A 57671-nucleotide genomic window follows, 5' to 3' on the forward strand; every position below is an offset into this window, starting at 1 on the left:
TGGAAAGTAATAAAATAATACCAGTACTAATAAACTACCAGTCCTGGTATTAGGTCCAACTTTATGGGGTCACCACAACAGCAAGTCTTTATTTTATAAATTTTCTATAAAATTTTTATCCAAAGTATAAATTAAAGGTCTTTCTTTTATAGCCTTTATAAAGCCATCTTTTTCAAGCTCCTTTAATTCTCTAATTTTTTTGTTTTTGTTTTTAAAATCATCAGTGTATTCAAAGATTTCATCTCTTGTGAGACCACTATTATTGTCAAAATAATAATTTTGACATAGTAAAAATAGGATAGATTTTTTTAGTTTGGTGTTCAAAGTTGAACTTTTAGCTTCAATGCATTTTCTAGCAAGATTTAAATTTTCTATTTTATTAGTCAAATTAAAGATAATATCTTCTTGACCAGCTATTAAAATTTTCAAAAATTCGTCTACAAAGTAATTTACTTCGCCCTTATTTATTTTTGAATTAGTTATATCAAAGCTTTTGTAATAGGAAGTCTTGTTAATCCAGCATCCACGAGCAAGAGACATGGAAGTTAAATAAGAATACTTGCTCCTAAGAAAGATGCTTGAAATAAATCTATTTACACGTCCATTGCCATCGTAAAAGGGATGAATGTATCCAAAATAATAGTGAGCGATAGCAACTCTTATGAGTAAATCTAAATCGGTATTTAAAAGAAAATTTAGAAGATTTGACATAGACTTTTCTATTTTATTTTCACCTGAGATCCCTTGATGTATTATTTCACCATTTACAGAATTTTTCTTTTGAACATATACTGGATCCAGCCTAAAAAATTTCCCATCAGGTTGGTCTTTTTTTTCAATTTCTCCCTTAGTTATCTCGTCATAAATTTTTCGAATATCCTTTAAATCTGATGGAACTTTCAAAGAATCTTCCTTTAAAAGTAAGAGATAGGATTTAATCATGCTAGTGAGTCTTAATTTTTTAGGGTCCTTTGAATTTAAAATATTTCTTGTAGTTTCGATTATTTCTTTTTTCTCAGATTTTACGCCTTCAAGATCATTAGAGCTTTTTAATTCACTAGAAATAATTTCCAATAAATTTGCACTTTTAGCAATTATTGGAAGTTCATCATTTAATTTTTCCAAAATATTATTGTTTTGATTTACCATGTCTATTAGATTTGAAGTTTCTCTATTGAAGACATAATAAAGCTGAAAGGACAAATTTTCCCTATAAGGTTTTATAGATAGATTAGTTTTTAAAGTCTCACTAAAATCTATTCTCGATTTATAAATTTTTTCATATTCATTTTTATTCTTGTAGTATAAAGTGTATAAATAATCCATAAATCCTCCAATAAAATCAAAAAAATATCAAATTTTCTTTATTTCAATCAATTATAACAAAATAAAATCAAAAAAACAGCAAATTTTGATTTTATTTTGTGTCTTCTAACAAATAAAATCAAAAAAAGGCAAAATTTTGATTTTATTATGGAATTTTCAAAGAGAAAAATCAAAAAACAAGATAATTTTAATTTTATCTTCCAAACCTTTCATGAAAAAATTAAAAAACCACAAAAATTTTAAATTCACAAAAATATAATGATTCACAAAATTTTAAGCCAGCAAAAGAATTTAGGCAAAGAAAAAAAGTTGTGCCCTTGACACAACTCATAATAATAAAAATATTAAGCTTCAGAATATCCGAGATTTTTTGAAAATTCTATACCGCAGTTTTTCACTGCTTCAATATATTCTTTTTTTGTAGCTTCTGTAACTCTTTCCTTAGGAATTACTACGCCAATTGCTCCCACGAGGTTCTCCTTATAATTAAAGACTGGAGCTCCAATGCCAATGGCATCTTCAATGTATTCCGAGTCGGAAACAGAAATTTTTTTGTTCCTAATGTCTATTAAATCTTTTTTTAAGGCTGCCTTATCCACTGGCGCGTCTAAGTAGTCAGAAAGATCCTTTTCTAAGTAATAATCGATATATTCCTTGGGCTGAAAGGCCAAGATTGTCTTTCTAATTGCCCCCTTGTGTAAATCTATTTCTATTCCAAAATTTTCTACGATTTTTAGGGTATGCTTGCCTTCAGACTTTGAAAGCATTAGCCCCTTGTCACCAGATTTTATTATAAAAAAGGAATCTTCCATGGTGATTTCAGATAAATTTTCTAGGACAGATTTTCCCACAGCTTGTGGATCTAGCTTTGAGGATGCCTTTATGCCAAGAGGGATAAGGGCAGGTCCAAGAGCATAGAGGTGGGTCCTCTCGTCCTTTGATACATAGCCCACCTCTATTAGGGTGGACAAAATTCTATGAGCTGTGCTTGGCGGTATATTTAAAAATTCAGAAATTTCTGCAATTGTAAGTTCTCGGTTTTCATTTTTTAATATGTCTAAAACATTAGCTGCCTTTACTAAACTTTGGATCATTTTTTCACCTTCCTATAAAATTATATCATATAATGGAAAGTATTTCACTAAAAGAAATAATCTTGGGAAGAAATTATTGTGATTTAAAAAAATTCTTAATTGAAAAATTTTTTAATTGCTAAAAATTTTTAAGGGCGAAATAATTAGGATTCGTTAAATAATTATTAATGGAAAAAATTTTTTGAATAAGAAAAAATTATGAATTGGTAAAAAATTATGAAACGGTAAAAAAATTATGAATTGGTAAAAATTTTATGATCAAGAAAAAAATATGAGCCAAGAAAAAATTATGAGTTTGTAATTAATTTTTAATCCGGGAAATTTTACCCCTCAATAAAAAGAAAACTACTTCGAAAAAAATCAAAATAGTCTTGAATTTTGTAAAAAATTTTATATAATAAGATTAAGAGTTTAGATAATTATCGAAATAGACATAGAAGGTGAAACATGTTTTCTGATACTTTTAAGGCCCTATCTGATCCAGTCAGGCTTGAAATTTTAAATATGCTAAAGAAAAATGGCAGGATGAATGCAGGAGAGATTGCAGACAACTTTGACTTATCCAAGGCTACAATTTCTCATCATCTAAAAATTTTAAAAGAGCAGGATTTGATTTACGAAGAAAAAGAAAAAAATTTTATTTATTACGAACTAAACACTTCAGTATTCGAAGATATACTGACTTGGATTGTAAAATTTAGAGGAGAAGACAATGAAAAATAAATTTAGATTTAGGAAAAACAGCATAGTTTCAATAATTGCATCACTTGCGATTTTAATAATTTTTAATGCCCTATTTTATAGCAAAATGCCAGCAGAACTTCCAACTCACTGGAACTTTCAAGGTCAAGCTGATGACTACGGCTCAAAATTTCACGCCATGGTAACGATTCAGGGATTTTTAGTCCTTATGAATTTATTTCTCTGCTTTATGCTTGATAACGACCCAAAAAACGAGAGGCAAAACAATTTTTTAATGACTTTAAGCAAGATGTCCATGCCAATAATGATGATAGTAATTTATGTCATAACAATCTTAGCTGGCCTTGGAAAAGATATAAATACATCAGTTATAATTTCTATTTTAATGGGAATCCTATTTATAGCCATTGGAAATTATATGCCAAAGATAAAGAGAAATTACACCATGGGAATAAAACTTCCTTGGACCTTAAATAGCGATGAAAATTGGAGGAGGACTCACAGGTTTGGCGGTCTTTGCTTTATATTTATGGGAATATGTTTTTTTGCTATGCCATTTGTCAAAAGCGAATTAATAATAACTATACCTATTGCAATAGTTGTAGTTCTTCCAATGATTTACTCCTACTATCTTTACACTAAAGGAATCTAAAAAAAGAATCGTTACAAAAGTAAAATTATGCTTTTGTAGCGATTCTTTTTTATAAAGTATTATTTGAAAATTCTAGTAACTCTTCTTTTAATAATGAAATAAAAGCTTTTAAGTATAAAGGTTTTTCCAAATAAGGATTTGAAACAATATCAACTCGGAGAGGATAATTAAAATCTTTAATAGGGAAAAAGTATATTTCATCATTTTGTAAAAAATTATTTGCTAACATTCTTGGAACAATTGCAGATGTAACATTGTTTAGGCATAGATCTATTTGTACATCGCACTCGCTAGTATGACACACAACATTATTCAATTCTATTCCATGGGTTATTAAGTGCTGCTGTAGCAGTGTATTTAATGCACCGGTTTCATTATAAAAAGTCATAGGGATATTCTGAAAATATTTTAAATCAACACCTTTTCTAAAATTTTTTAAATCATATTGTGAGAAATTATTTATAAACATTTTTTTATTTATTACTAGATATAAATAATCTTCGCAAACATGTTCAATATGAAGACCTAAATTTAAACTAGTATTTATTCCTAGAAAAATATCTAGTTTGTTATGCAATAAATTTTTTTCAAGGATTTTAGTATCGCCACTAAAGAATGAAATCTCAACATTTGGAAAAAGTTCATGATATCTTTTTAGTAATAATGGTATTAACAATTTAGATCTTGTAGTGCTCATACCAACAGAAAAAGAACCTTTTCTTTCGTTAGAAAAATCTGAAATACTTTTCATAAGATTTTTTTCAATCATTTCTATATTATTTAATGAATTAAAAACAACTTCCCCAGCAGGTGTCAAATGCATATAAGGGTTCCTGTGAAACAATTTTGTACCATATTCTTCTTCCATTCTTTTAATGTGATCACTGACACATTGTTGAGTTACAAAAGCTCTTTTCGCAGCTTTACTTATACTTAAAGTTTCTGCAACTAATAAAAAAATTTTTTGGTTTTGAGTCATAAAGCACCTCACAATAAAAATATTAAGCAAAATAGAAAATAACAATTATTTTCTTGAATTAAATATTAAACAATAAAAAATCTAATTACATAGTAGCATTATATCAATATAAAGCATAATAAAACAAGTTAAATATTGTTAATTTTAAAAATATACTTGTTTTATTTTTATGAAAAGGATTGCTAAAGTTAATATTAGATAAGGGGGTTTGAATTTTTATGAAAAACTCAATAAAAGAATTTGTCGAAGGTTCATATGATTTACATGTTCATTCAGCTCCTTCTCATGTAAAAAGAACAATTGATGATATTGATTTAATTAAGAAAGCTAGTACTTATAAAATGGCTGGAGTTTTGATTAAAAATCATTATGAACCAACAAGTGGAAGATCTGAGTTAATAAATACACATTTCAATTTTTTTACAAAAGCTTATGGTGGAGTTGTTTTGAATAGTACAGTTGGTGGAATTAATCCATACGCATGCGAAAGTGCACTTAAAATGGGTGCTAAAATTGTATGGCTACCAACTAGAGATGCAAAGAATTCACTGAGATATGGAAACATGAAAGGTGATTTTTTTAACAGAGAAGGAATATCTGTTGTTGATGATAAGGGTAAGCTTATTAAAAGTTTCAAAGAAGTTGTAGAGGTTGTTAAAAAATATGATGCAACTTTAGCTACAGGGCACATTAGCTTTGAAGAAAGTTTAAAGGTATGTGATTATGCCATTAAAAAAAATGTAAAAGTTGTTTTAACTCATCCAGACTGGAATAGAACAAAAATACCTATAGATATTCAAATTGATTTGGGTAAAAAAGGGGTTTTTATAGAAAAGGTTTGGGCAAATTTGGATGATGGAGATTGTAGTGCAGATGAATTTTTAAATGTAATGAATCAATTGGATTTTAATAATACATTTATTACTACAGATAGAGGGTACTACACAAAAAAGCCACCATTTGAATCTTTGGTAGATTGTATAGAGTTTCTTATTGAAAAAGGAGTTGATGGTAGGAATATTGAAAAGATATTAAAAATAACGCCTAAAATTATCGTGGAAGGAGTATAAAAATGAAAAGAATAATAAAGATATCTTTAGTGCTAATATGTTTTCTAATGTTAGTAGGGTGTTCAAAAAAAGATGATGGAAAAAAAGTTTTTCAAATTGGATTTACAACTGCACCGGTTGAAAACGATCCCTACTATATTTTTGCAAAAACTTTTTCTGACATTGTAAAAGAAAAAACAAATGGAAATATAGTAATAGATATAAAGGGATCTGGACAATTGGGTCAAGAAGGAGAAATGTTTACAGGAATGCAAATAGGAACAACTGATATGGCTATAATGACCAATGCATATATCAGCGGTTACATACCTCAAGCGGGACTTTTTGATTTACCTTTTATTTTTAAAGATGGAAAAGAAGCAGCTAAAGTTTTAAGTGGAAAACTTGGAGATGAAATATTAAAAGGATATGAAGATTATGGCATAGAAGGTCTTGCTTATGGAGAAGGGGGATTTAGACATTTAGTAACTTTAAAAAATGAAGTAAAAAAGCCTGAAGACTTCCATGGATTGAAGATAAGATGTATGGAGACCGACACTTATATAGCGACATATCAGGAGCTTGGTACAAATGCAGTGCCTATGGCATGGTCAGAAACAATAACTGGTTTGCAGCAGGGAACTATAGATGGTTTAGATATACCGGTTAGTGTAATTTATACAAATGGATTTGCAGACATTGCGAAGTATTTAAACATGACAGGACATTTTTATTCACCTTTAATTCTTTGTGTTTCAAAAAATATTTATGATAAATTAGATTCTGAAGAACAAAAGATTCTAAAAGAAGCTGCAATCGAAGCTGGTGAAGCCACAAGAAAAAATAATGCAAGTTTAGAGCCTAGTATGCTTGATGAGATGGAAGAAAAAGGTATGACAATTGTTCGAGATGTCGATAAAGAAGCTTTCCAAAAAGCATTTAGAGATTTTTATGACAAGAGAGCTGAAGGAATAGGTAAGGAATATTTAGATGAATTAAGGAAAGAACTTAATTTCTAAGGAAGGAGAAATTTATGGAAAAAGCATACAATATTGTAACAAAAATTTTAAAGTTTACAATAGTAATTGTTTTTAGTGTTTTAGTGGCATCCTGCGTTCTTCAGGTTTTTACTAGATTTGTTCTAAACTCTTCTTTATCTTGGACAGAAGAATTAGCTAGATATACTTTTATTTGGGCTAATATGCTTGGAGCAATTTTATGTACTAAGAATAGAAGTAACGCTACAGTAAGCGTAATAACGGATAACTTAAGTGCTAAAAATCAAGCTATATTAAGAAAAATTGTTAATATACTTTCCATATTAATAGGTTTGATACTTTTATTTTATGGAACTAGAGTTGCATGGGCAGTTAGAACTCAATTAAGTCCTGCACTTAGAATTAGCATGAGTTTTGTTTATGGTGCAGCACCTATATTTGGAGCATTGTTAATTTTTTATTGCGTGTATGATATGTGTTCTTCAAAAAATAATGAGGTGATCAAATGATAGGTATTATGTTTATTGTAATGTTTGCTTTGATTTTTATTGGACTTCCAGTGTATTTGTCAATTTTAGGATCAGGAAGTATGTTTTTAATAGCGACAGGAATAAAACCACTTTTGTTAGTCAGTCAAAGGATGACAACAGGGCTAGATTCTTTCCCATTATTAGCCATTCCTCTTTTTGTATTAGTGGGAGAATTAATGGATAGGGGAGGAATTTCTAAGAGAATGATAGATTGGGCAGATTCATTAATGGGATGGGTACCTGGAGGCTTAGGAGTAGTAACAATTGTATCTTGTGCTATTTTCGCAGCCCTAACTGGTTCTGGTCCAGCAACTGTAGCAGCCATTGGATCGATAATGATACCATCATTAACAAAGACTGGCTATGATAAAAAAACAGCAGCAGGTATGGTTGCGGCAGGTGGAGCTTTGGGACCTATAATTCCTCCTAGCATACCCATGATCATCTATGGAGTTACTATGGGACTATCTATACCAAAAATGTTTATTGCTGGTATTCTTCCAGGAATAGTAATGATGCTATTACTAATATTAGTTAATTTTATTCTTATAAAAAATAAACCAGAAATATTAAAAAATAGAGAAAATTTTAGCTTAAAAAGATTGTTAAAGAGTACATGGTCAGCATTAGGTGCGTTATTGTTACCTATTATAATATTAGGAGGAATATACTCAGGTGTATTTACTCCAACAGAAGCCGCGGCAGTGGGAGTTGTTTATGCATTATTACTTGGATTTTTTATATATCACGAAATACAAGTAAAAGATTTACCTGATGCATTACTTAAAGCTATGGAAACAGCTGCAATGGTTGGAATAATAATGGGAGCCGCAAATTTACTATCTTGGATCATGTCAGTTAATAATTTTGGAGATATGGTAACCAATGCCTTAGGTTCATTTATAACTACTAAATATTCTTACTTAATTGTGTTAATGATATTATTATTCTTTGTAGGAGCTTTGATGGATACAGTAGCAGCAATAATTATATTAGCGCCTGTACTAGTTCCTTTTGGTATAGAACTTGGAATAGATCCACTTCACTTGGGAATGATATTTGTAATTAATTTGGTAATAGGATATGTTACCCCACCTTTCGGTTACAATTTATTTACAGCGCAATCAATAACAGGATTAAAATTCAACGATATAGTTAAGGGTGTAATACCTTTCTTAATAATTGAACTGGTATCAGTACTATTGTTTGCTTTTGTTCCAAATATAATTTCATTTTTACCAAATATATTGGGACTTTAAAATTTAAAAGTTGACTAATGAAAAAGCCTCTAAGTTATACAACTTGGAGGTTTTTTATCCGTAAAAAAATTTTTAATACATTTTTCTATTTTTTCTTGAAACTTCTAGGGGAAGTTTTTCCCTCTCCCTCTTTACTTTTTCATCTTCCAATTTTATTACGGCGAGATTTTCTTCTTCGCCAAGGTCTATTTCAATTTCTCCACCTGGAGCAACGCACAAGGAGTGGGCGTAGGCGTTTTTGGAAAGGTCCTCATCTCTTGCTATGGCAGGTGAAACTACATAGCACTGAGTGTCCACTGCACGAGCCCTATTTAAAAGGTGGAAGTGAACTTCGCCAGTCTTTTTCATAAAGGTTGATGGGACGAAGATGACTTCTGCTCCAAAATCACGAAAACTTTGGAAAAGTTCTGGAAATCTAAGGTCAAAACAAATGGCAAGACCAAAAATTCCATATTCTGTTTCAAAAACTCCTAGAGACTTGCCGCCAGAAATTGTGTCAGATTCCTTGTAGCCTTCAATATCAAAGAGATTGATCTTTGAATATCTGTAAATTTCTTTTCCATCTCTATCAAAAACATAGGAGCGGTTGAAAATTTTTTCACCAGCTTTAATTGGTATTGAGCCACCAATTAGGTAGACCCCATTTTCTTTTGCTAGCTGGCTCATTTTTTTATAAGTTTCCCCAAAATCTTCTTCAGCAAATTTTGTGAAATAAGAATTTTGGTAGGGACAGTTCCACATTTCTGGAAGACAAATTACATGAGCCCCGCCCTTTTTTGCCCCAGTCACATATTCTTCCATAGTATTTAAGTTTTTTTCCTTATCGCCAGTTGCTGGCAGCTGAATTATTCCTACATTAAAATCTTTCATATTCACCTCAAATTATATTGAAAAATCCAAGACATAAAACAAGAATACCGAGGACTATTCTGTAATAGCCAAAGGGGATAAAGTCGTGCTCACGAACATAGCCAAGGAATTTTTTGATTACTATAAGGGCAACGATGTAAGAAATGGCGCCGCCAAGAATAATCAAAAACCATTGCCAAGCTGTAAAGGAAAAGCCGATTTTAAAAATTTTAAGGGCAGTTGCACCAAGCATAGTTGGGACTGCAAGATAGAAAGAAAATTTTGCAGAGCTTGTTCTTGAACAGCCAAGTAGCATGGCGCCAATAATTGTGGCAGCAGAACGAGATGTGCCTGGCACCATGGCAAGGCATTGGAAAAATCCAATTAAAAATGCTGTTTTTAATGTGATATCGTCTAAATTTTCATATTTAAAAACTTTATTTTTATTATTTTTTTCCATGAAAATAATTACTAGTCCATAGAAAATCAGTGTAATAGAAACTGTAGTAGTATTAAAGAAGTGAGCGTCGATAAAGTCATCTAGCAAAAATCCAAAAAAAGCTGCGGGAAGAAATCCTACAATTATCTTTGCAATTAGTCTCATAGTTTTCATATCTCGGTACTTAAATTTTTCTTTAAAAGTTAAACTTTCATAATTTTCTTCGCCAATTACTGGCACAATTTTGCCTTTTGCAATTGGATTTACATCGTAAAAATATAAATAAACAACAGCTAGTATTGCACCAAGCTGAATAATTACATTAAAGGCGTTGGAAAAAGCTTGTGGCTCAAGCTTTAGAAAAGTGTTAGCTATAATTAAATGTCCTGTTGAAGAAATTGGAAGGAACTCTGTAAGTCCTTCAATTATTCCAAGAAAAATTACTTTTATTAAATCTAAAATCATATTTACCTCCAAATTTGTCAAAGCTATTATAACATTTGTGGCAAAAAAAATAAAAGGCTCTCGCCATAAAGACAAGAGCCTTAAAACTTTATTCACTTCTTTGTAAATTTAAAAACTTTGTAAATTCTTTCTTAAACATTAGCTCAACTGTTCCCGTAGGGCCATTTCTGTGCTTGGCAATAATTACTTCGCCAATGTTTGGCTTTTCTGATTCTTCCTTGGTGTAATATTCATCTCTGTATAAAAACATAACTATGTCGGCGTCTTGTTCTATGGCGCCAGACTCACGAAGGTCAGATAAGATTGGCTTGTGGTCAGTTCTTAGTTCTGGGGCACGAGAAAGTTGTGATAGGGCAATAACTGGCACTTCAAGTTCCTTGGCTATTGCCTTTAAATTTCTTGAAATGGCAGAAATTTCTTGTTGCCTTGACTCAACTCGGGAGTTCATCTGCATAAGCTGTAAGTAGTCTATTACGATTAAGTCAAGTCCCTTTTCCACCTTCATCCTTCTGCACTTGGCTTTTAGTTCAAGGGGCGATATGCCGGCAGTGTCGTCAATTTCAATTTTTAAATTGGAGACAATGGGCATGGTGTTAATTATTTTTGTCCACTCTTCCTCATTTAAGTTGCCGGAAATAACTTTTTGCAAATCCACATGGGCATTTGATGAAATAATTCTTTGGAAAAGTTGGTTCTTGCTCATTTCAAGGGAGAAGACTGCAACTGATGCGCCCCCTCTTAGGGCTGCGTTAGTGGCAATATTTACCATGAGAGCAGTTTTACCCATGGAAGGTCTTGCTGCAAGTAAAATTAAGTCAGACTTCTGAAGCCCTGAAATTTTTCTGTCAAGATCTACAAAGCCGGTTGTAAGACCAGTTAAGGCATTTGGATTTTGCGCCTTCTTTTCCAAGTCAGAGAAGGATTCAAGGGCAATATTTTTTATATTTACAAGTCCATTTTTTGTTGAGTCCTGAGTAATATCAAATACAGATTTTTCTGCGAGCTCGATTATAAGTTCTGCCTTTGCATCTGATGAATAGGCGGCGGAAATAATTTTGTCAGAGGCATTTATTAATTCTCTTAAGATTCCCTTTTCCTTAATAATTTTGCAGTAAGACTTAATATTTGATACGGCAGTTACATTGGAAGAGAGGTCGGCAAGATAAGTTATGCCGCCAACTTCTTCTAGTGAGTCAGTTTTTTTCAGTTCCTCAGCAATGGTTATTACATCTGCAGGTTCATTTCTGTTGTAAATATTTAAAATTGCATCGTAAATTTTTCTGTGAGCATCTTGATAAAAGTCCTCTGTCTTTAAAATTTCGATAGAGGCAGTTATGGCTTCCTTGGATAACATCATAGAGCCAAGAGCAGATTCTTCAGCCTCTAAGCTGTGAGGAGGCATTTTTATATTTTCAACAGAATTTAAATCTAATTGGTCCTTTACATCCATATCAATCAAGATTCCGGTCTAACATTTACCTTTAAAGTTGCAGTAACATCTGGATACAATTTTATGTCGATGTTCTTCATGCCAGCTTCTTTAATATTTTCAGCTAGGTCAATTTTTTTCTTGTCAACTTCAATTTTATATTCACTCTTTAAGTTTTTAGCAATGTCTTGTGAAGTTATTGCACCAAAAAGTCTTCCGCCTTCGCCGGCCTTTGCTTTAATAGTAAGAGTTATTTCTTCGATTTTTTTCTTAACTTCATTTGCCTTGGCGCGGTTTTCCTTTTCTAACTTTTCTTCTTCAATTTTATTTTTCTTCCAAGTTTCCATGTTTTCAGGAGTAGCTTCAATGGCAACTCCCCTTGGGATTAAAAAGTTACGAGCGTAGCCAGTCTTTGCGTTAACTATGCTTCCCTTTGGTCCTAAGTTTTTGTCGTCCTTTAATAAAATTACTTTCATGTTATTCCTCGCTTTTGTTTTCTTCTAAATATTCATCTATAGCTTCTATTAAAATCTTTTCAGCTTCGTCTAAATCTTCTGTGTCAACTTGGGCTCCAGCCATATTTAAGTGACCGCCGCCGCCAATTTTTTCAAGTATAAGTTGAACTGATACAACTTCTCCACGAGACCTGCCAGATATGTGGGTTTTTCCATCATTAATAGTTAGGACAAAGGATGCATCAATGCCATTTATATCAAGTAGGGCATCGGCAGCTTGTGCAGCCACAAGGACGGAATTTTTTGCCGCCTTTTCAAATCTCGATACAGCAATATTGTCGTGGATAATTTTTGTGTTGTGAATTACATCTGCCCTGTAAAGCATAGTGTCAAAATCGTCTTGGAAAAGTGCCTTTACCTTTAACATATTTGCCCCAGCCCTCTTTAAAACAGAAGCAGCTTCAAAGGTTCTCACCCCAGTTTGGAAGGAGAAGTTCTTTGTGTCAACAACTATTCCACTCATGAGAGCATCGGCTTCAAAGTGAGTTAAATTTAAGTCGTCAGACATATAAGTTAGCATTTCAGTTATGAGCTCGCAAGTGGAAGAAGCATAGGGTTCTACATAAGTTAAAACTGGATTTTCAACAAATTCCTTGCCCCTTCTGTGGTGGTCGATTACAACTATTTGACCAGTTGCCTTTAAGAGGTCTGGATACTCTGTAAAGGATGGCTTGTGATTGTCAACTAAAATTATTAGAGAAGAGTGCTTTATTGTATTCATGGCAGTTTCCCTAGAAATGACCTTTGCATAAAGCTCAGGCTCCTCTTCCTTCATCCTGTCAATTAAATTGTCAATAGACGGATTGGACTTTTCAAGGACTATAAAGCCTTCCTTATTCCTATTTAGGGTTGCACGAAGACAACCTATGGCAGCACCAATGGCATCCATGTCTGGATTTTGGTGACCCATGATGTAGACATTTTCAGATCTGTCGATTAATTGTTTTAGGGCTTCACCTATAACTCTAGCCTTAACCTTATTTCTCTTTTCAACAGCCTTTGACTTGCCGCCAAAAAAGGCATAGTTGTCGTCAACCTTTACAACGGCTTGGTCACCACCACGACCTAGTGCCAAATCAAGGGATGAGTCAGCTTCAAGGTAGGCATCTTTAAAATTAAGTCCAAAGGAAGAAACTCCAATGGATAAGGTTATTGGAATGGAGTTGCCCTTGTTTAAATCTCTAAGGTCGTCTAAGATGTCAAATCTCTTGTCCTTTAAAATAGTTAGGGACTTATAGGTCATTACAACAAGGTACAAATCTTCGTCCATTTTTCTAACTAGGGCGTCGTATTCTTCAAAGTACTGAGAAATAGTTGAGTCAATCTCTGCAATGAGTAGGGGTCTAATTTCTGATGGGGCAGAACTTACAGCCTCAGAGAAATTGTCCACTTCGATCTTTGCAATAATTGGATACTGGGAGGTGTACTTGTCCTTTAAATTTTTGTAGGCAGTGTTGTCTACAAAGTAAAGGAGGACAGACTTGCCTTCCTTATTTTCAGACTTATTTTCCACAACATTGGTGTAGACGCTAAAGGATCTCTTGTTTATTTCAATAGGAAGGGTGTTGGCACCATTTCTACCTATTATATTTGAGATGTCAATGTCCTTAACTAAATTTTCAAGGTCCCTGTCTAGGACACTCTTTTCGTTAAATAAATTTATGAAGGGGGTGTTGTACCAGAGGATTTTTGCCTTTTCGTCAGTTACTACAAGGGGAAAGGGCATGTCAAAAATAGCTTCCTTAGTTAAAGAGTCAAAATTTTCGTTTAAATTTTCAATATGTTTGATTGTCTCTTCATTCTTATTTTTGATTTCGGAATAGCTTAAATAAAAAACATATGCAAAAGCAATAATTGAAATAAGGCCAAGAATTGGCTCTAGTATTATTAAAATAATAACGACTGCGATTCCGAAAATAAGATATGGGAGAAAATCGCTAATTTTATAATTATCTTTCATAATATTCCCACTTAATTAATTTTTCTAAAGTTAACAATTTGGTCAAGGGCGCCAAGTATCATGACAAAAATTTGCAGTGTCGAGATGGCTAGGCAAAGACCAATTAATAGATATTGTAAAAAACTCTTAAAGCCAAATCTCGTCATATAAAATTTAAGAACGCTTATACCTGCCGCAAAGAGCATGAAAAAAACTAAATTCATTAAATTCAAGATGAAGATTTGACCGCTGGGACCAAAATAATCGCCAGTCAAAGAAAAAATTGCAAGAGTAGCAATGGATAGCATAATAATTTCTCTTGGGAGTTTTAAAAATTCAAGAGAAGAAGGTTGCATGATAAACTTTCCTTTTGAAAGGAGACTTCTTCCAGCTGTAGTGTAAGTTACATAGGAAGTGACCACAGATATGATTATCAAAACAGAGGGAAGGATTTGTAAAAATCTCTTGTAATAAATTTCTGCACTTGCAGCAAAATTTGATAGGTCCCCTTGTGATAGTCCAGCTTCCTTAGCAATATTTGTATAAAAGCCTGTAATGGAATTAATAGTTTCCCTTGAATTTAGGACTTCACTATTTATGCCAAAGGCAAAAAATAAAACCATTATAGATGTAAAAAATATAAGAGATGTTGCCATAATTGTCGGTGCAACAGGTCTATTTGTGGTAATCATATAGTGAAAAATTAAGATGAAGGGTCCAAAAATTGTAAAAATTATTATTGCCTCCATAGGTCCTAAGATGGCACCGATTAGGAGGACAACTGCAATTAAAGTCGCCATCACCTTTATAATTCCTTCTTTTACAGATTCAACTACATACATAGAAGGAAATAAAATATAAAGAAAGGGAAAAATCATTCCAATCATGGAAATAATTATAGACCTAGTAAAGAGTCTAAAGAGTCCCTTAAAATCAGTTTCTTTTTCCAATAAATCAACTCCTGTCCACTTCATTTTACCACAGATTTATAATTTGATAAAGAAATCTAAATTTAGGTAAAAATTATAAAAAAAAAAAATAAAGTTTGCGATAAAGTCTTGGCAAATTTTATAAAAAAAGCCAGGGTCATCCCTAGCTTTAAAAATTAGTAAATAATTAAGTTGTCGCCATCCTTATACATAAAGAAGCTGTCGTAAATTCCATCGGGGCTGTTCTCTAAGTCCAGTAAAAAGTCCTCTATATTTTCCATGACTTCATCATTAATTTCCAAATCCTCGTAGCGAAAAGTAATGCCCGATACAACTATTTTCTTTTCCTCCATAAATTCCTTCCTTTCTCAAAAAATAATTATAAAAACTACTCTTAATAAATAACTTAAAAAAGAAAAAAATTATATAGAAAATTCACCTAAGGGAATTAAAACTACTTTCTAAAATATGCTAAGAAGAGGGCACCTGGACCTGTGTGAGTGCCAACAACACTTCCTATTTGAATAAATTCTGGAGAAGAAATTTTATCTTCCCAAAGATCTTTTGTCTCTCTCAAATATTTTTCAATCTTTTCACTGTCTCTACCTGTGTAGCCAAGTTTAAGGGGCATGGAAAAGTCAATAGATCCATGTTTTTTTATTTCGCTAATAAATAAGTTGTTGGCATTTTTTATTCCCTTTGCCTTGCCAACAGATTCAATTGCACCATCTTCCATGGAAAGAAGAACCTTGACAGAAAAAAGTCCACCTATAAGGGCAGATGCCTTTGAGATTCTTCCGCCTCTTTCAAGGTATTCTAAGGTGTCAACTAAAACTACAAGTCTAAGCCTTTTCTTTGCTTCCTCTAAAAGTTCGGCAATTTCTCTTGCAGACTTTCCTTCTCTTACAAGCCTCATGGCATAGTCAACGAGAGCTCCCTCTGCATTTGAAACATTTAAGGAATCTACAATAAAAATTTTATCTTCAAGACCCTGGCTTGCAAGCTTTGCACTTTGATAAGTTCCAGATAACTTTGATGACAAGACAATTACCACAGCCTCGTCGCCAGCATCTATGACCTTTTTGTAGACATCCATGAAAGCCACAGGTGTAGGTTGGCTTGTCTTTGGAAACTCTTCCTTTTTCTCAAGCCTTTCATAAAATTCGTCCTTTGTAATATCAACTGAATCCAAAAAGTCTTCTTCGCCAAAAGTTACGTGAAGGGGCACTACAATTAAGTCCTTCTTAATATTTTCTTCTATGTCACAAGTTGATCCCACAATTATTTTTACTGCCATATATTTCCTCACAATTATTTTATTTTATCTATTTTTACTATTATACTTTAAGATTCTTAAAAAGTATTTTATAAATTATTAAAATTTCATTAATTTTTATAAATATTTACTCCATTGTTCAAGCTTTAGTATAAAGAATAGTAGGGCAAGTGTCAACATAGACAGCAGGGCATCTATAAAGTTTTTGTGGTAAAATGTTAAGATAAGATTGAATTTTTTGGGAGATGATTTTATCAATAGATATTCAAAAATTACAAAGAAGACAAAAAGAGAAATTGTCCTTTTAAAGGCTAGACCCTGCAAGTGGGGCAAGTGTACTTTTTGTGATTATATAGAAGACAACGAAGTGGACAATAAAAAAATTGACGAGATAAATTTTGAAGTTTTAAAAAATGTCACAGGAGAATTTGGAGTTCTAGAAGTCATTGACTCAGCCTCAGTTTTTGATTTGACAGACAAAAGTCTTGAGGCAATAAAAAAAGTTGTTGAAGAAAAAAATATAAAGAGATTATTTTTTGAAGCTCACTGGATTTATAGAAATAGACTTGATGAGATAAGAGACTTTTTTGGTATTCCTATAACTTTTAAGACGGGAATAGAAACTTTTGACAATGACTTTAGGGAAAAAGTCCTAAAAAAGGGTGCAGACTTTAAAGACTATAGAGAAGTGAAAAAATATTTTGACTCCCCCTGTGTCATGGTGGGCATAAAGGGACAGACGAGAGAAATGATTGACCGCGACATGGAAATTATAAAAAATTTCTCCCACGGAACAGTAAATATTTTTATGAACAACTCCACAGATATAAAAAGAGACGATGAACTTGTAGCGTGGTTCGTGGAAAAATATAGATACTTAGAAGATGACCCTCATGTAGATATTTTACTTGAAATCACAGATTTTGGTGTGGGCTGAAAATCTCTAAGAAAAAAATAGAAATCTTTAAAATTTATTTTTAAGATCAAAAAAATTCCCGATGGAAAATTTCCACCGGGATTATTTTTTGAGAATATTTTATTTTAGATAAATAGCATTGAAAGCATATCTTGTACGTGAAGTGGTGCTTCTGGTCCAACAGGAAGTCCTATTAGGTACCATACTATCATTAAAAGTGTCCAACCCAACAAGAAGAACATTGAATATGGAAGCATCATTGATGTAAGTGTTCCAAGTCCAGAGTCCTCGTCGTATTTTTGCATGAAGACAACGATCATCGCAAAGTAAGACATAAGTGGTGTAATGATATTTGTTGAAGAGTCACCAATTCTATAGGCAACTTGTGTAAGTGCAGGTGAAAGTCCAAGATTATACATCATTGGCACAAATATTGGAGCCATAATTGCCCATTTTGCAGAAGCTGAACCCATAAATAGGTTTAGGAAAGCTGAAAGCAAGATGAACATAATTAATAGTGGAAGTCCCTTTAGTTTAATTGACTCTAAGAAGTCTGCTCCGTTTTTTGCAAGAATTAGTCCCAAGTTTGTTTGGTTGAAATATTTTACAAACTGTGCTGCAAAGAAAGCAAGAACAAGGTATCCGCCCATGCCCTTCATGGCTTTTGTCATTGCATCCACAAGGTCGTGGGAATTTTTTATAGTTCCAACAGTTTTACCATAGGCAATACCAGGAATCATGAAAAGTAGTAACATTCCAGGTATAAGTCCATGACCTAAGAAGTATTTAAGTGTCATTGCATTTTTAGATTCTTCAAAAGCTCTAAAAGGTGCATTAGCTGGGAACATCAAAAACGCCATAATCACTACAAAAGCTATGAAAGCTATAAGAGCATTTCTAAGGCCCTTCTTTTCCAAATCAGTTAGTGGACTTTCGTCAGCCTTGTAAGATCCATGGTATTCTCCTAAGTTCTTTTCAACAATTCTATTAGTTACAAGAGTACCAATTATTGTGATTAAGAAAGTTGATACAAATAGGAAGTACCAGTTACAAGTAGCGGCAAGAGTCATGTCTATACCACCAGCCTTTAAGGCTTCATTTGTAATATTTGTAAGTAGTGGGTCAGTTGTACCAAGTAGTAAGTTGGCAGAGAAACCACCACTTACGCCTGCAAAGGCTGCTGCTATACCTGCAAGTGGATGACGACCTGCATTTGCAAAGATAAGTGCTCCTAGTGGAACTACTACTAAGTAGCCAGCATCAGATGCAATATTTGACATAACGCCAGCAAATACAACTGTAGCTGATAAAAGTGTAGGGTTTACGTTAGAAAGAAGTCTTTTTAAAGTTGCATTAAAAAGGCCACTGTTTTCAGCAACACCAACACCAAGCATAGCTACAAGAACTGTTCCTAGTGGAGCAAAGCCTGTAAAGTTTTCTGTTGCAGAGTTAAAGATGTAAGCAAGCCCTTCCCAATTGAGAAGAGATACAGCTTCTTTAGTTACTTCTTCTCCAGCCTTTGCATCGAAATATGTAACACTTAAGCCTGATTTTGCTGCAAAATGTGAAATTATGATTACGATTACACTTAGTATTGCAAAAATCATGGCAGGGTGAGGTAATTTATTACCAATTCTTTCTACGCCTTTCAGAAAGCCGCCAACATCGTTCTGGTTTTTAACCTGTTTTTTGTTTTCTTTCATTTAATTCCTCCTCATTAATGAAAATAATATCCTCAAATTTAATATTATAGTAAATCTGTTATACTTTCAACAATTATTTGACAATATTACTATTTTTATCACTGCTGTAATAGATTAAATTAAATGATTTATTTTCATACAATGTACAATCTATTTATAATCAACTATTGACTAAAAATTTGTTGTTTAGAGGGCTTAGGAATGTTAAAATTAATTCACAATTTTATCACTTTATGCTAAAATAGAATAGCAAGGAGAGGGTTAAATAATGAAAGAATATAGTTCCTTTGAAATCCTTGGACCCATAATGGTTGGTCCATCGTCATCACACACTGCAGGCGCTTGCAAGATTGCAAGAGTTGCTGCAAAAATTTGTCCTGGAAATTATGAAAGCGTGGAATTTTATTTGCACGGTTCTTTTGCATATACATATAAGGGACATGGCACTGATAGGGCACTTTTAGGCGGAATAATGGGCTTTAAGACCTATGATAATTCTATTAGAAGGGCTTACGAGATTGCTGATGAGAGAGGCATTAACTACTCTTTCATCCCAATGAATTTAGGAGAAGAGTATCACCCAAATACAGTTAAAATAAAATTTAATTATAAAGACGGAAGTAGCGAATATGTAATTGGCTCCTCAATTGGCGGGGGCAATATGGTAATCGTTGACATAAATGGAATAAAGGTTGAATTTGATGGCAAATTCCCTACATTTTTATTCCAATATAATGAACAAAAGGGTGTTATCGCTGAAGTTTCAACAGCTTTAGCTAATGAAAATTACAACATCGAATCTATTAACACATCTAAGGATATGCTTACTGAAATTGTAACCTTAACTGTTGAGCTAGACGAAAATGCCAATGAAAACTTAAAAAATCTTTTGTTAAATAATCCTAGATATTTAACTTCAAAATATGTGGAGGTTTAAATGTTAAATACTGCTAAAGAAATTATAGAAGTATGTGAAAGTGAGAATCTTCACTTTTATGATTTAGTCTTAAAGGAAGAGACAAAGGTCCTTAAAATGACTGAAGAAGAGATGAAGAAAAAGCTTCAAGAAATCTTAGAAGTTATGAAAGCTTCATCACATGAAACACTAGATAAAACTTATGACACTGAATATAAAATGATAGACGGCTTTGCAAAGAAGATGAACGACTATCAAAAAGAAAAAGATCCTTTAACTAGCAAATTTCTAGTTAGGACAATGGCTATGGCCTTTTCCACATCTGAAACCAATGCCAATATGGGAACTATTGCAGCAGCGCCAACTGCTGGAAGTTCCGGTATTATGCCTGCAGCCCTAATGGCAGCAAGAGACAAATATGGTTTAGATGATGAGACATTAATAAATGGACTTTTGACATCAATAGGAATAGGGCAAATTATTGGTAAATATGCAACATTCGCCGGTGCTGAAGGTGGATGCCAAGCTGAATGTGGTTCTGCCAGTGCTATGGCAGCTGCCGCACTAGTAGAGATGCTTGGTGGAAGCGTAGAAGAAGCACTAAATGCAGCCAGCATTACACTTATTAATGTAATGGGGCTGGCCTGCGATCCAATAGCGGGACTTGTAGAGTATCCATGTACTTTTAGAAATGCCTCAGGTGTTATGAATTCTTTCATATCAGCTGACATGGCCCTTGCAGGTATTAAATCTATTGTACCTTTTGACGAAGTTTGTCAAGCAATGGGTGAAGTTGGGCATCTACTACATGAATCAATTAGGGAGACTGGTCTTGGCGGGCTAGCAGGTACAAAAACCGGACAATGTATTAGAGCCGAGTTTTTGAATATTAAGGAGGATTAAAATGACAGAAAAAAAGAAAAAAATAGGTCTAATTCCTAGACTTATTATAGCTATTGCACTAGGTATTCTTGTTGGTCAATATTGTCCAGCAGTAGTAACTAAAATTGCAATCACAATCTCAGGATTATTTGGAAAGTTCTTAAACTTCATTATTCCATTAATGATTATTGCCTTTGTATCTAAGGGTATTGCAGACCTATCTGAAGGTGCTGGTAAACTTTTAGGAGTAACAGTTGGACTTGCTTATTTATCTACATTAGTTGCAGGATCTCTATCCTACACTATGGCAAGAAACATATTCCCAAGCTTTATTAAACCAGAACTTGCAGAACAAGTTCAAAAAGCAACTGCAAATGAAATTGCACCTTTCTTTGAAATTCCACTGGGAGCTTTCATCGATGTAACTGCAGCACTTGTACTTGCATTTATGCTAGGACTTACAGTTTCAGCACTAAGAGCTAAGGGAAGCGGAGAAATTTTCTATAAGGGAATTAACGAATTCAATGAAATCATAAATTTAGTATTAGCTAAATTCGTAATACCTCTACTTCCATTCTTCATCTTTGGTAACTTCTGTAACCTATCATATTCAGGTTCAGTATTTGCAATTCTTGGAATATTCTGGAAAATATTCCTTTGCATTATTATTTTACACACATTATATTTGGTTCTTTTATTTGTTGTGTCAGGCGCATACACTGGAAGAAACCCTGCAAAATGTATAAAAGCAGCAGTTCCAGCTTACTTAACAGCTATAGGAACTCAATCTTCAGCAGCAACTATTCCTGTTAACGTTGCTTGTAACAGAAAAATGGGTGTAACAAGACAAATTAGAGAATTCTGTATCCCACTATGTGCAACAGTTCACTTAGCTGGATCAATGATTACTTTAACAGCTTGTGTATTTACACTACTTACAATGTTTGATATGCCTCACTCTTTCCCACTAATTCTTAAATTTATTGCAATCCTAGGAGTTGCCATGGTAGCAGCACCAGGAGCACCTGGTGGAGCAGTAATGAGTGCACTTCCATTCTTACCAGTAGTTGGGGTTGATTCATCAGGAACACTTGCTACAATTTTAATTTCACTATATCTAACTCAAGACTCTTTTGGTACAGCAGCTAACGTAACTGGCGATAACGCTATTTCAATGGCAGTTGAAAAAATCTATTACAAGTACATTGTAAAGAGACCTATTCCAGAAGAAAACTTCGACGAAGAAGCAAGATTAGATATTTAATCAAAAATGCATATTTACCTAGAAAAAACTATGTCTTTGGCATAGTTTTTTTGCTTTATAAAATATTTTGTGCCTATCTAATTAAAGAATTAAAATAAATTTGCTATAATGAGACTAAAGGTTGGTGTGACATGAAGACTGTACTTATAACAGGTGCCTCAAGAGGTATTGGCAGAGACATTGCCAAGAGGCTGGCAAGAGAAGACTATAGAATTATAATAAATTACAATAAATCAGAAAAAGAAGCAAAAGAATTAGAAAAAGAAATAAGATCCATGGGTAAAGATGCCCTTGCCATAAAGGCTGATGTGACAAAATTTTCTGAAGTGGAAGAAATGTTTAATGAAGTTTCAAGAAGATTTAAGGGCGTTGACATACTTATAAACAATGCAGGGATTTCTAGCTACGCACTTTTCCAAGACATTGACGAAAAAACTTGGGACCACATTTTTGATGTAAATGTAAAGGGCGTTTACAATTCCATTCACGCAGCCCTTCCCTATATGTTAGAGAAGCATTCAGGGAAAATTTTAAATATGTCTTCCATCTGGGGCATAGTTGGTGGATCCATGGAAAGTCATTACTCGGCAAGTAAGGGCGCCATAAATGCACTTACCAAGGCACTGGCACAGGAACTTGGCTACTCTGGCATAACGGTTAACGCTATTGCACCAGGTGCAGTTGATACACCAATGACCAAGGAAATAGGGGAAGAAAATTTGTGCATTCTCTCTGAAGAAATTCCCATGGGTAGACTTGCAACCACCGAAGAGATTGCAGAGCTAGTTGCCTTTATGATTTCAGAGAAAAATTCCTACATGACAGGACAAATTATTTCGCCTAACGGCGGCATGATAGTATATTGATAGAGAGAGGTGTTTAAATGAAAATTTTATTTATCTACAATCCAAATTCTGGAGACGAAAGCGGCAAAGAATTTGTGGGAGAAGTTGAAGATTATCTCAAAAAATATTTTGAAGAAGTAATTTTAAGGGAGACAAAAGAAGCTGGCGACGGCACAAAATTTGTTGAAGAGATAAGGGATGTAGACGCCATAGGAGTCTATGGTGGTGACGGAAGTGTAAATGAAGTTTTATTGGGCATGCATAAAACTTCTTCAAGGGCCAAACTTTTAATTTTGCCAGGTGGTACGGGAAATTTATTGGCAAAAAAGCTGGGAATAGATGATGACAAGGAAGCTGCCCTAAGATCCTTTGACTTTAAAAGGACAAAAAAGATTGACCTTGGCAAGGTAAATGATAAGATTTTCAGCCTCTTTGCCTCAATAGGCGCTGTGCCAGAGGCAATCCACGAAGTCTCCTCAGAAGAAAAGTCAAAATTTGGTGGTCTTGCCTATATAAAGAAGTCCATAGAAAAATTAGCTTCATCTGAAGAATATAAACTTGATGTGAAATCTGATGGTGGAAATTATTCTGGACCAGTAGACCATTTAATAGTTGGACTTACAAATAAAATTGGAAAATTAGAATTTACCCAAGAAAATGAAGAGATGAATAGTGGCAAGGCAAACCTATTTATCATGACAAGTGATTCAGTAAGGGACAGGCTTGAAGTTTTAAAGGACTCCCTTAGCGGCGAAGTTGAAGAGGGAGAAAGCATAGTTCACTATACAGTTAAAGAAATGGAAATAAACTCAATGGATGGAGAAGAAGTTGCACTTGACATTGATGGAGACAAGGGACCAAGCTTGCCAGTTAAGATAAAAATTTTAAAAGAAGAAGTGGAAGTTTACCTTCCAAGTGAGGTGAAAGATGACTAAGATTTTATATGCTAAGGATTATGTTGAGAAAAAAAGTGGTGACTTAATAGAAAGGGTAAAAAACTTAAAATCTAAGCCAATCATTTCCATAATTAGAGTGGGCAAGGACTACGGAAGCCTTGCCTATGAAAAGGGAATAAAAAAGACGGCAGAAAAACTTGGCATTGAGGTTGATGTCAATGAATTTGCAAAAGATGCCAGCCAAGATGAAGTCATTGATGCAATAAAAAAGTTAAACAATAACGAAAAAATTGGGGGCATACTTGTCTTTAGACCTCTTCCAGAAAATTTTGACGAGGAAAAAATTTCTCTTGTCCTAGATCCAAAAAAAGATGTGGACTGCATGCATCCCCTAAACATGGCGAGAGTTTTCAGTGGAGATGTCAGTGGTTTCACTCCCCTTGCTCCAAAGGCAGCCTATGAGCTTTTAAAGTTTTATGGCTATGACTTAAAGGGCAAGGAGGCAGTTATAATCAACCACTCCAATGTTGTGGGTAAGCCCCTTGCCATGTTTCTTTTAAAGGATCTTGCCACAGTTACAATTTGCCATGTGGGTACAGTGGACCTTAAAAAACACACAAGGTCGGCAGAAATTGTTTTTACAGCCATGGGTCGTGCTGAAACTTTAGATGAGACTTATTTTAATGAAGATGCTCTTGTAATTGATATTGGCACTTCAAAAAATAAGGAAGGGAAATACAGAGGCGACCTTGACGAAAAATCTGTAGATGGAAAAATAAGTGCCTACTCACCAGTTCCCGGTGGCATAGGAAGCATTACCAACCTACTTTTACTTGAAAATGTAATAAATTATTATTAAAATTTTTTTGCTCTCCAAATTTTCTGGAGAGCCTTTTATTTTTATATTTGTTATAATGAAAAAAAGGAGAGAGAAATGATAACGAATAAAGTGATTTTAGTGAGGCCCTATGCCTTTAAGTACAATAAAGAGACAGCCATTGACAATGTCTACCAAGAGCGTCCCAGAGAAAGTGCGGAGGATGAAATAAAAGAGAGAGCCTTAGAGGAATTTGACCAGGCAGTAAGACTTCTTCAAGAAAATAAAATTCATGTTGATGTAATAGAAGATTTTGATGAGTCTACACCAGATTCAATTTTTCCCAACAATGTCTTTGTGACCTTCCCAGGAAAAGTTTTTGTTTCAGAAATGTACACAGAAAACAGAAATAAGGAGTACGAAAAAATTCTCCCTCAGCTAAAAAAAATTATTGATTACGACAAGGCTGACATAGTTGATTTTAGAAATGATGAGGGAAAAGTTTTGGAAGGGACAGGGGCTCTAGTCATAGATAGGTGGAAGGACATTTGCTACGGCTGCCTATCAAAGCGCTGCGACGAAGATGAATTTTTAAAATTTGCCAAGGTCTTTGGTCTTAAGCCAGTGGCTTTTAGGGCAAGGGACAAGGGTAAGGACATTTACCACACAAATGTACTTATGATGGTGGCAGAAAAGTTTGCCATTCTTGCAGATAGTTTGATTACAGAAAATAGGGAGGAAGTTTTGAGCTCCTTAAGGGAAAGCGGCAAGGAAATAATTTCTCTTTCAGAAGATGAATTTAATAATTTTGCGGCAAATTCTATTGAGTTAAGGGGAGAAGATAAAAATATTCTCGTGATTTCAAAAGCTGCCTATGATGCCTTAAGTGATGACCACAAAAAAATTATTGAAAAGTACGATGAGATCCTTCCAATTTGCGTTGACACAATATCAAAATATGGCGGCGGGTCCATAAGATGCATGATTGCAGAAAATTTTTTTGACATAAGGTAAGATTAAGGTGAAAATTTTAAAATTCTTAGGATTTTTACTTGTGGCACTTGGCTTGGCTTTGGGAATCCCAAAAAATTTAAAGGACTATAGAGAAGAAAAAAACTTGGAAAACTTCTTGGAATTATTTGGTCGCATCATAATGGTTCCCTCTACAATAATCTTGGCAGTAGGAGTTTATATTTAAGAGACAGAGGGAAAAGGGCTACCAATAAATTAAAAATACTTGCAGAGATAAATTTTGTCTCTGCTTTTTTATTGGTTAGTTTTTTTACTATAAAATTTTAAAAAGGCAAGGCCCAAAAACAACCAAAAGAAGAAAATAATCAAGGCAGTGTAGCCCATAAAGGCAGGAGTCTTTGGAACAAAGGTTGAGATGACAATTACAGCAGAAATTATTATTGCTGGATAAATAGTTAGCTTTCCACCAGGTGCCTTAAAGGATGTGTAATACTCCTTGTCCTTGTTTATTAAGACCACAAGGGACAGGCAAGTTAAGAACCAGCCAATGACAAAGGAAACTGAACCTAGACTAGTTAAGGGGTCTATTAAGTTCATGCCCACAAAGGGACCTATGGCAGCAAAAATAAAGCAAAAAACTAGAGCAGTTACTGGAGTTCCATACTCGGCGTGTTCCTTGGCAAAAATTTTTGGAATTAAATTATTTTTTGCCATTGATTGGATTAGTCTTGCCGATGCCATAAACATTCCGTTCCAAGTGGAAAAAAGTCCTGCCAAAGTTCCTATTATAATTAGTTTTGAAAGAATGTAGCCTAGCTTTCCACCATAAGCTTCTTGAAGTAAATAGCCCATGGCAGGTGGACTGGCGAGAGAATATTCTTGCCAATTGGAGACGCTAGCTGTTGAAAGTATTACAAGTGAGTAAAAAATTCCTGCAGCAACTATGGAAAGGACCATGGCAATTGCCACATTTTTAAATTTCTTATCTGGCGAAGTTTCTTCCACAGACTGTGCAATAGTGTCAAAGCCTGACATAAAAAAGGGAACTATTACAACAATGGCTATTATCCCGCCAAAAAGTGAGGAGTGACTGCCCTCGCCTACATTTTGGTAAAGGGGGTACAAATTATTGGCATTACCTGCCTTAAAAGAAAATATAATTACTATTACTCCTATTACAATTATTAAAATAGAAAGTATAGACTGAAGCTTTGAAGCAAAATCAGACCCCTTAAAGTTTATAAAAAATAATAAAAGGGCTAGGATGACTCCAAGAAGGATGGAAGATGCTTTTATGGGAGCACCTACTACATAATAAAGGACTCTTGAACTTGAGAGCAAAGGAATCAAATTTTCGAGGATGGTGTTTATATAAATTGCCTCCCAAGGAAGTATTGTCAAGTAAGAAAGTGCCAAGAACCATGATGATATAAAGGATAAATTTCTCCCAAAGGCCTTGTTGGTATAAACTAAGACGCCGCCTCCCTGAGGAAGAGTGGCGAGAAGTTCACCATGACACAAGCCAATTGGTATCAAAAGCAGGGTGGCGATTATAAAACCTAAAAAGGCAGGGATGGGACCTCCAGCTTGAGCAATCCAGTGGTTAGATGAAACTGCCCAGCCAACTCCAACCATAGACCCAAAACCAAGCATGAAAAAATCAAGATAACCCATGTCACCTTTTTTTCTGCTTTGTCTTATTCTCATTATATTTTTTATATTTGGAATTCTTTTTTTCATTTCCTGATACTTGTCTTCTTTCAAAATAAACACCTCTGTCAAAAGTTTTAAGTCTACTTTATTATGTGAAACTATATTATAATAATAATTTAAAAAGACTTGAGATGTCAAATTTGCAAAGATTTCTTTCTTTAATTTTTATTTTCCTTGACTATTTGTATTAAAATCAGGTAAGTATATAGGTAACATTTAGATTTTCTAAAGGAGAAAAGATGAAAAATAAAATTTTAAGTATAGTAGAAATAATTTTAATAGTAATTTTAGCCACAAGCTTTTATAGAATATATAGTTACAACAAGGCTGACAAGGAATATAAGACTGCTACAAGGGAAGTGCAGGAGAAGTTTCAAAAACCTAATGAAGAAAAGCTTGCTGATGACAATAAGGATAAGGAAGCAAGGGAAAAAATTGAGGCACTTCAAAAAGACTATGAGTCAGTAATTGGCTGGATAAAAGTGGACGGGACAGAAATAGATTATCCCATAGTAAAGGGCAGTGACAACAAATATTACCTAAATCATAATTACAAGAATGACTACAATGTCTTTGGAGCAATTTTCATGGACTACAGAAACGAGGAAAATTTTTCTGACCAAAACACAATTATTTATGGCCACAACAATGATCGCGGTGGAAATTTTAAAGCGCTTCACAAGTTAGAGGAAGATGGATTTTTCGAAGAAAATAAATTTATTGAAATTTTTTCTGAGGCTGGCTACAAGAAATACCAAATCTTTGCAGTGTATGAGGCAGGACCTTATGATGAATTTAGAAGTCCAAAATATTCAGAAGAAGATGGAGAAAAACTTCTCACCTACATCAAAGAGAGAAATATATTAAAGACAGAAGTCCCCAGTGAATTTAAAGATATTTTAACCCTACAAACTTGTTCTCCAAAGGACACAAGACTTGTGGTCCAGGGAAAATTAGTAGAAGAATAAATTTTAAATTTTTATAATTTTAAAGTGCCTCAATTTACAAAAATAGCAAAGATTGTTATAATATAAACAATTGGGGGTGTAAATTTGCCTAAGAACGCAAGGGGCATTTCTGAAACGGTTATAAGGAGAATGCCAGTTTATCATAGATATTTAAAAGAATTAATTGACAGTGGTATTGAGAGAGTTTCTTCCAAGGAGCTTAGCCGCATCACTGGCTTTTCTGCGTCACAAATTAGACAGGACTTAAATAATTTTGGCGGCTTTGGCCAACAGGGTTATGGCTACAACACCAAGGCTCTAAAGGAACAAGTGGATAAAATTCTCGGCATTGACAAGTCTTACAAGAGCATAGTCATAGGTGCAGGTAGGCTTGGCCAAGCTATTGCAAGGTACAAGGGCTTTAGAGATTCTGGCTTTAATGTGATTTCTCTCTTTGATGTCAAAGAGGACATGGAAGACATAAGTGGCATCAAGGTTAGGAATATGAAGGACATGGAAAAATACATAAGAGATGAGAAAGTTGATGTTGCAATAATAACTGTGCCCAAGGAATTTTGCCAGGAAGTGGCAAAAAAAGTTATAGATGCAGGCGTTAAGGGAATTTGGAATTTTGCGCCCTACGATTTAAAGGGACCTGAAGGTGTAGTTGTTGAAAATATTAGACTTAACGACTCTCTTTTAACCCTTTCTTATTTTATGAAAGAAATTAGCTGACCTATTATTTATTAATAGGTTTTTTATTTATGGGAGAATTTTTTAATGAAGATAAATTTTGATGGAGATCTTTGCCTAATAAGTGAATTGGAGGAGTTTGACCCAAGAGATATTTTCACCTGCGGTCAAGCCTTTAGGTGGTATGAAGAAGCTGACGGATCCTTTACCTTTATAGCTCATGGAAAAGTTGCCAATGCAAAAAAAGTTGGGGGAGAAATTTTCTTAAGGGGAGTGGACAAGGCTTCCTTTGACGAAATTTTTTATAATTACTTTGACCTTTCTCGGGACTACAAACTTGTAATGGAAGAGCTTGCAAGAGACGAAGTCATGAAAAATGCAACGGAATATGGAAAAGGCATAAGAATTTTAAACCAGGACAAGTTTGAAACAATTATTTCCTTTATAATTTCTGCAAATAATCAAATACCGAGAATAAAAAATGCCATAGAAAAAATTTCTGAAATGTATGGAGATTATCTTGGTGAAGATGAAAATAGAAAATATTATTCCTTTCCAAGTGCCGAAAAATTATCTCTAGCAAGGCCAGAAGACCTTCGAGAATTTGCAAGAGTTGGCTTTCGCGATGTGAGAATAGTTGAGACGGCAAATTTAATAAAGGATGGCATTGTAAATATAGATGAAATCGACAAGATGGACCTTGAAGATGCCAGATGCGCCCTTCAAGTTCTACCTGGAGTTGGACCAAAGGTTGCCGACTGCATCCTTCTCTTTGCCTTTGACAGAAAGGAGTCCTTCCCCGTTGATGTTTGGATAAAGAGAGTTATGGAAGAACTTTATTTAAAAGAAGTTACACCAAAATCAAAAATTGCCTTGAGAGGACGAGAAGTCTTTGGCAAAAACGCAGGCTTTGCCAATCAATATTTATTTTATTATGGCAGAGAAAACAAGTTGGGGAAGTAATAAAAAATTAAAAACAAAGAAGCTCTTGGAGGAATATAAATTTCAAATATTCTTCTAAGAGCTTTTATTTTGCATTTGTTATACTGAATTTCGCTTCAGTATTATTTTTTAAAAATTTCTAGCCTTTCTATCCTATCAAAAGCTTCATTTATTTTGTCCTTATTGACTGTTACTGCAATTCTTATAAAGCCCTCTCCTCCTGGTCCAAAGGCTTCGCCGTCAATTAAATTTACATGGGCCTTTTCTAATATTTCCCTTAGAACTTCCTTTGTAGTCATGCCTGGCACAGAAATTTTTGGAAAGATGTAAAAAGTTCCCTGGGGTCTTAAAACTTCCACATGCTTTAGTTTTTTTAGTCTCTCGTAAGCGAGATACATCCTCTTTTTGTACTCTTCATATAGGGGTGGGCAAATGGTCTTTCTATTGGCAATGCCAAGGGCACCTGCGTGCTGGCAAATTGTTGGCACTGAATAGACTATGTTCTCGTGAATGTAGGTCATGGTCTTTATTAGTTCTTCATTAGCAAGTATGGCACCAAGCCTCCAACCAGTCATGACAAAGTCCTTGGACATAGAAGTTATTGAAATTACATTTTTAAATTCTTTGTCGTATGCAATCATGGGCTTAAATTTGCTTTCGTAGGAATAAATTGTGTAGATGTCGTCGCAAATTACAAGAATATTGTATTTTTTTGCCATTTCATAAATTTCTCTTAGAGTCTCGTCACTATAAACTGCACCCGTTGGATTGTTAGGTGTGTTTATTATAAGGGCCTTAGTTTTTGCAGTGATTAATTTTTCAATTTCTATTGGCTCAAGCTTAAATTCATTTTCAAATTTTGTTTCATAAATTACTGGCAGACCCCCTGTCATTTCAATTTGGTCGGGATAGACGCTAAAGTAGGGTGAAGGCACAATAACTTCGTCGCCTGGATTTATTATTGCCTCTAAAATTATATAAAGGGCTTCAGTGCCAGACATGGTAATTAAAATTTCCTTGGGGTCGCAGCTTACTCCATAGTCTTCCCAGTAGGCCTTGGCGATTTCCTCTCTAAGTCCAAGGTAGCCTTGGGGATCTGCGTAGTGAGTGTAGCCCTTCATCTGTGAGTCGTAGGATTCCTTTATAATCATATCGTCTGTCCTAAGGTCTGGGTCGCCTAGACCAAAATTTATAAAGTCAGGATATATGTTTGAATAGTCAGTGGAATAAAGAGACTCTTTAATGTTTTTATATTTTTTTTGGATAAATTCTTTCATATTTCTTCCTCCATCAATAATATCTTAACACAAAATTTTTTTATTTAAGGTCATGCTTTTAATTCCTTAAACATTCAAGATGTCTATGATATAATTAAATAAATATAGATAAAATAATAATCGTTATAAATAATATATAGGAGGAATCCTTTTGGATAAAATTTTAGTAAAACCCAATGGCCCATTAAAGGGAAATGTTAGAATATCAGGTGCAAAAAATGCTGCTCTACCTATACTTGCAGCTACAATTCTTGGAACAGAAGAAATTATTTTGGAAGATGTGCCTGAGCTTAAGGATGTTGAAATAATTACAGAAGTTTTGAGAAAACTTGGCCTTAAAATAAATAAGGAAGGCAACAAACTCATAATCGACCCTTCTGGACTCAATTCTTATAAAACAGACTACGAACTCATGAGCAAGATGAGGGCATCCTTCCTTGTCATGGGACCCCTTCTTGCCAAGTTAAATAAGGCATACAACTCCCTACCTGGCGGCTGTAACATTGGCTCAAGGCCAATTGACTTGCATTTAAAGGGCTTTAGGGCCCTAGGCGCCAACATAGAAATGACTCACGGAGAGATTAAGGCTGAGTGCGACAAATTAGTTGGCACAAGAATTTATTTGGACTTCCCTTCTGTTGGTGCAACTGAAAATATTATGACTGCTGCAGTTTTGGCTGAGGGTGAAACGGTAATGGAAAACTGTGCCATGGAGCCAGAAATTGTGGACCTAGCAAACTTTTTAAATAAAATGGGCGCCAAGGTAATGGGAGCAGGAACTTCAACTATAAGAATTAGGGGAGTGGAAAAGCTAAGAGGCTGCACTCACCAAGTTATTCCAGATAGAATTGAAGCAGGCACTTTTATGGTGGCAGCGGCAATTACTGGAGGCGACATCACAATCGAAAATATCATTACTTCTCACCTAAAGCCTGTCATTGCAAAGCTAGAAGAAACTGGGGCAAAGATAATTGAAGAGGACGACACTGTGAGAGTAATTGGCTCAGATGAAATAAAGCCAATTGAGATAAAAACTCTTCCACACCCAGGCTTCCCAACAGATTTACAAGCGCAATTTATGGCACTTTTAACTCAAGCCGATGGACAATCTTCTGTTATCGAGACAGTTTTTGAAAACCGCTTTATGCACGCCGAAGAGTTAAAGAAGATGGGCGCAAAAATCAAAGTAGTAGATAGAGAAGCTATACTATTGGGTAAGAGTAAACTATATGGATCCAAGGTTGCTGCAACAGACTTAAGAGCAGGAGCTGCCCTTATTCTTGCAGGACTCGTTTCTGAAGGTCAAACAGAAATTTCTGAAATCCATCATATTGACAGAGGTTATGAAAAAATTGAAGAAAAATTTAGAAATCTTGGAGCAGATATAAGAAGAGTATAGAAAAAGAAAGGAAGATGATAATGAAGAAAAAATTTATTATAGGAATGCTTTTAGTCCTATCCCTATTTATGGTAGCTTGTTCCAATAAAAAAGAAGAAGCCCAAGGGGAAGGCAAGGTCTTAAAGGTTGCAGTTTCAGAAGATACTACAACACTTGAACCAAATGCACTTTCTGATGACTATGAAGAAAATATTTTAATTCAAGTTTATGACACTTTAGTTAAGAGAAATTCTAAGGGTGAACTGGTAAATTCACTTGCAGAATCAATTGAAAACCCAGACCCACAAACTTTTAAAATTAAACTTAGAGAGGGAGTTAAGTTCTCTGATGGAAGCCCACTTACTGTTGATGATGTAATTTTCACTCTTCAAAGAGCAGCAGCAAGTGACAGATACAAATCTTTTTATGGAAAAATTGACGCAAATTCTTACAACAAAGAAGATGATTTAACTTTTTCCTTTAAACTAAGTGAACCAGATGCAGCATTTTTAAATTCACTATCACATCCAGCAGTGTCTATAGTGTCTAAGGCCTATGTAGAAGGTGGAGCAGATCTTACTATTGCACCAATGGGAACTGGTCCCTTTGTCTTAGATGAGTGGATTCAAAATGACCACGCCACTTTTTCCGTAAATGAAAATTATTGGGGCGACAAGCCAACAATTGCTGGCATCGAAATGAAGGTTATACCAGAAGCTTCACAAAGAATTATTGAGCTTGAAAGTGGTGGAGTTGACCTTGCTTATAAAATTGACCCTGCAGAAATTTCAAATATAGAAGAAAATAAAGATTTAAAGCTTTACAGAAGATTAGATAATTCAATTCATTTTATTGGATTTAACGTAGCTAAGGCTCCTTTTGACAAGTTGGAAGCAAGGGAAGCTATGGTAAATGCAATTGACACTAAGACAATTTTTGAAACTGTATACATGAACAGTGGAAAGCTTGCAACAAGCCCAATAAACCCTAACTTCAAATATTCTATTGCAGATTCATTAAAGCCAAATGCAGTAAATAAAGAAAAGGCAAAGGAACTTTTTGCTGCAGCAGGTCTTGGAGAGGGAACAAATCTTAAAATTTATACTTCTGACAACCAACAAAGAGTTAATGTTGCAACAATGATGCAAGACCAATTAAAGGATTATGGAATTGGTCTTAGCGTAGAAAGACTTGAATGGGGTGCCTTTGTAGATGCTGTTAGAAATAAGGAACATGATATGTTTATTATGAGTTGGAACCCATCAATAGTAGATGCACATTATGAACTTTTCCAACCTTTCCATTCTGAAAATAAAGGTAAGGAGCCAAATGTCACATTCTTTGGAAATGAAGAACTTGATAATTTAATTAAAGAAGGTATTTCAACTATTGACGATGCTAAGAGAGCTGACATCTATAAGAGAGCCCAAGAGCTTATCAATAGAGAATATCCATGGCTTTACATCTGCTATGGCGAGACACTTGTTGCTGGTTCTAATAAAGTAGAAGGTCTTGATCTTCTTCCAAAATATCCACAAGAGCTTAAAGATGTAAAACTTTTAGAAAAATAATTTTTTTAAATTCACCAAGGTCTTCTTTGGTGAATTTTGTCTTTTCTATAGAAGAAAGGATTAGATATGACTAAATATGTATTAAAGAGACTTTTAATATTAATACCTACACTTCTTGGAGTGAGCTTTATAGTTTTCTTGCTCCTTTACTTGTCGCCAGGAGATGCTGCCCTTGCTGCAGCTGGACCTAACGCACCTAAGGAGACAGTTGATGCTATAAGAGAAAGTCTTGGACTAAATAAGCCCTTTATAGTTCAATATGGAAATTACTTAAAGGATTTAATTTTTCACTTTGACCTTGGCAAAAGCTATCAGTCAGGAAGATCAGTTTCAGAAGCCCTATTAAGAGTTTTTCCAACAACTTTAAAACTTGCAGGTGGCGCCCTTGTCGTTGCCATAATTATGGGCATAACTTTTGGCGTAATAGCAGCCCTAAAGAAAAATACTTTTATTGACTCAATGATTACTGCCCTAGGCATGGTTGGACTTGCAATGCCAATTTTTTGGTCAGGACTTTTACTTATAATTGTATTTTCAACAAAGCTAAAAATTTTACCAGCATCAGGTTTTTCTTCCATAAAGCACATGATCCTGCCTTGGTTCGCCCTAGGCTTTCAGTCATCAGCTGTAATTATGAGGATGACAAGATCTGCCATGTTAGATGTTCTGGACAAGGACTACATCAGGACTGCCTATGCCAAGGGACTTTCTAAGCCAAAAATTATTTTTGTCCACGCCCTTAAAAATGCAATGATTCCTGTTATAACCACAATTGGACTTCAAGCAGGTGGACTTCTTGGTGGAAGTATTTTGACAGAAACAATTTTCTCCATTCCTGGCATTGGAAGGCTAATGGTTGACTCCATAAAAACTCGTGACTACCCAATAATTCTTGGGGCAATAATGCTTATAGCCATAGTTTATTCTGTAATTTCCATTATCGTTGACATCCTCTACGGCTTTATCAATCCAAGAATAAAGGCAGACTACAAGTAGGTGAAACATGTTAAAGAGATTAAAAACATTTTTTAAATATTACAGGAGAAATAAAGTTGCAGTAGTGGCACTGGTTCTTTTAATCATCATTATTTTTGCTGCAATTTTTGCCGATTTCCTTTCACCCTACGACTACACAGAGCAGTTTCCCAAGGACAATTTTTTGAAGCCAAGTAGGGCCCACTTAATGGGGACAGATAATTTTGGACGAGACATATTTTCGAGAGTCCTTCACGGAGCTCAGGTCTCCCTTAAAATTGGTTTCACATCTGTAATTATTTCCACAGTAATTGGAGTAATTATTGGCGCCTTGGCAGGTTACTACGAGGGAATTTTTGATGCCATAATTATGAGAGTCATGGACACAATCTTATCCATTCCACAACTTGTCCTTGCCATTGCCCTTGCTGCAGCCCTTGGTGGCGGCATGAAAAACTTAATTTTGGCAGTTTCCCTATCTTCTATTCCTTCCTATGCAAGGATAGTTAGAAGTCAGGTCATGTCTGTAAAAAATTTGGAGTACATTGAATCGGCAAGGCTGGCTGGAGTAAAAACTTTTAAATTAATTTTTGCAGAAATTTTACCCAACTGCTTTGCGCCCATAATTGTCCAAGCCACAATTGGCGTTGGAACTGCAATCTTATCTGCAGCTTCCCTTTCCTTTATCGGCATGGGAATTATGCCGCCAGAAGCAGAGTGGGGTCAAATGCTTTCTGAAGGGAGAGCTTATATTAGAAACTATCCACACATAACTCTATTCCCAGGCATGGCAATTGCCATAACGATTTTACTTTTAAATATTGTTGGCGACGCCTTAAGAGATGCCTTTGACCCAAAGTTCAGGAGGTAGTATGTTATTAGAAATAAAGGACCTTGAAGTTTTTTTCAAAAGCTCCCAAGGCATAGTAAAGGCTGTAAATAAAGTTAATATAAATACTCGTGAAAAAATGACAACTGCCATAGTAGGTGAATCTGGCTCGGGAAAGTCTGTAACTTCACTAGCCATTATGGGTCTTTTGGATAAGTCCTCTCTTGAAAAAATTTCTGGCGAGATAATTTTTGAAGGAAAAAATCTTTTAGAGTCTTCTCCAGAAGAATTAAGGCACATTAGAGGCAATGAAATTTCTATGATTTTTCAAGAACCCATGACTTCACTAAATCCTGCCCTAAAGATTGGCTACCAAATGTCTGAAGTCTTTAGGACTCACTTTGACATGGATAAAAAAACTGCCAAGGAAAAATCTTTAGAGATGATAAAAAAAGTTGAAATAGGTAGGGCAGAAGATGTCTACAATTCTTATCCTCACGAACTTTCTGGAGGCATGAGGCAGAGAATTATGATTGCCATGGCACTTTCATCTTCTCCAAAACTTTTAATAGCAGATGAACCTACAACTGCCCTTGATGTTACCATTCAAAAGGAAGTTTTGGAGCTCATGAAAAAATTAAAGGAAGATATGAATACTTCTATAATTTTTATAAGTCACGATCTTGGAGTTGTTTCTGACATTGCAGATTATGTAAATGTAATGTATGGAGGAAAAATCGTGGAGAGGGCGAGGGCAGAAGATATATTTAAAAAGCCCCTTCACCCTTACACAAGAGGACTTATAAGGGCAATACCTACTGCTCACAAGAAAAAGGACCAGCTCTACACAATTAGGGGGTCAGTTCCAAATCCAATTGATCTTCCAGAATCCTGCTACTTCTGCGACAGGTGTGACGAGAAGATGAAAATTTGCCAGGAAAAAATTCCTGAAGAAGTGGACATTGACGGTCATAAGGTATCCTGCTTTTTGTATAGGTGATAAAATGAAGGACGAAATTATTTTACAAGTTAAAAATTTAAATAAAGAATTTAAAATTAGCGGCGGCAAAAGCTTTAAGGCAGTTGATGACATTTCCTTCGACCTAAAAACTTCACACACTCTTGGCGTTGTTGGCGAAAGTGGCTCAGGCAAGTCGACTCTTGCCAGGTGCATCATGGGACTTTATCCTGACGCCAGCGGAGAAATAATTTATAAGGGCAAAAATATCTTAAAGGAAAATCAGAGGGAATTAAAGGAATATAGAAAAGATGTGCAGATGATTTTTCAAGACCCCTATTCCTCACTTAACCCCAGAAAAAAGTGCAAGGACATAATTGCATCGGGCATAAGAAATCTCTTAGGCGAGAAGGACAAAAAGAAAATCGAAAAAAAAGTTTTGGAGACCATGGAAATTTGTGGGCTTTCAGAATATCACATGGAGAGATATCCCCACGAATTTTCTGGAGGACAGAGGCAGAGGATTTCCATTGCCAGGGCTCTTGCCGTTGATCCAAAAATAATTGTGGCAGACGAGCCAACTTCTGCTCTTGATGTTTCCATTCAGGCACAAATAATAAACCTGCTTGAAGACCTGCAAAGGGACTTGGGTCTATCCATGATTTTTATTTCTCACGACCTCTCTGTTGTAAGGCATGTGGCAGAGGAAGTCCTGGTCATGTATAAGGGTAGATGCGTGGAGTATAATGAGTCCGAAGAAATTTTTGAAAAGCCAAGAGAGGACTACACGAAAAAATTATTGTCATCAGTGCCAGGCAAGACTCTGGCGCAAGTGGAAGATGTGTAGAAATTTTTCTTCCTGGGTATTATAATTAGATAAAGTAGATAAAACTGTAGGCCTCTACAGTTTTTTATTTTGGAGGTGAAAAGATGCTTAATGAAGAGGGCAAAAGAATTTTTTTTAGCGACCAAGAAAATAATATTGACCTTCCCCTTGAAATAATTGAGGATATTTATGACAAAAGAGAAGAGAAAATAGATTTTAAATCAAGTGATGATGATTCAAGTGAAGAAGAAAACTTTACTCACAAAGAATTTGAGGAGAGTCAAGAAGAAAGTCTAGAAGAAGTTCAAAAGGAAGCTCAAGATGACAATCAAGAAGATGAGGATTTATTTGATGAAAATAAATATGATCCCTATTACTTGGAGAGAATCGACGAAGTTCAGGAAATGTTGGAAGAAATTTGCGAGTCCATACCTTCTTATGCCTATGAGCATCTTAATGGTGGTATAATTCTTACAGAAGAGGCAAAGTACCACGAGGAAGCCTATGCAGAGGATCTAGTTATCATGGGCGAGTACCAAAGGTCAATGCTTGGCAACATGATAAAAATTTATTATGGGTCCTTTATGGACATGTACAGATTTTCCTCAAGGGAGACCCTAAGGGAAAAGCTAGAGGAAGTTCTCCTCCACGAGTTCACTCATCACTTGGAGTTTCTTGCCAATGAGTGGGGACTTGTAATTGAAGACAAGAAATTTTTAGAAGAATATAGAAAAAGGAAGCAAAATGAATAAAATTTTAGGATATTTTTATAAGGGTTTAGGCAAATTTTTTGACCTCATCTTAACCTTTTTAATTGTAATAGTTAATATTGCTGTTGATTTATTTTCAGCTGTAAGGAGATTGTTCTTGTATATAATTTCCATGGGCGGCTGCTTGATAATATTTTTACTTTTAAATCCATTTGCTTGGCAGGGACTTGCAAAAAATAAGTGGCTCTCAACTCTAATCATGCTGGCTATTATTGTGCCCCTACTTGGCAATGTGTCAGAATCTTTTTTGAAGTACATACACTACATGGTGACAGAATTTTTCTACGACAGGGCAGATCATTATCTCCTTGGTAAGGCTAATGAATTCGAAAGTATTTCTGGCTACGGCAGGGCTTATTGGGAGAAAAAAGAAAGGGAAAGAATTAGACAAGAGGAAGAGAGAAGGAAGAAGAGAGAGGAAGAATTTAGAGAGAGATTTAAAGATTTCGGTGGCTTTACTTGGACGACCTTCGACGACTTTTCTCAGTTTGATGAATTTTTTAGGCAGCAAGGTTATGGCGGCTTTTATGAAAATCAAGGCGGCTCTTATGGAAATAATTATGGTGGATCCTACGGAAAGGGGCAAGGTGGTGGATACGGGTTTAAGGACCAATACGAAAAAGCCTGCGACACTCTCGGCGTAAATTATAACGCAGACAAGTATGAAGTGAAGCTTGCCTACAGAAAGATGGCAAAAAAATATCACCCTGACTTAAATAAGGAAGAGGGCGCCAAGGAAAAATTCCAAGAAATAAATGCAGCCTATGAATTTTTAAATGACTCAAATATTGAGATGTATAAAAAAATGTCTGGTGCAAATTAATTTTATTTGATATGAAAATTTAGACAAAAAGAAAGGACCACGAGGGTCCTTTTTTGGTGCTTAGATTTTTAAAAATTATAAGAATCTAATATATAAGAAAAATGTTTTAACTAACTGTGAAAAAATTATTTAATTATACTTTCTCCCATTTGGAAATATTCATCTGGGTCAATTGCTTTTTTATCTCTAAAGTTCATATTGTGTAAGAGATATTGATTGCCCTTGTATTCAAAGATTAAGTAAGTTGAGACAGCTTCAGTTCTGTCTGAACCCTTGCCACCGATGCCAACATTAAAGAAAGGATCCTTTTCAAATCTTTCTTTGTCAGCAGGACTTAAGTCTTCCTTGCTTCCAACAAATAAATTGTCATAAACTGAGTAGTAAAAATCAACTCCATTAATAGTTCTCATCTCCTTGTAAGGAGCACTTGAAATAGGGTCGTGACCTTCAACAATTCTATCTATAGCTAAAGTGATGTGATCTGAATCTTCTCCTCTTTGCTTTTTGTAGTTAACATCAATTGTCTTTCTCTTATTTAACTTTGCACCAGTTTCATCAACATCTGCAGTATTTATAATTGTTATTCCGTCAAATTTATAGTCGCCTAAATTTTCTGGAGCGTAGGCTTCAAGACCTGCCTTTTTTTCTGCCTTGGCAAGGTCAGTGTACTCTGTATAATCATATTTATGAGATGAAGATGAAATTGATCCAGTAATTTTTCCTGCTGCGAAAACTCCCACTGAAAGGACAAGGGCAAGGGCAGCCACAAATATAAATTTCTTTTTCATTTTAAATTCTCCTTTTTCTTCTTTAGACTTAATTTCTAAGTCAATTTTATTTTTGAGGTAAGAAGAAGGAGCAGAATTTTCCACGCTTTTTTCTAATTTGTCTTTTATATACTCATCAAAATTATTAAAATTATTCATAAATACTCTCCTTCTCGCCAAAGTCTTGGTCGACTTTCATTATTTCTTTCTTTAAATTTTTTCGAGCTCTAAAAAGTCTAGACTTAACTGTACCCTGAAAGGTCTTTAAAATTTTTGCAATTTCTTCTATGGAGAAGTCGTCGTAATAAAAGAGGACTAGGACTTCTCTTTCCTTGTGATTTAATTTTAAGAGGGCTGATTCAACTTCATTATTTAATACAAATTCATCTTCTCCACTTGAAATAAAATTTGAGTCAGCCTTTTCCAAAACAAATTCGTCGGGAAATTCTCTCTTTCTATTTTTATATCTGGTGTAGCAAGAATTTTTTAAAATTGAAAAAATCCAAGGTCTCAATTTGTTAAATTCCTTCAAGTTATTTATGTTTTTGTAAATAGAAAGGAAGGTGTCTTGGAGAACATCTTCTGCCTCCTCCCTATTTCCCAAGATTAGAAGGGCAGTTCGGTACAAGCTTAAGTAGTATTCTTCATAGAGGAGATCAAAGGAATCTTTGTCGCCCTTTTTTAATTTTTTAAAATTTTCAATGTTAAATTTTTGGGGATTCATTTTAACCTCCTTTAGATGCATCTACTTATAAGACCATTTAGGATGCGAAAAGGTTCATTTTTTTCAAAAAAAATCTCCACCTAAGTGGAGAAATTAATTTAAAGTCTTATCTGATATCCAGCCCCTCAAATTTTCACCAGAGATGCTGGACTTAACTTCTACATGGCACCAAATTCTCTTGCCCTGCTCGATTTTTGTCTCTAAGACATAGAGTTCAGTTCCCTTTTCCAAAATTTTTATAATTTCAGAATCTACACTTGCTTCCTTTCTTAGGTTTGCCTTTTCTGTGGCAACATTCCTGTAAGTGTGAAGAAGTTCAGAAGATTTTTTTGCAGTTTGAGCTGCATCTGTGTAGTCATTTTCTTTTTCAAAACTTTCTGTTTGATCTTTATCTTTGTTTATATCAATAGCGTTTTTGCTTTCAATTTCTTTTTTTAGGCTTGTGGCCTTGGCAGATTCAGGCACGACGCCAAGGTAGGAATTTAAAAGAAGCATTGCTTCGTTTACTTTATTTTCCTTGTAAGTGTCCTTTACTTTATTCAAAATTATATTGTCTATGGAGAGAAGTTTATCTTGAGCTGCCTTATAATTTTTCTCATCTTCTTGAATTACCTTTTTAAAATTGTAGGCTGAATCGATATAATTTTCTTCCTGGTAAAGTTTTATGCCCTTTTGGTAGAAGTCATCAGATTGAACTAACTTCTTTAGTTTTTCCATTTCATTTGAAATTTCTGGACTGGTCTTTTTCTTTGTAGCTTCCTTGTATAAGTCCAGTGCCTCTTTGTACTCGCCACTTAGGGCAAGTCCCCTTGCGTCCTCAATTTTATTTTCGTTTCTAGTTATAACTGCGAAATTAATTATAAATAGAGAGATTATGGACAAAATAATAATTAAAACTATGGAGAAAAGCACAATCTTTGCAGAAAATTTCTTTGGTTTTTTTGTAGTCACTTCATTAGTTCTATCAACTTTGAGACTCTCGGTGTTTGGAGCAATCTTTGAAAGGTTTGTCTGAGTCAAGTGAGTCTCAAGGGTCCTTAAATTTATGTCTGAAGTTGACTTGGTGTTTTCAAGAACATTTAAAATTTTTGAATTAATAAGTGGCTCAGTCAAATTATTTAGGACAAAACTTTTATTTCTGCCACAAAAATCACATTCGCTGCTGTCCTTTTCGTTTATAAAACCACAGGCACAGCGCCAAAAATCAATTTGGTTTTCGCCATAAGTTTTTATTCCCTCGCCAAGAGTTTCCTTTATTTGTGCACGCTTTTTTTCGGGAATGACTGGCAGACTCATGTCATATTTTTTTTCTGAAGAGGTATAAGTCTTTCCGTCGCAAGTGTACTTTGATATGTAAATGTCTATAGCCCTTGCCTTATAAAATCTCTCGTCTAATAAAAAGGGATCCAAAAAATATCTCGTGTAGGGCTCAATATTTACAGCTTGAGAAAAATAAAATTCTCTGCCATTAAAGAGATAGGACTTTTCAATAGACTTAAACTTTACGGCAAATTCAATGTTTGTTACAAAGGAGTCCTGTGCATTTAAGACATCAATTGCTAGGGCGAAATCGCCGCTAGTGAGTTCTGCATTGGCAATTTGAATTTTTTCACTTGTATTAAAGCTAAGTTTGGTTGGCAGTGTTCTAAAAAAACTCATAAAGACTCCTTTCTATCCATACTTTATTACTTAATTATAAGCTACTTGAAAAATTTTTACAATATGCCTTCTATTTACTAAATTAGACCTTTAGCCTATAATTTAATTATATGGAAGGAGAAGGTGAAATGAACTTAAAAGGAAAATACATTAAGCTCAATGACGAGGAAATTTTTTATCTGGACAATGAAAGCAAATCGGAGAAAAATATTTTAATGATTCATGGAAATATGTACTCATCTTCTTGTTTTATTGAAATTATAAAAAAGTTAGAGGACTATCACATATTTGCCCCTGACATGAGGGGATATGGCAAGTCTTCCTACAATAATAAAATTACTTCAATTGATGATTTTGTTTCGGACATCAAGGAATTTATTTTAAGGTTGGATATAAAAAACTTTACCCTAGTCTCCTGGTCTCTTGGCGGCGGCGTCGCCCTTGAACTTGCCAGGGACAAGGACATAAAAGATAGGATAAAAAATCAAATTTTTCTTGCGCCCTTTGGCTACGCACCCTTTAGGACCAATGGCGCAGATATTTTGACAAATAATTTTCATGAGTATTTAAATAATTTTGACTTCATAAATCCTCAAAAAAATTTAGAAATTTTCAAGGGTCTCATGGCCTTTAACATGAATTTAATCGAGGACAGTTTTGCCAGCATGGGCATGACGGGTACAGAATTAAAAAAAGACAACATCAGAGTTTTATTTAAGACCTTTATCTACAATGTAAAATTGCCAGAAAAGGAAGAGTTTGAGAGAAACCTTGAATCGGCAATTAGGCAGAGAAATCTAGATGAAGTTGCAGGCATCTTGAGAGATTATAAATATCATGGAGGGAGTCTTGCAATGAAGAGCCTAGTCCTTCATGGCTATGATGACAAAATAATATCTTACATGGATGGAAAATTTTTGGCAGATGAAATTGGCGCAAGATTTGAAAAGCTAGACAATTGTGGACACTCTGTAATGACTGACAAAAAGAATTTAGTAATAAAAAATATAAAAAAATTTGTGGAGGAATAAATGAAAGTACTATTAGGCCAAGGCATGGCAAGAAAATATGGCGACACGATAAGAAAATTAGGTTACCAGGTAATTGGCTACGACGAAAAAAATCCCAATGCAGTGGAAGATTATGGCGAAGACATATTAATTGGCGCAATAAATTTAGAAAATTTAAATTACAAGGACCACAAAAATTTAAAGTACATCTTTTTGACATCAGTGGGCATTGACTTTTTGGACTTAAATTACATTAAAGAAAAGGAAATAATATTATCCAACAACAACGGCGCCTATGACGACCCCATAGCTGAGTGGATTGTCTATGGACTCCTTCAAATAGATAAGGAAGACAGAAAAAATATAGAAAACCAAAAGGAAAAACTTTGGAAGAAGAGAAGCTTCTCCCACAACCTCTATGGCAAGAAGGCAATATTTTTGGGCACAGGCACAATTGCCATAGCGGGAGCAAAAAGGCTAAAGGGCTTTGACATTGAGCTAAATGGCTTTAACACCAGTGGCAGAAAAGTTGAGCCCTTTGACAATGTCTATTCAGTAGATGAGCTTGACCACATACTTCCACAAATGGACTACATCATAATGTGCCTACCAGGAACAGAAAAAACTCATCACATATTAAATAGAGAAAGATTTAAAAATCTAAAAGATGGAGTAGTAATAGTAAACATATCAAGGGGAGCAACAATTGACGAAGAGGCACTTGTAGAAGCCCTTGAAGAAGGAAAAGTAAGAGGGGCAGCCCTAGATGTCTTTGAAGAAGAACCACTAGATGAATCATCACCACTTTGGGACATGGATAATGTCTACATCTATCCACACATCTCCTTCTCCTGCGAAGACTTGGGCAGAAGACAGTTTGAAACAGCCTACCAAAACCTAAAGGCCCTAAAAAACGACGGCGACTTCAAAAATATAGTAGACTTCGACAAGGGCTATTGAAAATAAAATAAATTGGGGAAGAGTTTGTAATTTATATAAATAAGTTGCAAACTCTTTTGTGCATAAAACATACTGATTACATAGCTTAAATTGATTTTATAGGCGATTTCAGTTATAATTACTTTAATTATGATATATTTTAATCGGAATTTTGACAGATTTTGCCAAGACCTTATCCCCGGGGATTGGGTTTTTTTATGGAGGTTTTATGAGCAATAAAAAATTTTATGTTACAACGCCAATTTATTATCCAAGTGACAATCTTCACATTGGTCATACTTACTGCACTGTGGCAGTTGATTGCGTTAAGAGATTTAAAAAAATGCAAGGCTACGATGTTTTCTTTACTACTGGCACTGATGAACATGGTCAAAAGATAGAGGCTAAGGCTAAGGAATTTGGCATGAAGCCAAAGGATTATGTTGATGGCATTGTCAAAAATATCAAAAAGCTTTGGGAAACTATGGATATCGACTATGATTATTTTGTCAGATCTACTGATGAGGATCACGAAGAAGATGTTAGAAATATTTTCCAAGAGCTTTACGACAAGGGCGACATCTACAAGGGCGAATATGAAGGTTATTATTGTACTCCTTGTGAAGCTTTTTGGACTGAGGCACAAGTTGGTGAAGACCACACTTGCCCTGACTGTGGAAGACCAACTCAGCTTACTCACGAGGAATCTTATTTCTTTAGGCTTTCTAAGTACAAGGACAGACTTTTAAAGTATTATGAAGACCACCCTGAGTTTATTGAGCCTGCTTTTAGAAAAAATGAAATGGTTAAAAACTTTTTCGAGGGCAAGGACGGTCTTGAAGATCTTTCTGTTTCTAGGTCTACTTTTGATTGGGGAGTTAAGGTTCCCTTTGATGACAAGCATGTTGTCTATGTTTGGATAGATGCTCTTGCATGCTATTTAACTGCTATTTGTTATGGCACTGACAAGGAAAAGTTTAATTCTTATTGGCCAGTTGGCGTTCACTTTGTTGGCAAAGAAATTATTAGGTTCCATGTTATTATTTGGCCTGCTATTTTAATGGCACTTGATTTGCCTCTTCCTGACAAGGTTTTTGGTCACGGCTGGATTTTATTTGACAACGACAAGATGAGTAAGTCCAAGGGAAATGTTATTTATCCTGAGCCAATTATCAAGCTTTATGGTGTTGATGCTCTTAAGTATTTCTTGCTAAGGGAATTTTCTTTTGGCTCTGACGGGTCCTTTAATATTGAAAAATTCATGCAAAGACTTAATTCTGATTTAGCCAACGACCTTGGCAACCTTCTTTCAAGAACTGTCTCCATGATTTCTAAATACAATGATGGAGTTATTGAAGACAAGGGCGTTAGAGAAGATGTTGACGATGATCTTGAAAAGCTTGCTGTTTCTGTAATTGACGAAGTGGAAGAAGCCATGGAACACTACCAATTTTCTGTTGCCCTAGAAGCAATTTGGAAGTTAATCAGAAGATCTAACAAGTATGTTGATGAAACTGAACCTTGGAAGCTTGCAAAAGATGATGACAAGAAGGACAGACTTAACACTGTTTTATACAACTTGGCAGAAAGTTTAAGAATTGTTTCTGTTTTAATTTATCCATTTATCAAGGATACTTCTCTAAAGATTAGAGAGCAACTTGGTGTAAATGGCGAAATTAATTGGGAAGATGCAAGAACTTTTGGCTTAATAGAAGATGGCACTAAGGTAAATAAGGGCGAAGTTATTTTCCCAAGACTTGACATCGAAGCTGAAATTGATAGATTTAACGAAGAAAACACTGCTCTTTTAAATTCTAGAATTATGGCAGAAGCTCATAAAGAAGTTGAAGAAGATATAAAAAAGGAAATTAATATAGAAGATTTTGCAAAGCTTGATATTAGAGTTGCAGAAATTGTTGACGTAGAAGATCATCCTAATGCTGATAAACTTTATGTCCTAAAATTAAAAATAGGCGATATGGATAGGCAAATTGTCTCTGGCATAAAGGAATACTACAAGAAAAATGAATTGATTGGAAAAAAAATCCTCATGATTTTAAATCTAAAGCCAATTAAATTAAGAGGTGTTGAGTCCAGTGGTATGCTTCTTGCTGCAGAAGATGATGAAGGAAATTTAAGTCTTGCATCAACTTTAGCTGACATTAAATCAGGAGCAAAAATTAGTTAGGAGAGACTATGATAGATTCACATGTGCACTTAGACGACGAGGCTTTTAAGGAAGACCGCGAGGACATAATAAAGAGTTTAGGTGAAAATGGAATAGAACTTGTTATAAATAATTCTTCTGACCTCCCTTCATCTGAGAGGTCAGTGGAGCTTGCCAATAAATACGAAAATATTTACGCAGCTATTGGAGTTCATCCTCATGAGGCAAGGACTTATGATGATGAAGTTGAAAAGAGACTTATTGAACTTTCGGGGGACAAAAAAGTCCTGGCAATAGGAGAAATTGGTCTTGACTATTATTACGACAACTCTCCAAGAGATGTGCAAAAGAAAGTTTTTAAGAGGCAAATTGAGCTGGCAGCTAAGCTAAAGAAAAATATTGTAATTCACTCTCGCGACGCAGCAAAGGATACCTTTGACATCTTAAAGGAAGCTCACGAGAAATATGATTTCACAGCTTTAATTCACTGTTTCTCCCAATCTGTGGACATGATGAGAGAGTATTTAAAGCTGGGCGACTACATTGCCCTTGGTGGTGCAGTTACCTTTAAAAATGCAAAGACTCCCAAGGAAGTTGCCAAGGCAGTTGACCTTGATAGACTCCTTCTCGAAACAGACTGTCCCTACATGACACCTGCTCCCTATAGGGGCAAGAGAAATGAGCCAAAGCTTGTGAAGTTTACCTGCCAATACATTGCAGATTTAAGGCAAATGGATGCAAGTGAGCTTGAAAAAATTACTGGAGAAAATACAAAGAGGTTTTTTGGAATATGAAAATGACAATTAAAGAAGTAATTGTCGCTGAGGGTCGTGACGACGAGATTGCCATAAAAAAGGCAGTGGATGCAGAGGTTATTACCACTCACGGCTTTGCCTTTGGCAGAAATTTAATAAATCTTTTAAAAGAAATGGACAAGAAAAAGGGCATAATCATCTTCACAGACTCGGACTACATGGGTTCTCAAATAAGAAAGAGAATTGCTGATGAAATTCCAAATGCTAAGCACGCCTACCTTTCTCAAAGTGTATCCACAAAACATGGTGACATTGGCGTGGAAAATGCCTCTGCCGAAGAAATTTTAAAGGCACTAAAGGCAGCACGAGCTACAAAAACTGATGCCATAAGTGAATACACTATGGATGATTTAATAGAAAACAGACTTATAAATTCTGAAGATGCAAGTGCCAGACGCGAAAAACTTTCGGAAATCCTAAAAATAGGATATGGAAATGGAAAAAAGACCCTTCATAAATTAAATTCCTTTGGCATTACAAGGGAAGAATTTGAAGAGGCTATGAAGGAAGTGAATTCCCATAGATAGATTATATAAACCAAGCAAACTTTCAGAGATCCTTACTAAGTATGGATTTAGATTTACAAAATCACTGGGGCAAAACTTTTTAATCGACGGAAATATTGTGAGAAAAATTGCCGACGCAGCTGAAATAAGTGAAGATGACAATGTCCTTGAAATTGGTCCTGGAGTTGGAACCTTAACAGAAGAATTGGCTCTCAGGGCAAAAAAAGTTCTTGCAGTTGAAATTGACGAAAAGTTAAGAGACCTTCACAAGGAAACTCTTGCCCTAGATAATGTTAAAGTAGTTTATGGAGATTTTTTGGACTTAGACTTAAAAAAACTTTGCCAAGAAGAATTTGGCGACGAGGGCTTTAAGGTGGTTGCAAATCTTCCATATTATGTGACAACGCCAATAATTGAAAAATTAATTTTGGCTCAGGTAAATTTAATTTCTATTACAGTAATGGTTCAAAAGGAAGTTGCAAAAAGACTTGCAGCAGAGCCAGGAAGTAAAGATTATGGCTCATTATCTGTCTTTATAAATTATTACACAGATTGTAAGTACAAATTTCAAGTGCCAAGTTCAGTTTTTATGCCAAAGCCCAATGTTGACTCGGCAGTTGTGAACTTGAAGATGAAAAAGAGAGAAGAAGTTGACACAGACTTTTTATTTAAAGTTGTTCGTGCAGCTTTTACAACTAGGAGAAAGACTATTTTAAATTCTCTTTCCAATTCAAAATTAAATTACACAAAAGATGATATAAAAAGAGCCTTAGAACTAAGTGGCATTGACGAGAGCAGAAGAGCTGAAACTCTAAAGCTTGAAGAATTTATTGTTTTAAGTGTAAATTTTAAAAGTGTGGGGTAACAAAAATGAAAGATAAATATATAGATGAAATCTCAAAAAAAGTTGAAAAAGATATTTCTAACTTCAACAAGGAAGAGGACTTAATAGAAATACTTTCTCAAATATTTAAAGCCCTATCTGATCCTACGAGGATAAAGATTATTTATGCGCTGATGAATGGACCACTATGCGTATCTGATATTTCAGTCTTGCTTGACATGAGTCAGTCTTCCATATCACATCAGCTTGCACTTTTAAGAAATCAAAACTTAATAAAGGTAAAGAGAATAGGCAGAAGAGCCTACTATTCCCTAGACGACGAGCACGTCCTATGTATATTTAAAGACGGACTAGAACACGCAAAACACAAACTATAAAAATATTAGGCATAAAAAGCTTAAAGAATTTGCTTCACTTATACTAATGGAGTATAATAAAAGTAAGTAATGAGGAGGAATAAAATGAGTAAAGTAACAGTATATACAAGTAACACTTGCCCTTATTGCACAATGGCAAAGGATTATTTAAAGGAAAGAGAAGTAGACTTCGAAGAAAAGAACGTTCAAACTGACAAAGAAGCAAGAAACGAACTAATGGCAATGGGATACACTGGTGTGCCAGTAATCTGCATTGACGACGAACAAATCGTTGGCTTCGACAAAAATAGATTAGACGAATTATTAAAATAAATTTTAAAAATTAGAAGAAAAATAGATGCTATGGGGGCATCTATTTTTTTGGGAGTGAAGATGAATTTAATATCGGTATTTTTAATTGGAGTGGGACTTTCCATGGACGCCTTTGCGGCAGCAATATGTAAGGGCCTTTCCATTAGAAAAAATTTTTTAGAAAAATCCTTTGTCATTGCATTATTTTTTGGAGTCTTCCAAGCATTGATGCCCTATATAGGTTATCTCTTGGGCTCAATTTTTGCAGAAAAGCTTCAAGCAGTGGACCACTGGATAGCCTTTGTCCTCTTGTCAATTATTGGGGTGAATATGATAAGAGAATCAAGGGACAAAACTTGCACAATTGAAGAAGATAGGCTTGATCTTAAAAACTTATTTATGCTTGCCATAGCCACATCAATAGATGCCCTTGCAGTGGGAGTGTCCTTTGCCTTCTTGAAGATAAAAATATCTCTTGCAGTATTTGTAATTGGACTTACAACTTTTGTAATTTCCTTTTTTGGAGTGAGAATAGGAAGGGCCTTTGGCATTGCCTTAAAGGACAAGGCACAGGTGGCAGGAGGCTTAATTTTAATTTTTCTAGGACTAAAAATTTTAGTTGAGCATTTAGGATTATTAGCCTTTTAATTTAATAATATTAGAACTCTCCTCCTTAAGGCTGGAGAGTTTTTTATTGGAAAAATTTAGCTGAAAATAATTTTTAATCAGATAAAAATTTTTAAGCAAATTTTACAAAGAGAGCAAAGATTTTCTAGTAGAATAAAAAAATTAAAGTTTCATTTAGTCAAAGATTTTGCATGAAAAATAAAATTTTCTAAAAAAATAATTCATAATTAAATCTTTTTTTAACAAATGTAATTAATATTAAAAATTTCATAAAATTTGTTTATTTGACAAAAAAATGCAAAAAGGCTTTCCTTTATTTTACTCATATTTTCATGTATAATTAGTTTGGAAAAGATTTAGATTGATTAATCATACATAGAGATTTTAATTGAATTAATCATAGGTCTTTGTTATAATATTCTTAAAAGCTGGAATGGATTCCGTAATATGAAACCACATTGGGAGGTGTGATAATGTTAGGAGATGTTACTCTTACCATGGGAGAGGCCTTTGGTGTAGCATTGACAGGACTATGCGTAGTTTTCTTGGCCCTTGTATCTTTACTAATAGCAATTCTAATTATTACTAAAGTAGTTGGAGGTATTCAAGGTAAGGCTGACGCTGGAAAGTCAAATCAAGTAGCGGCGCCTGCTAAGGCAGCACCAAAGAAAGTAGCGGCTGATAATTCAATGGACCCTGCACTTTTAGCAGCGATAGTTGGAGCAATTAGCATGCAAGAAAGATCAAGAGTTGAAAGTTTTAGAATTGTTTCTATAAACGAAAAAAAATAAATTATTTTAAATTATTCTATTATTTATGAAAAGGAGAAATTAATGAAATATCAAGTTAAAGTAGATGGAAAAGTTTTTGAAGTAGAAGTTGAAAAAGTTGGCGGAGGATACCAATCTCTTACTCCGGCATCACTTACAGCAGCACCTGTTGCAGCTCCAGTAGCACCACAAGCGGCACCTGCACCAGCAGCACCAGTTCAAGCAGCAGCACCTGCACCAGCAGCACCAGTTCAAGCAGCAGCACCAGCACCAGCACCTGCAGCACCAGCTCCAGCAGCAGCACCTGCAGCATCAGGCGGAGCAGGAGATGTAATCTCACCAATGCCAGGAACTGTTCTTAGACTTAATGTTAATAATGGAGACACAGTAGCATCTGGAGATGTTATTCTTATTCTTGAAGCTATGAAGATGGAAAACGAAATCGTAGCTCCATGTGCAGGAAAAGTAACTCTTAAAGTAACAGCTGGAGAAACAGTAGATACTGACGCATTGCTAGCAGTTGTAGAATAATAGGAGGTCGGAATATGTTATTAGAAACATTACAGGGGATTCTAGGTGAATCGGGATTTGCATCATTACAATGGCAAAATGTGGTAATGTTTATTATATCCTTCATTCTTATTTATCTAGCGATTAAAAAAGAATTTGAACCACTATTACTTCTTCCAATTGCCTTTGGTATGCTTTTAAGAAACTTGCCAATGACAGGTCTTATGGAAGTTGGAGATCCATGGCAAACTTCTGGAGTTTTGGCAATCATGTATAATGGTGTTAAGTCAAACTTATTCCCTTGCCTAATTTTCATGGGTGTAGGAGCTATGACTGACTTTGGACCACTTATTGCCAACCCAATCTCATTACTTCTTGGTTCAGCAGCACAATTTGGTATTTATGTTGCCTTTATCGTTGCTGTTAAACTTGGATTTACTGGACCAGAAGCAGCATCAATTGGTATTATCGGTGGAGCAGATGGCCCTACAGCTATATTTACAACATCACAACTTGCACCACACCTATTGGCACCAATTGCAGTAGCAGCTTATTCATACATGGCACTTATCCCAATGATTCAACCGCCAATTATGAAGGCACTTACTACTGAAAAAGAAAGAACAACAGTTATGACATCACTAAGAAAAGTATCTAAACTAGAAAAGATTATTTTCCCAGTTGTAGTTGTACTTTTCACAGCACTACTTCTTCCAGATGTAGCACCACTTCTTGGTATGCTTATGCTTGGAAACCTATTTAAGGAATCTGGAGTAGTTAATAGATTATCTGACACTGTACAAAACGCACTAATGAACATTGTAACTATTATGCTAGGAACAACAGTTGGAGCAACTGCAGACGGAGCAACTTTCCTACAACCTGCAACTATTAAAATTATTGTTCTTGGACTAATGGCATTTTGCTTTGCAACAGCAGGCGGAGTTATTTTTGGTAAAATTTTGTACATTGTAACAGGTGGAAAGATAAATCCACTTATTGGTTCAGCTGGTGTATCAGCAGTTCCAATGGCAGCTCGTGTATCACAAGTTGAAGGTAGAAAATATAATCCTACTAACTTCTTACTAATGCACGCAATGGGACCTAACGTTGCGGGAGTTATTGGCTCAGCCGTAGCAGCAGGTACATTCTTAATATTATTCGGTCATTAATTCATTCAGCTCCATAGTGAGCTGAATATTTATGCAATTCAAGTTATATGTAACAAAAGGAGGTTTTAACTTGAGTAAAGTAATGAAACTTAAAGACGCCATAGCAAAATATGTAGAAGATGGCGATGTAATTTCACTAGGGGGATTTACAACTAACAGAAAACCTTACGCAGCAGTAAATGAAATTTTGCGTCAAGGTCAAAAAGATTTTATCGTTGAAGCAGGACCTGCAGGGGGAGACTGGGACACACTAATTGGAGCTGGCAGAGTAAAGGCATACATAAATTGCTACACTGCTAACTCAGGATATACAAATGTTTCAAGAAGATTTAGAGCAGCAGTTGAAAAGGGAGAACTTCTTATGGAAGACTACTCTCAAGACGTTGAAATGCAAAGAATTCACGCAGCTGCACTAGGACTTCCATACCTACCATGTAGACTAATGATGGGTTCAGGTCTAGTTGATGAATGGGGTATCTCTAAAGAAGAAAGAGAAAAGATTGATAAACTTCCAAATGACAAGTTTATATATGTAGAAAACCCATTCAAAAAGGGAGAAAAACTTGTTGCAGCACCAGTTCCTGAAATTGACACTGCAATAATCCACGTTCAAATGGCTTCTCCAGACGGAACTACAAGAATTCTTGGAAATACATTCCACGATGTTGATATTGCAATTGCAGCTAGAAAAGTTATCGTAACTTGCGAAGAACTTGTAAGTAACGAATACATCAAAAACTTTGATGCAGCTGACAACAAAATCCCTGGATTCTGTGTTGATGCAGTAGTTCACGCACCATTTGGAGCTCACCCTTCACAATGTTATGACTATTATGATTATGATGCTGACTTCTATAAGATGTACAATGTTAAATCTAAGACAGAAGAAGATTTCAATGCTTTCTTAGATGAATGGGTATATGGAGTTGAAGATCATGAAGCATACCTTAACAAGCTTGGAGCTACAAGACTAATTGGTCTTAGAAATGTTCCAGGATTTGGTTACGCAACAGACGTACTAATGAAGGGAGAAGATAAATAATGGCTAGATATGATAATTATACAAATAAAGAAATGCAAGCAGTTACAATTGCTAGACAAATTAAGAATGGTCAAATAGCAATTGTAGGAACAGGACTACCTCTAATTGGTGCTTCTCTTGCAAAAGCAGTTTACGCTCCTGATTGTTATCTAATTGTAGAATCAGGACTTATGGACTGTGACCCAATTGAAGTTCCAAGATCAGTTGGTGACAACAGATTTATGGCACACTGTGGAGTTCACTGGACAAATGCAACTTATGTTGGTTTCCAAGCTAATGAATGGAGACACGACAAGAAAAGAATGATCGCATTTATCGGTGGAGCTCAAATTGACCCATTTGGAAATGTTAACTCTACAGTAATCGGCGACTACCACCACCCTAAGACAAGATTTACTGGTTCTGGTGGAGCTAATGGTATTGCAACTTATGTTAATACTATTATCATGATGCAACACGAAAAGAGAAGATTTATAGATAAGGTTGACTATATCACTTCTCCAGGTTGGATCGATGGTCCTGGCGGAAGAACTAGAGTAGGTATTCCTGAAAATGTTGGACCACAAATGGTTGTAACTGACAAGGGTATCTTGAAGTTTGACGAAGATACTAAGAGAATGTATCTTGCTGGATATTATCCTTCTTCTTCACCTGAAGATGTTATCGAAAACACAGGATTTGACATTGATGTATCTCGTGCTGTTAAACTTGAAGAACCAGATGAAGATGTAATTAAACTAATAAGAGAAGAAATAGATCCAGGCGAAGCTTTCATTAAGAGACCTGTAGAAGAATAAGGAGGACACATGACTCAATATTCACTTGCTTCATATTTCCAAAATATGAAGACAATTGGAAAGCCTTTAAGAGAAGTTGATGAAGAAAACTTCAATCAATTAAGAGAAATTGAAGAAGAAATTAGAGTTTTTGCTGAAAAAGCTCTAGCTGCTGGTAAACCAGATGAAAAAGTAAATGAACGTGGAGAAATGACAGCACTTCAAAGAATTGCTGAACTTATCGACGAAGGAACTTGGTGCCCACTTAACACAATTTACAACCCTGGCGATAATGACCATGGTACAACAGGTGTTGTTAAGGGACTTGCAAAAGTTGACGACAGATGGGTTTACATTGTTGCATCTGACAACAAAAAACTTGCAGGTGCATGGATTGCTGGACAAGCTGATGACCTTCTAAGAGCATCAGACACAGCTGAAAGACTTAGAATTCCACTAGTTTATATACTAAATTGTTCAGGTGTTAAACTTGACGAACAAGAAAAAGTTTATCCAAATAGACGTGGAGGCGGTACTCCATTCTACAGAAACTCAAGACTTAACCAATGTGGAGTTCCTGTAATAGTTGGTATTTATGGTACTAACCCAGCTGGTGGTGGATACCACTCAATTTCACCTACAATTATAGTTGCTCATAAAGATGCAAACATGGCTGTTGGTGGAGCTGGAATCCTTGGCGGTATGAATCCTAAGGGATATATCGACGAAGAAGGAGCTAACCAAATTGCAGACCAAGCTGCACACGCTAAGAAAACTACTCCTCCAGGAGCAGTTGGCGTTCACTTCGCACAAACTGGTTTCATGAGAGAAGTTTATGTTGAAGAAGAAGGAGTACTTGAAGGAATTAGAAAATATCTTTCAATGCTTCCAAAATTCCAAAGAGAATTCTTTAGAGTTGATGATCCAAAGAATCCACTATTCGACCCTAACGACATGTATTCACTTATTCCACTTAACGGCAAAAAGGCTTACGATATATATGATGTAATTTCAAGACTTTTTGACGGTTCAGAATTTATGGAATACAAAAAGGGATATGGTAGAGAAATGGTAACTGGACTTGCAAAAGTTAATGGACTTCTAGTTGGTGTTGTAGCTAACGTTCAAGGTCTATTTATGGGCTATCCAGAATACTACAATGATCCAAAACACATCTCTATTGGTGGAAAACTTTATAGACAAGGTCTAATTAAGATGAATGAATTTGTTACACTTTGTGCTAGAGACAGACTTCCTATTATCTGGCTACAAGATACAACAGGTATCGATGTAGGTGACGATGCAGAAAAGGCTGAACTACTAGGACTTGGTCAATCACTAATTTATTCAATCCAAAACTCTGACCTTCCACAAATGGAAATTACAATGAGAAAGGGAACTGCAGCAGCTCACTATGTACTTGGTGGACCACAAGGAAACGACACTAATGCCTTTTCACTTGGTTCTGCAGCAACTGAAATCAACGTAATGAATGGAGAAACTGCTGCTACTGCAATGTACTCAAGAAGACTTGCAAAGGATAAAAAGGCAGGAAAAGATCTTCAACCTACAATTGACAAGATGAACGATTTGATTCAAGATTACAATGATAAATCAAGACCATTCTCTTGTGCAAAATATGGTCTAGTAGATGAAGTAGTAAACATGAACCTATGGAGAAATTACATTATTGCCTTTACTGAAAGTGCATACCAAGACCCAGCTTCAATTTGTCCAGTTCATCAAATGCTTACTCCAAGAATTATCAGAGACTACGACAGAATAAATAATATTAAATAATATAAAATATGACAACTTATTGGATAATCTGAAAAAGGATTATCCAATATTTTTGTATATTCCTTATTTACTTACTATAAGTAAAATATACTTTTTAAAAGCAATAAATAGTAAATCATAAAAGCTCTAAAACCCTTGTAATTTCAAGTATCTTGGCTTGTGATTTTTGACAAAGATACATAAGTATAGTAAAATTAAGAAGAGTAAGATATTAATTTTAAACCAAAGAGGAGATTGTATGGCAGAAGCTATTTATACAATGGGAGTTGATATTGGTTCAACTGCCTCAAAGAGTATTATTTTAAAGGATGGCAAAGAAATTATTTCAACTTCAGTTATTGATGTTGGAGCAGGAACTAGCGGTCCATCAAGAACAATTAGTGAGACTCTAAAAAATGCTAACATGAAAAAGGAAGACATTTCCTATGTAATGGCTACAGGTTATGGTAGGACAGCTCTTGAAGAAGCTGACTTCCAAATGTCTGAACTTTCTTGTCACGCTAAGGGTGCTTACTTCTTATTCCCAAATGTTCGCACAATTATTGATATAGGCGGACAAGATGCCAAGGCTCTTAAAATCGGAGACAATGGTATGCTTGAAAACTTTGTTATGAATGATAAATGTGCTGCAGGTACAGGAAGATTCTTAGATGTAATTGCAAAGGTTCTTGAAGTTGATGTTTCTAAGCTTGAAGAGTTAGATAAATTATCTACAAAAGATGTAAGTATTTCTTCTACTTGCACAGTTTTTGCTGAATCAGAAGTTATTTCACAACTGGCAAGTGGATCGAAGATTGAAGATATAGTTAAGGGGATTCACGACTCCATAGCTGCAAGAGTTGGTTCTCTTGCCAAGAGAGTTGGACTTAATGATGATGTTGTATTTACTGGTGGCGTTGCTCTTAATAAGGGCATGGTTAGAGCCCTCGAAGAAAACACTGGACATAAAATACACACTTCACCACTATGTCAACTAAATGGTGCCCTAGGAGCTGCACTATTTGGTTATCAAAAATGTAAATTGGAAAAGTTAAAAGCTAATAAAAAAGCTAATGCATAATTTATTTTAGGAGGTAAACTATGGCTGAAATTCAAAAAATACCTGGTAAAAAACCAAGACCAATCGAAGGACATATTCCTGCTGCTCAAGCTCTAAGAAATGTAGTAGATAGAGTTTACGGGGCAGCATGGGATGCAAAGAAAAGAGGAGAACTAGTTGGATGGTCATCATCTAAATTCCCTATTGAACTTGCAAAGGCATTTGGACTACACGCTGTATATCCAGAAAACCACGCAGCTACAACTGCAGCTAAAAAAGACGGTTTAAGACTTTGTCAAACAGCTGAAGATATGGGATATGATAACGACATTTGTGGTTACGCAAGAATTTCTCTTGCTTACGCAGCTGGAGAACCAACTGACTCAAGAAAGATGCCACAACCAGACTTTGTTCTTTGCTGTAACAACATCTGTAACATGATGACTAAATGGTACGAAAACATTGCAAGAATGCATGACATTCCAATGATCAT

60 protein-coding genes (1 of these 60 running past the window's edge) are annotated in these 57671 nt (G+C 35.0%); 43 read left to right on the top strand and 17 right to left on the bottom strand.

The features are described 5' to 3' along the window. Window positions 1–93 precede the first annotated feature (93 nt). Window positions 94–1326, bottom strand: coding sequence for a Fic family protein (locus WMO19_RS03820; protein ID WP_349170261.1), 1233 nt, complete (start codon window positions 1324–1326; stop codon window positions 94–96). Window positions 1327–1670: 344 nt separating this feature from the next. Further along, window positions 1671–2420, bottom strand: a complete 750-nt coding sequence (locus tag WMO19_RS03825; RefSeq protein ID WP_349170262.1) for an IclR family transcriptional regulator — start codon at window positions 2418–2420, stop codon at window positions 1671–1673. Window positions 2421–2867: 447 nt separating this feature from the next. Here WMO19_RS03825 and WMO19_RS03830 point away from each other — a divergent pair, with 447 nt between their 5' ends. Further along, window positions 2868–3143 carry an autorepressor SdpR family transcription factor gene (locus WMO19_RS03830; protein ID WP_349170263.1) on the top strand — a complete coding sequence of 92 codons (276 nt, stop codon included), beginning with the start codon at window positions 2868–2870 and terminating at the stop codon, window positions 3141–3143. After that, entirely contained in the window at window positions 3133–3774 is a 642-nt protein-coding gene (locus WMO19_RS03835) for an SdpI family protein (protein WP_349170264.1), read from the top strand. Before WMO19_RS03830 ends, WMO19_RS03835 begins: the two co-directional genes overlap by 11 nt. 49 nt (window positions 3775–3823) lie before the next feature. Here the strand turns inward: WMO19_RS03835 and WMO19_RS03840 are convergent, their stop codons facing one another. Next, window positions 3824–4753 carry a LysR family transcriptional regulator gene (locus WMO19_RS03840; RefSeq protein ID WP_070610830.1) on the bottom strand — a complete coding sequence of 310 codons (930 nt, stop codon included), beginning with the start codon at window positions 4751–4753 and terminating at the stop codon, window positions 3824–3826. A gap of 218 nt (window positions 4754–4971) precedes the next feature. Here WMO19_RS03840 and WMO19_RS03845 point away from each other — a divergent pair, with 218 nt between their 5' ends. From WMO19_RS03845 to WMO19_RS03860, 4 genes are read left to right on the top strand one after another with little or no spacing between them, the layout of a single operon-like run. Next, window positions 4972–5823: a DUF6282 family protein gene (locus WMO19_RS03845; protein ID WP_070610828.1), complete on the top strand. Its 852-nt coding sequence runs from the start codon at window positions 4972–4974 to the stop codon at window positions 5821–5823. A gap of 2 nt (window positions 5824–5825) precedes the next feature. Next, window positions 5826–6821 carry a TRAP transporter substrate-binding protein gene (locus WMO19_RS03850; protein WP_349170265.1) on the top strand — a complete coding sequence of 332 codons (996 nt, stop codon included), beginning with the start codon at window positions 5826–5828 and terminating at the stop codon, window positions 6819–6821. Window positions 6822–6835: 14 nt separating this feature from the next. Continuing rightward, window positions 6836–7309 (top strand): TRAP transporter small permease, encoded by a 474-nt coding sequence (locus WMO19_RS03855; RefSeq protein ID WP_349170266.1) that lies wholly within the window; start codon window positions 6836–6838, stop codon window positions 7307–7309. After that, window positions 7306–8589, top strand: coding sequence for a TRAP transporter large permease (locus tag WMO19_RS03860; protein WP_349170267.1), 1284 nt, complete (start codon window positions 7306–7308; stop codon window positions 8587–8589). Before WMO19_RS03855 ends, WMO19_RS03860 begins: the two co-directional genes overlap by 4 nt. A gap of 72 nt (window positions 8590–8661) precedes the next feature. Here WMO19_RS03860 and WMO19_RS03865 read toward each other — a convergent pair whose 3' ends face one another. The 8 genes from WMO19_RS03865 to WMO19_RS03900 form a co-directional block, all read right to left on the bottom strand. Beyond that, on the bottom strand, window positions 8662–9459 hold the full coding sequence (locus WMO19_RS03865) for a carbon-nitrogen hydrolase family protein (RefSeq protein ID WP_349170268.1): 798 nt from the start codon (window positions 9457–9459) through the stop codon (window positions 8662–8664). A 7-nt stretch (window positions 9460–9466) separates the two neighbouring features. Further along, the gene (locus WMO19_RS03870) at window positions 9467–10342 is read right to left on the bottom strand and encodes an undecaprenyl-diphosphate phosphatase (RefSeq protein ID WP_349170269.1); all 876 of its coding nucleotides are present in this window, start codon (window positions 10340–10342) and stop codon (window positions 9467–9469) included. Between the two features lie 88 nt (window positions 10343–10430). Continuing rightward, on the bottom strand, window positions 10431–11792 hold the full coding sequence (gene dnaB, locus WMO19_RS03875; protein ID WP_316718921.1) for a replicative DNA helicase: 1362 nt from the start codon (window positions 11790–11792) through the stop codon (window positions 10431–10433). A 5-nt stretch (window positions 11793–11797) separates the two neighbouring features. Continuing rightward, window positions 11798–12247, bottom strand: coding sequence for a 50S ribosomal protein L9 (gene rplI, locus WMO19_RS03880; RefSeq protein ID WP_019125597.1), 450 nt, complete (start codon window positions 12245–12247; stop codon window positions 11798–11800). 1 nt (window position 12248) lies between these two features. Next, a complete protein-coding gene (locus WMO19_RS03885) occupies window positions 12249–14246 on the bottom strand; it encodes a DHH family phosphoesterase (RefSeq protein ID WP_349170270.1) in 1998 nt (665 codons plus the stop codon). 11 nt (window positions 14247–14257) lie between these two features. Next, window positions 14258–15199 carry a DUF2232 domain-containing protein gene (locus WMO19_RS03890; protein WP_349170271.1) on the bottom strand — a complete coding sequence of 314 codons (942 nt, stop codon included), beginning with the start codon at window positions 15197–15199 and terminating at the stop codon, window positions 14258–14260. A 131-nt stretch (window positions 15200–15330) separates the two neighbouring features. Continuing rightward, window positions 15331–15507 carry a hypothetical protein gene (locus tag WMO19_RS03895; protein WP_019125594.1) on the bottom strand — a complete coding sequence of 59 codons (177 nt, stop codon included), beginning with the start codon at window positions 15505–15507 and terminating at the stop codon, window positions 15331–15333. A 101-nt stretch (window positions 15508–15608) separates the two neighbouring features. Continuing rightward, complete coding sequence (locus tag WMO19_RS03900; RefSeq protein WP_349170272.1) at window positions 15609–16451, bottom strand: DegV family protein; 843 nt, start codon at window positions 16449–16451, stop codon at window positions 15609–15611. A 232-nt stretch (window positions 16452–16683) separates the two neighbouring features. Here WMO19_RS03900 and WMO19_RS03905 point away from each other — a divergent pair, with 232 nt between their 5' ends. Then, entirely contained in the window at window positions 16684–17367 is a 684-nt protein-coding gene (locus WMO19_RS03905) for a radical SAM protein (RefSeq protein WP_349170306.1), read from the top strand. Window positions 17368–17471: 104 nt separating this feature from the next. Here the strand turns inward: WMO19_RS03905 and WMO19_RS03910 are convergent, their stop codons facing one another. Then, the gene (locus WMO19_RS03910; protein ID WP_349170273.1) at window positions 17472–19049 is read right to left on the bottom strand and encodes an AbgT family transporter; all 1578 of its coding nucleotides are present in this window, start codon (window positions 19047–19049) and stop codon (window positions 17472–17474) included. Between the two features lie 268 nt (window positions 19050–19317). Between WMO19_RS03910 and sdaAB the strand changes: the two genes are divergently transcribed. From sdaAB to WMO19_RS03950, 8 genes are all read left to right on the top strand, one after another. Then, the gene (sdaAB, locus tag WMO19_RS03915; protein ID WP_349170274.1) at window positions 19318–19986 is read left to right on the top strand and encodes an L-serine ammonia-lyase, iron-sulfur-dependent subunit beta; all 669 of its coding nucleotides are present in this window, start codon (window positions 19318–19320) and stop codon (window positions 19984–19986) included. Beyond that, window positions 19987–20868, top strand: coding sequence for an L-serine ammonia-lyase, iron-sulfur-dependent, subunit alpha (sdaAA, locus tag WMO19_RS03920; protein WP_332086835.1), 882 nt, complete (start codon window positions 19987–19989; stop codon window positions 20866–20868). 1 nt (window position 20869) lies between these two features. Continuing rightward, window positions 20870–22111, top strand: coding sequence for a dicarboxylate/amino acid:cation symporter (locus tag WMO19_RS03925; protein WP_349170275.1), 1242 nt, complete (start codon window positions 20870–20872; stop codon window positions 22109–22111). Window positions 22112–22242: 131 nt separating this feature from the next. Continuing rightward, window positions 22243–22977, top strand: coding sequence for an elongation factor P 5-aminopentanone reductase (gene ymfI, locus WMO19_RS03930; protein WP_349170276.1), 735 nt, complete (start codon window positions 22243–22245; stop codon window positions 22975–22977). Window positions 22978–22994: 17 nt separating this feature from the next. Then, entirely contained in the window at window positions 22995–23891 is an 897-nt protein-coding gene (locus WMO19_RS03935; protein ID WP_349170277.1) for a diacylglycerol/lipid kinase family protein, read from the top strand. After that, window positions 23884–24711, top strand: a complete 828-nt coding sequence (locus tag WMO19_RS03940) for a bifunctional 5,10-methylenetetrahydrofolate dehydrogenase/5,10-methenyltetrahydrofolate cyclohydrolase (protein ID WP_349170278.1) — start codon at window positions 23884–23886, stop codon at window positions 24709–24711. Before WMO19_RS03935 ends, WMO19_RS03940 begins: the two co-directional genes overlap by 8 nt. A gap of 75 nt (window positions 24712–24786) precedes the next feature. Continuing rightward, entirely contained in the window at window positions 24787–25683 is an 897-nt protein-coding gene (locus WMO19_RS03945) for an arginine deiminase-related protein (RefSeq protein WP_349170279.1), read from the top strand. A gap of 7 nt (window positions 25684–25690) precedes the next feature. Next, entirely contained in the window at window positions 25691–25867 is a 177-nt protein-coding gene (locus WMO19_RS03950) for a hypothetical protein (protein ID WP_349170280.1), read from the top strand. A 68-nt stretch (window positions 25868–25935) separates the two neighbouring features. Here WMO19_RS03950 and WMO19_RS03955 read toward each other — a convergent pair whose 3' ends face one another. Next, window positions 25936–27405, bottom strand: coding sequence for an APC family permease (locus WMO19_RS03955; protein WP_349170281.1), 1470 nt, complete (start codon window positions 27403–27405; stop codon window positions 25936–25938). A 188-nt stretch (window positions 27406–27593) separates the two neighbouring features. Here WMO19_RS03955 and srtB point away from each other — a divergent pair, with 188 nt between their 5' ends. From srtB to WMO19_RS03970, 3 genes are all read left to right on the top strand, one after another. Continuing rightward, window positions 27594–28322, top strand: coding sequence for a class B sortase (srtB, locus tag WMO19_RS03960; RefSeq protein ID WP_349170282.1), 729 nt, complete (start codon window positions 27594–27596; stop codon window positions 28320–28322). 84 nt (window positions 28323–28406) lie between these two features. After that, entirely contained in the window at window positions 28407–29036 is a 630-nt protein-coding gene (locus tag WMO19_RS03965) for a redox-sensing transcriptional repressor Rex (RefSeq protein ID WP_288166629.1), read from the top strand. A 45-nt stretch (window positions 29037–29081) separates the two neighbouring features. Beyond that, window positions 29082–29957 carry a DNA-3-methyladenine glycosylase family protein gene (locus WMO19_RS03970; RefSeq protein WP_349170283.1) on the top strand — a complete coding sequence of 292 codons (876 nt, stop codon included), beginning with the start codon at window positions 29082–29084 and terminating at the stop codon, window positions 29955–29957. A gap of 101 nt (window positions 29958–30058) precedes the next feature. Here the strand turns inward: WMO19_RS03970 and WMO19_RS03975 are convergent, their stop codons facing one another. After that, window positions 30059–31213: an aminotransferase class I/II-fold pyridoxal phosphate-dependent enzyme gene (locus WMO19_RS03975; protein WP_349170284.1), complete on the bottom strand. Its 1155-nt coding sequence runs from the start codon at window positions 31211–31213 to the stop codon at window positions 30059–30061. 151 nt (window positions 31214–31364) lie between these two features. On the opposite strand from WMO19_RS03975, the gene murA reads away from it, so the two are divergent. The 8 genes from murA to WMO19_RS04015 all read left to right on the top strand — a co-directional run bounded on the left by murA (window position 31365) and on the right by WMO19_RS04015 (window position 39343). After that, on the top strand, window positions 31365–32612 hold the full coding sequence (murA, locus tag WMO19_RS03980; RefSeq protein ID WP_349170285.1) for a UDP-N-acetylglucosamine 1-carboxyvinyltransferase: 1248 nt from the start codon (window positions 31365–31367) through the stop codon (window positions 32610–32612). 20 nt (window positions 32613–32632) lie between these two features. Beyond that, on the top strand, window positions 32633–34162 hold the full coding sequence (locus WMO19_RS03985; RefSeq protein ID WP_349170286.1) for an ABC transporter substrate-binding protein: 1530 nt from the start codon (window positions 32633–32635) through the stop codon (window positions 34160–34162). 66 nt (window positions 34163–34228) lie between these two features. Continuing rightward, window positions 34229–35158, top strand: coding sequence for an ABC transporter permease (locus WMO19_RS03990; protein WP_349170287.1), 930 nt, complete (start codon window positions 34229–34231; stop codon window positions 35156–35158). A 7-nt stretch (window positions 35159–35165) separates the two neighbouring features. After that, window positions 35166–36008, top strand: coding sequence for an ABC transporter permease (locus tag WMO19_RS03995; protein WP_349170288.1), 843 nt, complete (start codon window positions 35166–35168; stop codon window positions 36006–36008). A gap of 1 nt (window position 36009) precedes the next feature. After that, window positions 36010–36966 carry an ABC transporter ATP-binding protein gene (locus WMO19_RS04000; RefSeq protein ID WP_349170289.1) on the top strand — a complete coding sequence of 319 codons (957 nt, stop codon included), beginning with the start codon at window positions 36010–36012 and terminating at the stop codon, window positions 36964–36966. A 4-nt stretch (window positions 36967–36970) separates the two neighbouring features. Further along, window positions 36971–37771: an ATP-binding cassette domain-containing protein gene (locus WMO19_RS04005; protein WP_349170290.1), complete on the top strand. Its 801-nt coding sequence runs from the start codon at window positions 36971–36973 to the stop codon at window positions 37769–37771. Window positions 37772–37854: 83 nt separating this feature from the next. After that, window positions 37855–38502, top strand: a complete 648-nt coding sequence (locus tag WMO19_RS04010; RefSeq protein ID WP_349170291.1) for a metallopeptidase family protein — start codon at window positions 37855–37857, stop codon at window positions 38500–38502. Continuing rightward, the gene (locus tag WMO19_RS04015; RefSeq protein ID WP_349170292.1) at window positions 38495–39343 is read left to right on the top strand and encodes a DnaJ domain-containing protein; all 849 of its coding nucleotides are present in this window, start codon (window positions 38495–38497) and stop codon (window positions 39341–39343) included. The genes WMO19_RS04010 and WMO19_RS04015 overlap by 8 nt, the downstream gene beginning before the upstream one ends. A gap of 125 nt (window positions 39344–39468) precedes the next feature. Here the strand turns inward: WMO19_RS04015 and WMO19_RS04020 are convergent, their stop codons facing one another. The 3 genes from WMO19_RS04020 to WMO19_RS04030 all read right to left on the bottom strand — a co-directional run bounded on the left by WMO19_RS04020 (window position 39469) and on the right by WMO19_RS04030 (window position 42493). After that, complete coding sequence (locus WMO19_RS04020; protein WP_349170293.1) at window positions 39469–40269, bottom strand: hypothetical protein; 801 nt, start codon at window positions 40267–40269, stop codon at window positions 39469–39471. Further along, the gene (locus tag WMO19_RS04025) at window positions 40262–40834 is read right to left on the bottom strand and encodes an RNA polymerase sigma factor (RefSeq protein ID WP_349170294.1); all 573 of its coding nucleotides are present in this window, start codon (window positions 40832–40834) and stop codon (window positions 40262–40264) included. Before WMO19_RS04025 ends, WMO19_RS04020 begins: the two co-directional genes overlap by 8 nt. A gap of 93 nt (window positions 40835–40927) precedes the next feature. Beyond that, window positions 40928–42493 (bottom strand): SH3 domain-containing protein, encoded by a 1566-nt coding sequence (locus WMO19_RS04030; protein WP_349170295.1) that lies wholly within the window; start codon window positions 42491–42493, stop codon window positions 40928–40930. Window positions 42494–42621: 128 nt separating this feature from the next. Between WMO19_RS04030 and WMO19_RS04035 the strand changes: the two genes are divergently transcribed. The 17 genes from WMO19_RS04035 to WMO19_RS04115 all read left to right on the top strand — a co-directional run. Then, window positions 42622–43524 carry an alpha/beta fold hydrolase gene (locus WMO19_RS04035; protein ID WP_349170296.1) on the top strand — a complete coding sequence of 301 codons (903 nt, stop codon included), beginning with the start codon at window positions 42622–42624 and terminating at the stop codon, window positions 43522–43524. Then, window positions 43525–44463 carry an NAD(P)-dependent oxidoreductase gene (locus WMO19_RS04040; RefSeq protein ID WP_349170297.1) on the top strand — a complete coding sequence of 313 codons (939 nt, stop codon included), beginning with the start codon at window positions 43525–43527 and terminating at the stop codon, window positions 44461–44463. A 208-nt stretch (window positions 44464–44671) separates the two neighbouring features. Beyond that, window positions 44672–46630 (top strand): methionine--tRNA ligase, encoded by a 1959-nt coding sequence (gene metG / locus WMO19_RS04045; protein WP_349170298.1) that lies wholly within the window; start codon window positions 44672–44674, stop codon window positions 46628–46630. Window positions 46631–46638: 8 nt separating this feature from the next. Beyond that, window positions 46639–47403, top strand: a complete 765-nt coding sequence (locus WMO19_RS04050; RefSeq protein ID WP_349170299.1) for a TatD family hydrolase — start codon at window positions 46639–46641, stop codon at window positions 47401–47403. After that, window positions 47400–47951 (top strand): ribonuclease M5, encoded by a 552-nt coding sequence (rnmV, locus tag WMO19_RS04055; protein ID WP_288166604.1) that lies wholly within the window; start codon window positions 47400–47402, stop codon window positions 47949–47951. The genes WMO19_RS04050 and rnmV overlap by 4 nt, the downstream gene beginning before the upstream one ends. Then, on the top strand, window positions 47944–48795 hold the full coding sequence (rsmA, locus tag WMO19_RS04060) for a 16S rRNA (adenine(1518)-N(6)/adenine(1519)-N(6))-dimethyltransferase RsmA (protein WP_349170307.1): 852 nt from the start codon (window positions 47944–47946) through the stop codon (window positions 48793–48795). Before rnmV ends, rsmA begins: the two co-directional genes overlap by 8 nt. Before the next feature lie 5 nt (window positions 48796–48800). Next, on the top strand, window positions 48801–49151 hold the full coding sequence (locus WMO19_RS04065) for an ArsR/SmtB family transcription factor (RefSeq protein ID WP_070611349.1): 351 nt from the start codon (window positions 48801–48803) through the stop codon (window positions 49149–49151). Window positions 49152–49235: 84 nt separating this feature from the next. Next, complete coding sequence (locus WMO19_RS04070) at window positions 49236–49463, top strand: glutaredoxin family protein (protein ID WP_019125490.1); 228 nt, start codon at window positions 49236–49238, stop codon at window positions 49461–49463. 60 nt (window positions 49464–49523) lie between these two features. Next, the gene (locus WMO19_RS04075; protein ID WP_349170300.1) at window positions 49524–50090 is read left to right on the top strand and encodes a manganese efflux pump MntP; all 567 of its coding nucleotides are present in this window, start codon (window positions 49524–49526) and stop codon (window positions 50088–50090) included. Between the two features lie 452 nt (window positions 50091–50542). Further along, window positions 50543–50860 (top strand): OadG family protein, encoded by a 318-nt coding sequence (locus WMO19_RS04080; protein ID WP_332086875.1) that lies wholly within the window; start codon window positions 50543–50545, stop codon window positions 50858–50860. Window positions 50861–50902: 42 nt separating this feature from the next. After that, the gene (locus tag WMO19_RS04085) at window positions 50903–51370 is read left to right on the top strand and encodes a biotin/lipoyl-containing protein (RefSeq protein ID WP_349170301.1); all 468 of its coding nucleotides are present in this window, start codon (window positions 50903–50905) and stop codon (window positions 51368–51370) included. Between the two features lie 14 nt (window positions 51371–51384). After that, window positions 51385–52521: a sodium ion-translocating decarboxylase subunit beta gene (locus WMO19_RS04090; protein ID WP_349170302.1), complete on the top strand. Its 1137-nt coding sequence runs from the start codon at window positions 51385–51387 to the stop codon at window positions 52519–52521. Between the two features lie 70 nt (window positions 52522–52591). Continuing rightward, window positions 52592–53563: a glutaconate CoA-transferase subunit A gene (gene gctA, locus WMO19_RS04095; protein ID WP_349170303.1), complete on the top strand. Its 972-nt coding sequence runs from the start codon at window positions 52592–52594 to the stop codon at window positions 53561–53563. Next, window positions 53563–54360: a glutaconate CoA-transferase subunit B gene (gene gctB, locus WMO19_RS04100; RefSeq protein WP_349170304.1), complete on the top strand. Its 798-nt coding sequence runs from the start codon at window positions 53563–53565 to the stop codon at window positions 54358–54360. The genes gctA and gctB overlap by 1 nt, the downstream gene beginning before the upstream one ends. 9 nt (window positions 54361–54369) lie before the next feature. Next, window positions 54370–56139 carry an acyl-CoA carboxylase subunit beta gene (locus tag WMO19_RS04105; RefSeq protein ID WP_311565613.1) on the top strand — a complete coding sequence of 590 codons (1770 nt, stop codon included), beginning with the start codon at window positions 54370–54372 and terminating at the stop codon, window positions 56137–56139. 238 nt (window positions 56140–56377) lie between these two features. After that, window positions 56378–57199 carry an acyl-CoA dehydratase activase gene (locus WMO19_RS04110; protein ID WP_019125482.1) on the top strand — a complete coding sequence of 274 codons (822 nt, stop codon included), beginning with the start codon at window positions 56378–56380 and terminating at the stop codon, window positions 57197–57199. Between the two features lie 20 nt (window positions 57200–57219). Continuing rightward, window positions 57220–57671, top strand: the start of a protein-coding gene (locus WMO19_RS04115; protein ID WP_019125481.1) for a 2-hydroxyacyl-CoA dehydratase subunit D. The gene runs 868 nt beyond the window's last position; the window shows 452 of its 1320 coding nt (coding positions 1–452); the start codon lies at window positions 57220–57222; its stop codon lies beyond the right edge, outside the window.

Origin of the sequence: Peptoniphilus hominis (ex Hitch et al. 2025) (genome assembly GCF_040096015.1) — a bacterium.
GTDB lineage: Bacteria > Bacillota > Clostridia > Tissierellales > Peptoniphilaceae > Peptoniphilus_A > Peptoniphilus_A hominis.

Excerpts from the sequence above, each read along its gene's own strand:
- WMO19_RS03820 (WP_349170261.1), bottom strand. The coding sequence starts at position 1,326 with ATGGATTATTTATACACTTTATACTACAAGAATAAAAATGAATATGAA.
- WMO19_RS03825 (WP_349170262.1), bottom strand. The coding sequence starts at position 2,420 with ATGATCCAAAGTTTAGTAAAGGCAGCTAATGTTTTAGACATATTAAAA.
- WMO19_RS03830 (WP_349170263.1), top strand. The coding sequence starts at position 2,868 with ATGTTTTCTGATACTTTTAAGGCCCTATCTGATCCAGTCAGGCTTGAA.
- WMO19_RS03835 (WP_349170264.1), top strand. The coding sequence starts at position 3,133 with ATGAAAAATAAATTTAGATTTAGGAAAAACAGCATAGTTTCAATAATT.
- WMO19_RS03840 (WP_070610830.1), bottom strand. The coding sequence starts at position 4,753 with ATGACTCAAAACCAAAAAATTTTTTTATTAGTTGCAGAAACTTTAAGT.
- WMO19_RS03845 (WP_070610828.1), top strand. The coding sequence starts at position 4,972 with ATGAAAAACTCAATAAAAGAATTTGTCGAAGGTTCATATGATTTACAT.
- WMO19_RS03850 (WP_349170265.1), top strand. The coding sequence starts at position 5,826 with ATGAAAAGAATAATAAAGATATCTTTAGTGCTAATATGTTTTCTAATG.
- WMO19_RS03855 (WP_349170266.1), top strand. The coding sequence starts at position 6,836 with ATGGAAAAAGCATACAATATTGTAACAAAAATTTTAAAGTTTACAATA.
- WMO19_RS03860 (WP_349170267.1), top strand. The coding sequence starts at position 7,306 with ATGATAGGTATTATGTTTATTGTAATGTTTGCTTTGATTTTTATTGGA.
- WMO19_RS03865 (WP_349170268.1), bottom strand. The coding sequence starts at position 9,459 with ATGAAAGATTTTAATGTAGGAATAATTCAGCTGCCAGCAACTGGCGAT.
- WMO19_RS03870 (WP_349170269.1), bottom strand. The coding sequence starts at position 10,342 with ATGATTTTAGATTTAATAAAAGTAATTTTTCTTGGAATAATTGAAGGA.
- dnaB (WP_316718921.1), bottom strand. The coding sequence starts at position 11,792 with ATGGATGTAAAGGACCAATTAGATTTAAATTCTGTTGAAAATATAAAA.
- rplI (WP_019125597.1), bottom strand. The coding sequence starts at position 12,247 with ATGAAAGTAATTTTATTAAAGGACGACAAAAACTTAGGACCAAAGGGA.
- WMO19_RS03885 (WP_349170270.1), bottom strand. The coding sequence starts at position 14,246 with ATGAAAGATAATTATAAAATTAGCGATTTTCTCCCATATCTTATTTTC.
- WMO19_RS03890 (WP_349170271.1), bottom strand. The coding sequence starts at position 15,199 with ATGAAGTGGACAGGAGTTGATTTATTGGAAAAAGAAACTGATTTTAAG.
- WMO19_RS03895 (WP_019125594.1), bottom strand. The coding sequence starts at position 15,507 with ATGGAGGAAAAGAAAATAGTTGTATCGGGCATTACTTTTCGCTACGAG.
- WMO19_RS03900 (WP_349170272.1), bottom strand. The coding sequence starts at position 16,451 with ATGGCAGTAAAAATAATTGTGGGATCAACTTGTGACATAGAAGAAAAT.
- WMO19_RS03910 (WP_349170273.1), bottom strand. The coding sequence starts at position 19,049 with ATGAAAGAAAACAAAAAACAGGTTAAAAACCAGAACGATGTTGGCGGC.
- sdaAB (WP_349170274.1), top strand. The coding sequence starts at position 19,318 with ATGAAAGAATATAGTTCCTTTGAAATCCTTGGACCCATAATGGTTGGT.
- sdaAA (WP_332086835.1), top strand. The coding sequence starts at position 19,987 with ATGTTAAATACTGCTAAAGAAATTATAGAAGTATGTGAAAGTGAGAAT.
- WMO19_RS03925 (WP_349170275.1), top strand. The coding sequence starts at position 20,870 with ATGACAGAAAAAAAGAAAAAAATAGGTCTAATTCCTAGACTTATTATA.
- ymfI (WP_349170276.1), top strand. The coding sequence starts at position 22,243 with ATGAAGACTGTACTTATAACAGGTGCCTCAAGAGGTATTGGCAGAGAC.
- WMO19_RS03935 (WP_349170277.1), top strand. The coding sequence starts at position 22,995 with ATGAAAATTTTATTTATCTACAATCCAAATTCTGGAGACGAAAGCGGC.
- WMO19_RS03940 (WP_349170278.1), top strand. The coding sequence starts at position 23,884 with ATGACTAAGATTTTATATGCTAAGGATTATGTTGAGAAAAAAAGTGGT.
- WMO19_RS03945 (WP_349170279.1), top strand. The coding sequence starts at position 24,787 with ATGATAACGAATAAAGTGATTTTAGTGAGGCCCTATGCCTTTAAGTAC.
- srtB (WP_349170282.1), top strand. The coding sequence starts at position 27,594 with ATGAAAAATAAAATTTTAAGTATAGTAGAAATAATTTTAATAGTAATT.
- WMO19_RS03970 (WP_349170283.1), top strand. The coding sequence starts at position 29,082 with ATGAAGATAAATTTTGATGGAGATCTTTGCCTAATAAGTGAATTGGAG.
- WMO19_RS03975 (WP_349170284.1), bottom strand. The coding sequence starts at position 31,213 with ATGAAAGAATTTATCCAAAAAAAATATAAAAACATTAAAGAGTCTCTT.
- WMO19_RS03985 (WP_349170286.1), top strand. The coding sequence starts at position 32,633 with ATGAAGAAAAAATTTATTATAGGAATGCTTTTAGTCCTATCCCTATTT.
- WMO19_RS03990 (WP_349170287.1), top strand. The coding sequence starts at position 34,229 with ATGACTAAATATGTATTAAAGAGACTTTTAATATTAATACCTACACTT.
- WMO19_RS03995 (WP_349170288.1), top strand. The coding sequence starts at position 35,166 with ATGTTAAAGAGATTAAAAACATTTTTTAAATATTACAGGAGAAATAAA.
- WMO19_RS04000 (WP_349170289.1), top strand. The coding sequence starts at position 36,010 with ATGTTATTAGAAATAAAGGACCTTGAAGTTTTTTTCAAAAGCTCCCAA.
- WMO19_RS04005 (WP_349170290.1), top strand. The coding sequence starts at position 36,971 with ATGAAGGACGAAATTATTTTACAAGTTAAAAATTTAAATAAAGAATTT.
- WMO19_RS04010 (WP_349170291.1), top strand. The coding sequence starts at position 37,855 with ATGCTTAATGAAGAGGGCAAAAGAATTTTTTTTAGCGACCAAGAAAAT.
- WMO19_RS04015 (WP_349170292.1), top strand. The coding sequence starts at position 38,495 with ATGAATAAAATTTTAGGATATTTTTATAAGGGTTTAGGCAAATTTTTT.
- WMO19_RS04020 (WP_349170293.1), bottom strand. The coding sequence starts at position 40,269 with ATGAATAATTTTAATAATTTTGATGAGTATATAAAAGACAAATTAGAA.
- WMO19_RS04025 (WP_349170294.1), bottom strand. The coding sequence starts at position 40,834 with ATGAATCCCCAAAAATTTAACATTGAAAATTTTAAAAAATTAAAAAAG.
- WMO19_RS04030 (WP_349170295.1), bottom strand. The coding sequence starts at position 42,493 with ATGAGTTTTTTTAGAACACTGCCAACCAAACTTAGCTTTAATACAAGT.
- WMO19_RS04035 (WP_349170296.1), top strand. The coding sequence starts at position 42,622 with ATGAACTTAAAAGGAAAATACATTAAGCTCAATGACGAGGAAATTTTT.
- WMO19_RS04040 (WP_349170297.1), top strand. The coding sequence starts at position 43,525 with ATGAAAGTACTATTAGGCCAAGGCATGGCAAGAAAATATGGCGACACG.
- metG (WP_349170298.1), top strand. The coding sequence starts at position 44,672 with ATGAGCAATAAAAAATTTTATGTTACAACGCCAATTTATTATCCAAGT.
- WMO19_RS04050 (WP_349170299.1), top strand. The coding sequence starts at position 46,639 with ATGATAGATTCACATGTGCACTTAGACGACGAGGCTTTTAAGGAAGAC.
- rnmV (WP_288166604.1), top strand. The coding sequence starts at position 47,400 with ATGAAAATGACAATTAAAGAAGTAATTGTCGCTGAGGGTCGTGACGAC.
- WMO19_RS04065 (WP_070611349.1), top strand. The coding sequence starts at position 48,801 with ATGAAAGATAAATATATAGATGAAATCTCAAAAAAAGTTGAAAAAGAT.
- WMO19_RS04070 (WP_019125490.1), top strand. The coding sequence starts at position 49,236 with ATGAGTAAAGTAACAGTATATACAAGTAACACTTGCCCTTATTGCACA.
- WMO19_RS04075 (WP_349170300.1), top strand. The coding sequence starts at position 49,524 with ATGAATTTAATATCGGTATTTTTAATTGGAGTGGGACTTTCCATGGAC.
- WMO19_RS04080 (WP_332086875.1), top strand. The coding sequence starts at position 50,543 with ATGTTAGGAGATGTTACTCTTACCATGGGAGAGGCCTTTGGTGTAGCA.
- WMO19_RS04085 (WP_349170301.1), top strand. The coding sequence starts at position 50,903 with ATGAAATATCAAGTTAAAGTAGATGGAAAAGTTTTTGAAGTAGAAGTT.
- WMO19_RS04090 (WP_349170302.1), top strand. The coding sequence starts at position 51,385 with ATGTTATTAGAAACATTACAGGGGATTCTAGGTGAATCGGGATTTGCA.
- gctB (WP_349170304.1), top strand. The coding sequence starts at position 53,563 with ATGGCTAGATATGATAATTATACAAATAAAGAAATGCAAGCAGTTACA.
- WMO19_RS04105 (WP_311565613.1), top strand. The coding sequence starts at position 54,370 with ATGACTCAATATTCACTTGCTTCATATTTCCAAAATATGAAGACAATT.
- WMO19_RS04110 (WP_019125482.1), top strand. The coding sequence starts at position 56,378 with ATGGCAGAAGCTATTTATACAATGGGAGTTGATATTGGTTCAACTGCC.